The organism is Pseudoalteromonas neustonica, from assembly GCF_001653135.1.
GTDB classification, from domain to species: domain Bacteria; phylum Pseudomonadota; class Gammaproteobacteria; order Enterobacterales; family Alteromonadaceae; genus Pseudoalteromonas; species Pseudoalteromonas neustonica.
In genome coordinates, this window is record NZ_BDDS01000015.1 from 1 (window position 1) to 57,671 (window position 57,671).

Genomic DNA, 57,671 nt, shown 5'->3' on the forward strand with positions numbered 1-57,671 from the left:
GAAATTACTCCAATTATAACTGCGCCTTCCACTTCGCCTATTCAGCCATTTATATAAGCTGTGCAGCACATAGCTGTACAGTCTATCTAGGCTACGGCTATTGTCTGGCAGGCCAAAGTAATTTCGGTATCCCATCAGTTTGCGTTTCAGTTGGGGCATCCACATGTTGAGCTTGGTTGACCGTTTGGCTTTGATGTATTGGTAAAACTCGCTCATGCTGGCGCGGTGCTTTTCAGCCCCTGTGCGCCGCCTAAGTCGAGGTTTTCCCTGTGCATCTTTTGCCCAGTAAAAGGCAAAGCCAAGAAACACAAATTGCCGCTTTCGACTCGGGCGAAATCGACTGAAGCGCAGCAGTGACGTTTTCTCTTCTGCTACTTCTAGGTTGCTTATGTTTAAATAAAAGTCTTGAGTCGTTTTGGCAGTACCTCATAAAATCGCTCCGCATCGTTGGCGTATTGAAACGCGCACACAAAATCATCGGCGTACCGGATGAGCATCGCGCGGCCACGCATTCGCGGTTTTACTTTCTTTTCGAACCATATATCGAGTGCGTAATGCAGGTAGATGTTCGCCAGTACTGGGCTAATGATGCCCCCTTGCGGCGTACCACTTTTCGGGTATTCAAAACCCCCTTCAGGTGATTTTATGCGAGCTTTAAGCCATTGGCTGATTAAGCTCAGCATGGCGTTGTCATCAATGCGTTGTTTGAGCATCTTCATCAGCCAGTCGTGGTCAAGGTTGTTGAAGAAGCCTTTGATATCGGCCTCCACAATGTAACCGTATCCTTTAAACTGAAGATTCAACGCTAAACTGTGCACCGCTTGATGGGCGCTTTTATTCGGTCGGTAGCCATAGCTATTGGGTAGAAAGTCCGCTTCCCAGATACTTTGCAATATCTGACTCACGCCTTGTTGCACCAATTTATCATCCACCGTGGGCAGGCCCAACGGTCTCTGTTTGCCATTTGCTTTGGGAATAAAGACACGTTTGATGTCATTGGCACGAAAGCGCTTATGCCTAAGGGCATCGCTCAATCGAGTTATGTTGCCAACAAGTTGCTGCTGATAAGCGGGCATGGTAATGCCATCGATACCGGCGGCGGCTTGTTTATTGAGCTGACCCCAACTTTGATACAGGCAATCTTCCCTTAGTAATCCATATAAGTTCTGAAACCTGTGTTTGGGGTGGCGCTGTGATTTAAATGTGATCGCGTTTAGTTCGGTTGTCATAGTGAGTCCAGCCCTACATTGTCCGGCCTATGTGTCTGCTAAACACGTGACTCTTTATTTATAAGAAGTACTGTTAACCCCTTCGCCATGTGATCGGCTTTCCGCCTCGGACTACTATGGGTTAATCTGACTGCCAAAGGGTCATCGTTGGCCTTGCTTTTGGCTTAGCTTCCCTACCGCTTCCTTGCGGAACGCCCTTGGCTCTCTCAAAGAGCCATCAGCCAATAAAAGCTGATGCATCTCTTTAAACATGCCACGGCTTAATAACTCCGCTGACTCGCCACAACCTCACTCATTACGGTTGCTTTGCTTGGACTTCAGTGGCACTTTCTTAATGACAAGAATAAACCTCGTCAGTCAGACTGTATTTATCGGAGCGATCTCAGCACTTTAGGGCGGTCCGACGTTTCGGCACGCATCCCCTATGGCCTACTTAATTCTCTGTGTACGCTTCACCTATCTTGTTCGCTGAAAAAAAAAACAGCTCCGCCATAGGCGCAACACTCGATACGGGTGGTGAGTTAAACCTTACCCGACAGGGACTTGCACCCTGCAAGATGCATCAAGCTTCGCTTGACGCACTAACGAGGCTGTAGAATAACTCTAACAGCCAAATTCAATTAAAAAACGAGCTCCTGTAATTAACTCTAAGCGTCTTTAAAGCATTAGGTAATGCATTTGGAACCCATAAAACTGGCTGTTTTTCTTAAAAAAGAGTAATTCTACAGCCACAACGCCTTGCTCAGGGGCAAAACGGAGTGGAGACAATTTGTGGCAATGTGATCGCAGCGAACCACAAATTGACGGAGCGTAGTTTTGTCCCTTGCAGCAATTTGTTATGTTTTCTGTTTATGCTTCATTTTAATTCCACCTGGGAGTTCAACATAATCCCAGTCGGTAAATAAGCTAATTGCGATAACACCTCCAATAGCTACAATAAGCGCAACAATTGTGGAAGTAGCAACTCCAGCCGAAGGTGCTACGGCCGCAACCAAACCAGCGCCAATAGGTCCAGTAGTGAGAACTAAAGGAACCGCAGCAATTATTCCTGCTACAGCAACTGGCCCCCATGACTTCGCAAGTTTTACAGCCTTTAATTTTTTGACAACATTTTTGTCGTAACTGACTATTTCGACAGCTCCAGAGTCAATCGCTGATTTTAGTTCATCTATCGATTTAACTTCGATACTCATTCAGTCCTCCTAGAAACATAACGTCTTAGTATTTATACGTTACGTTGTTTGTATCGTATAAATACCTTGTTGAACGAAGCATACTCCTCACTCAACATTTTTATTGGTATGCTTAATGCTATAGGAATTCTCTTTTTTAGGGAAGTCGTTGATTGCAGTTTTATTGGACACCCTTTTACCACTAGACGTGTTAATTACTGTTTATTTATTTCATTTTTACGCTTTTTTATATCGTTTCTGCCTGCTGTTATCTTTTTTGCTTATTTTAGGCAGCACCACATCTAAGCTGATCCTCTGTTACACCAACTTAGTTAACGAGTTATTTTTAACGGTTCGACTTACTATTAACCACTATTCATTATGATGCTTCCCGTCGCTAGGCCGTCTATTTTTGCATCCTTTATACAGAGGCTTTTCAGTATCAGCCGCCCTTGCTTACATGATGGACACGGCCAATTAACGCTAACCGGCACTGGTGTATCTGACTTTCCTTGATTTACAGCCTCATACTTACCTATTTGTGCGCTGATAATATCCCGCTTTTTGGCTCTACATGCACTGGCTAAAAAACCGTAGTGTCGTATTCGCATAAACCCACTTGGGAGCACATGCAGTAAATAGCGCCTGATAAATTCTATGCCCGTTAATGTCATTCGCTTTATTTTGCTGTCTCGGTAGTCTTTATAGCTAAACGTGACACTTTCTTTTGTTACCTGTTTGAGTCGTCCTTCATGCAACATGCCTTTACGTGTGTAGCGCCCAAGGTATTTCAACACCGTTTTCGGCTCGGTCAAATTCACCTTGCTGTGTACGCACCATGATTTTTTCATGAGCAATTCGCTTTGAGGTATCGTTAGCGTTAGTTTATGTGCCCTAATGGCTGCTAGCATTTTTGCTCTAAACACGGTTGCTAAGGCTTTTACTGCAAATAAATACGGCTTTTTAACACCGCGCCACTCACCTGACGATGTTAATACGCCACCTGGAATTAAACAGTGCAAATGAATATGTTGAGCAAGGCTTTGCCCCCATGTATGTAACACCGCAGTCATTCCTAACGTGCCTTGTAACTGTTTTTACGCTGCGCAAACTGACTGAGGGTTTGCCATACAGCATGAAATAAACAGCTGTAAATCTCACGCGGATATTGCCTTGCTAATCCATTTAGTTCATGAGGGAGTGTAAATACCAGATGAAAATAAGGCGCATTGATAACATCTTTACTTTGTTGTTCACTCCATTGCTCGCTAACATGCCCTTGGCACTGCGGACAGTGTCTATCTCTACATGCGCAGTACACTGTTTTATTATGCTCGCAGCGATCACACTGCCATTGCTGAGCACCTAACTTTACGGTTCGACAGTCCTTTATGTGCTGACACACTCGCTGTTGTTGATAGGTTAATGCATGGACTTTTTTATAGTTACTGAGGTGTTGCGCTAAGATATCTGCAACATGATGCGTCGTTGCCATCTTAACCCTCCTCCCACGCAGCCATTAAATCATGGCTACTATGTGCCATCTCTGGCAACCAGTGTAAATAACGCTCTGTCGTACGAATACTCGTATGTCCCAACTGCTTTTGTAACTGGTGAAGCGGCATACCTGCTTCAATTTGATGTGTAGCATAAGCGTGACGCAAACTATGCGCGGATACATTTTTTGCAATGTCAGCCCGCGCTACCGCACGTTTTAATCCACGACTAAACGTTTTTGCATCTATCGCTTTTTCTTTATCCCAATTAGTACAAAACAGTATACTGCCAAGGGAAAAGCCTGCTATATAAGCGTTTAATCGCCTTGCTGCGCTTTTAGGTAATATGACACGACGGTCTTTATTGCCTTTCCCTGCTCTAACCCATAGGCAGTCTTGGCTAAATTCAATATCAACAACCCGTAAATTCAGTAATTCACTTATTCTGAGTCCACAGCCATAGCAAATACAAAGCATGACTTTTTGTTGTGCAGATACCGTATTTAAAAACAGGCGATGAACCTCATCCCGTGTTAGCAGTATCGGTATTTTGTGTGCTTTTTTAGGCAATACAATATCAATGCTGAATGAGCGCTGTAGTACATATTTATATAAAAAATTAACGGCATTGAGTTTTACTGCAATCGTTGCACGCGACAAGTGCTGTGTTAGGTTTACATACCTAAAATACGCCTCAAGCTCTTCCTTATTAATTAAGTCAGGCGATTTATCGTAGTAATTAGCTAACTGAGCGAGTGCATTTATATAAGATTCTTCGGTACGTGGTGAGTAGCCTCTTAAACGGATCTCGTCTATGACGCGTTGTCTTAATGGGGTCATTGGTTTTCTCCGGTAAATGGGGGAAGTCCCAATGACAAGTGTGGCAATTATGCTGAAGGTTGCTAGCTCCGCGTAGCGGCTTTGTTCAACAATTTTATCTATGACATTTGTCGTTTTATAAACCGACAAATGTCCATATATTACAATGCATTTATCTTAGCCCTCAAATAAACACCTGTAAACAATTAGTTAACTTTACCTCATATTTTAGAAATGCAGAAATACACCAAAATGGTAGAGATCAGTAATATTGGACAAAAATAAAACACTGTCTACATACACAGCATTTCACTTTAGAGATTCACACTCTCAAATCACCTTTCATTGACGATTAAAATACTGTAAAAATCCTTTGGCTTGAAAAAGTGGTTTTAAGTTAGGCTTACTGTAGTGACGTAAAGTAGCGTGACTTTAGGTGTTACTTTAGAGTGTTACTTTCAAAACTGCTCAGCTTTAGCGTTACATAAAATTGCTGCGACATAACGTGCTTTTATTGACGCCGCTAATAAGAATAAATGAATAGCAGATATTGCTATAGGCCTTCTACTATCATTTCTTTGATTTTTTGGGCTTTTACAAAGTGGTCTAATTGATGGGTTTGTATCCACCACGTTGCAGCTTCCATTAGCGACTGCGGATCATCATTTTTATTTGCAAAAAAAGCATAAAATGACAACCCTACATTGGGCCCTTTTTGTGCGATTTTTTTATTACATACAGTTATGATTTTTTCTCTAAGTTGCGCATTCATTGTATTCGGGGCCTCTTACTTTAATAAAATGCATTACCGTTTTTAACTTTAAGCAACTGTAATGCATATGGCTAACAAGTGTGTAGTTATAGTTTAAAGTGGTTAAATAAACTAAACAGCTGCTTTTTCAAAGTATTTTATACTCGGCGCTGATGCTAAAAATAATGCAAGTTCAGCAAGCACTCCATTATTATCGATATGCTCAATATAGGCACGGTGGTGTTTAACACTAAGCCACTGCTCTTCTATCAACATTTCTGAGTTTGGTTTATCAAAATAAATCGTTACATCTAAACAGCCGTTAAATGCCCTTACTGCGGGTAAGTGTTTTTCTAAAAATGGCAGTAATAATTCGAGTTGCCCTGATTTTACACAACAACTAAGCGTTACTCTTATACTCATGCCTTTCTCCTGTGATTAATGAGTTGTTGCATTTAATCACCGCTAAAAAATATAACTGCTCAAAAACCATCAAAAGTAACGTTTTTAAATCAATTACTTTGTTTAAATTGTTTTGGCGTTATGTTGTACTTCTTTTTAAACAATTTAATGAAATGGGAGACGTTTTCGTAACCTAAATCTGCTGCTATATGTGTGACGGTTAACTCTGTTTCTTGTAAAAGTTGGTAGGCTCGAACCAAGCGTTTTTCTTGTAGCCACTGGTTAGGCGTAACACTGTAAAGAGATTTAAAGTCTCGTGTAAATGTTGATACACTTTTACCAGATAAATTAGCTAAATCTTTAATTGTTAACTTAAGGGTATTAGGGTTATTTAGCAGCCGCGTGATATTACGCTTCGGTGGGTAAGTTGTGTGCTTTGATTGTACGAGCGTTTGATAAATAGCTTTGTCGTAAATTGCTAATAAATGCAGTAACTCTAAAAGCTTAACTTTTAACAAAGGCGCTGTATTACAGGTTCGTTTATGCAATTTTTGAATTGAATCAAAATAGGTTTTCACTAAATCATCGCATTGAATTTTAAGCAACGACGTAGCGCTGACAGTCGTACTCGGCTGACTTTTATTTACTTTGTATGTGCTTAAAAATTCGCTGATCACATCCTCATCAAAAAAAGTTAAGTACGCTTTTAACGATGAGGTTGTTCTTACATAATCTGAATGCACGTTAAGCCCTTGCGGTAAAAATACAGCACTGCCAGCATGCAGCTCATGTGTTTTATTTTCAGATATTGTAATGGTTTCTTGCCCACTTTCAATGTACACCAAACACGGTGTATTCGTATAAAATTCAACATCTACTAAATCATGGCGAAGGCTTTTATAAAAAATCCCTGTATTTGCGGTGTGTAGCAGCGGCACAACATCCGTCATTGTATAAAGTGACTGGGGTAGTACTAATATATTTTTTTTACTGTGATCAAATACGCTGTTCATTTATCACCTATAAAAACGTGCAATCAGTGTTCTTTTGTTAACATCCTGCACTGTATTTTATTCGCCGGCCGAGCATGGTAAATACGTGTAGTTGAGTATTAATTTTTTACTCTAACACTTTTAATATTCGTTCTTTACGCGGTATATAGTAATTATCGTAATTTAATGACACTATCACCCGCTGCGCTTTGCCGAGTAACTCTTTACGTGGCACTAAGCCTATCATTCTTGAATCTGCACTGTTGTCTCGGTTATCGCCCATTGCTAAATACATGTCTTCTGCGATTGTGATTGGCGCAAAGCTTTGTATGGTGGAGCGCTGCTTATCAACTTTTACAAGGTGTTTAATGCCATTTAAGTTTTCGATTCTTATTTGGTTTGTTGTGTTGTCTGTTGAGGTGTCATAACTGAGTTTTTTACCGTTAATAATTAGCTCATTATTAACTAATGCAACCGTGTCGCCAGGTACACCTATAACGCGCTTAATTAATCGATTATCAGCTGCCACTGAATCAAATACTATAATATCGCCCGCACTTGGCTCAGATATTCTCGCAAGCGATATTTTTGTAAAAGGAACTCTTAAGTCGTAGGCCATTTTATCTGTGAGGATTCTATCACCTTCAACAATTGTTGGTTTCATCGAACCTGTAGGTACTTCATACCAATCAGCTACTGCGCTCCTAAATACACACATTAACGAAATGAAGACGATAAGTGAGCGATTATTTCGCCAAATTTTATATAGGCTTTTCATGTTAGATTATCCATAAAAGTGGGTTATATAATAGACTTGGCAAATAACCTTAGGTTCATAAAACATGTAATAAACAATGTAACAAACTATGAATACAAAAGAGGATAAAATATAGGACGATAAATAAAAGTAAAGCGCGCTTGGCGCGCTTTACTTTTATACATTACTTAGGGCTTAACGTGATTTTATTGCTTTTTATTATTGATTTTTAAACTGTGCTTTTGCTTGTTCAACTTGGCCTTGATCAATGCCAAGTGAATCAGCCGCTTCTTTAATTAAATGTGGTTGAGTCATTACGACTGCCATTAATTGCTGTAGTTTTTCAGGCGGTATACCAAGTTGTTGCACTAGCGCCATTGCCATCATAGGGTTTTGTGTAAATGCTTGAAAAAGTTCATGTACTTTTTCGTCACTTACGTTGTGTTCTTTTAGGGTTGCTATAATTGGGTTCATTGTATGCCTTGGATTGCTTTTTCAGTTACCCTAAGTTATATGGGCAAACTTTAATTTTTAAACTACTCAACGAGTAATACAACCTTTCCTGCATTTTCGTTTCGCTCAAGTATGGTATGCGCTTTTGCTGCGTCTTGCCATGGTAGGGTTTTATAAATATTAAAATCAAACGTTTGATTGGCTATATCGTCATAAAACCTTGCTACAAACGCATCGCGCAGCTGACGTTTAAAGGTTTGGCTGCGGTTGCGAAGTGTTGAAGCATGCAATGAAATGCGTTTTTGTAATAAGCGTGCAAAATCCACTTCTGCAAAGCGCCCGTCTAAAAATGCCAACATCACAATTTGGCAATCTAATGCGGCAATGGCTGCATTTTTATTTAAATAACGCCCTGATACCGGATCAACAATCACATTTGCTGTTAAATTATGCTGTTGCATATAATCAACAAAGTCATCTGTTTTATAGTTTATGGCATGGTCCGCGCCGAGCGCTTTGCCGTGCTGACATTTTTCATCGCTCCCTGCGGTGATAACCACAATTGCACCGGTGCGTTTAGCCATTTGAATGCAGGCGCCACCTACACCGCTGGCCCCAGCATGAATAAGCACAGTGTGCCCTTGCTGCAAATTACCTAGTTGGAAAAGCGCACCAAATGCCGTTAAATACACTTCGCTAATGGCTGCACCCTGCGCCATTGTTAAACCACTCGGTAAAACCATTAATTGCGCTGCATCTACTGCTACATATTCACTATAAGCGCCACCAGCGCACAACGTAAATACCGCTTTATTAAGCCAGCTATTATCAGCATCTGCGCCAAGTTCAATGACTGTGCCGGCACATTCTAACCCTAATATGGGGCTATCGCCTTGCGGAGCTGGGTATTTACCTTGTCGCTGCATGCAATCGGCGCGATTAACGCCTATCGCAGCCACTTTGATCAATACTTCGTGCGCTTTTAATTGCGGTTTAACGGTTTCGCTGAGTGATAATTGCGCATGTTGATGGGAAATAAATTGCATAGGTGTTCCCTTTATTAATCGATTTTACGCCATACTTCGGCTTCAATTAACTTACCATTTTCAGTTAAAGAATGATGCCACAAGTTCCCTTCAATTTTATAATCAAAGGCCATTGTTTTACCAAGTAATGAGGGGATATTGCCATATGCGAACGTCTCAACAAACTGTTCATTTTTTAAAGTGTATTGCCCGCCACCAGCATAGTGGAACTTGCCATTTTTTTGGGTAATATAGTTAAAATGCGTTGCAGTAATCAGTTTTACTGAGGTCAGCTCTGGTGCTTTAGCACTCACAAACCCATCTTCAACGGCGTATTTGCCTTGCACAAACTCCCAGCTGCCCAATAGTGGATTAGCCACTGCTATTGGCGAAGCAATTAATAAACTTGCTAACAATAAAGATTTCATACTCTTTCCTTGGTTTTATTTTGAGGAGTAATATACCCTTTTTCGCACCCAACATTCATTAGACTTTAATAGTGGTATTACTATACCCAAATCACCTCAAGATGCAGGATTCAGCGTTTCACAGGGGCTTAATATCAAGGCGTTACTTTGCAACAATGGCAGTCCCTTTTAAGAAGTAACAACGATGAGAGTAAGCGCCTGTGAAACGCCCAAAGGGTTGGTTTAAAAGCGATTTATACTGTGTCATTGATTTTAACAAGGGAACAACCATTATTTGCAATCAATGCCTTGTCTAAATCGCTTTTAACTCCAACTGCAACTCGCATCTTGAGGTGGTTTGGGTATAAAGCGCCAACTTTGTTTATAAGGGTACACATCAGCCAGATGCCCTGCATTGATTTGGTTTTGACATTGCTGCCAAAATTCAGGGCTGAATAAATTGTGATGTTGCTGGCAAAAATAACTAAACGCCTGCTTGTTTGCGCTAAAAAAAACGTTAAATTGACTTGGAAATACGTCGTTTTCGGCTACATCAAAATAGCTTTCGCTACTGATCTCATCAAAGCTATTTTGGCTCGTTGGTAAATCTCTAAATTCGCAATCTGTTAATGGGCATATTTCATCGTAATCATAAAACACCACACGGCCCCAACGTGTCACGCCAAAATTTTTCATCAGCATATCACCAGGAAAAATATTAGCCTCAGCTAAATCTTTAATTGCTTTACCGTAATCGTGCATTACGTTACTAAGCTGTTTGTTGTCACACTGATTAATGTATAAATTAAGCGGGGTCATTTTACGCTCAACGTACACATGTTTTAGCACGAGCGCTTTATTTGAAATTGCCATGCTGTTGCCAATACTCGCGCGCATTTGCTCAAGCAGTTCATCGCTAAAACGGCTTAAATCAAATGCCAAATAGCGAAACTCATGCGTGTCGACTAAACGCCCTACTCTGTCGGCTTGTTTTACAAAATCGTATTTTGCCATTACTTGTGCTTTAGTGGATGTTTTGGGTGCGCTAAATCTATCTTTGATCACCTTGTAAACATAATCAGAGTGCGGTGTCGTAAATACCAGCATCACCATGCCTGGAGTCCCTGGGGCAATAATGTATTTATCGTGTGTGGGGCTATTTTTAGTCGTGTCTACTTTGTAACGGTAAAATTCAGTTTTAGCGTGCTTAATAAAACCTATGGCATTAAATAACTCAAATCGTTGCTTATGTGGCATTAACACTGACAGGTAATCTACATAACGGGCTGGTTGATCTGTATCAACCATAAAATAAGTACGTGCAAAGCCAAACAGTAAACTGAGTTGATCAGCCCCCATCATCACAGCATCAAGCTTTAAGCCATTTTCAGTATGTAATATCGCCACTGCAAAAGGCATATTATCGCCATTTTTAGCAATGCATCGGCCAATTAAATAACAGGCTTTATTTCTAAAAAATAATGAATTAGCGTATTCAATAAAACCATCATTTAGATTCATCAATTCATATACTTGGCGACATTGCTGCTTTGCACCTAGTGTTAAAGTACGCTGTAAGGCATCAACATCCTTGTTTAAATCTGTAAATTTAACCCGAAAAGCTTGGCGATAAATTAGTTGTGCTACAGCATGAGTAAAGCCATTTTGTAATGAAATTCGGCTCACTAAATTATCAAATGGTCTTGGTTTAGCGCGGTACTTAGCTTTTAAGACAAACAAATGAACAGTGCGTATTTTTTTATCGTCCCAAATAGAGCCAAATGTTGAATTAAAAAATGTGTGCGCAATGGGCTGGTTTTCGTGATTTTCGACCATTTCTCCATAAATGTGTTTTGCTTGCTCCCATAGCCGTGGGTCATGTAGTTCTTTAAAAGCAATTATTCGCACTGCATTACTCACGCTTTTAACTTGGCGCTCATACACTTGTAAACGTTCGCGCATTGCTGATTGCACATCTAACCATTGTCGTTGCTCAAAGCGACTTTGTGCACCCAAGGTAATATTTAAAAATGCAGCAAACATGCCTTCAAACCCAGCAAATACAGCCCGTGCTAGTTTAGTTGCAATAACATGCTCTATGGCATCATTCGGTGAAACCGCTAACAGTGTTTGTGTGTTTTGTTTGGGCATATTTTTATCACTTATGGTGGCTATGTAATTTTATGGGTTTACACACCTTAGCAAGCAGGCTTTAATTTAGATAATTAATACAGCGAATGAATAAGATTGATCAAATGAATATAAGAAATGTCGATCTCAACCTACTGGTGTACTTAAATGTACTCATAGATGAGCAAAATGTCTCTAAGGCGGCAAATAAATTAGCGTTAACACAGCCTGCAATGAGTAATGCACTCAAGCGTTTACGTGATTTATTTGACGACCCGCTACTTGTTCGCGCAGCAGGCTCTATGACTCCGACTGCAAAAGCCTTAAGCTTAAAGCCAGAAATAGAGGCGTTGTTAAAAATGGCCGAGGCAATTACTCAGCCCAGTGATGTTTTTGATCCTACTACTGCACACATGACATTTAGAGTGATGGCAAATGACTATTTAGAATCAACCTTAATCGCTCCATTTATAACCGCACAGCTTAATAAACACCCAGGGCTTAATTTTGATGTACTCAGTCCTAGCGATGTAAACCTGCAAGATATGGAAAAAGGCACTATTGATTTAGCGATTAATCGCTTTAATGGTTTGCCGCGATCTTTTCATCAATCCAGTGTGTGGCGGGATAATTATTGCTGTTTAATGCACCCTGCAAACCCCTTTTTACAGCAGCCCAATTTAAACCAATATTTGGCCTCAGAACACATTTGGGTTAATCGTGCTGGCTGGGGGGCTGAAGCTGCGGTTACTAATAAATCAGGGAGCCAGAAATTAGGCTGGGTAGACGAAGCACTCTGGCAATTAGAGCAGACCCGCCATATTAGGGTGTTTACCCGTCATTACATGGTGGCAAGTTTATTGTGTCAATCTCCCCAGTTAATCGCAACATTACCAAGACGACAAGCAATGCTACTAACCAAACACACTAACTTAGTGATCAGCCCTGTACCATTTCAAATAGTGCCTATAGAGGTAAAAATGATCTGGAGCCCACTACTGCACCATGCAAGCCCGCATCAATGGTTACGCAGAGAATTACAAAATTTTGCTGCAACAATTGCGGATCGCTGAGATTGTTCAAACCAATCTTTAAATACTTATGCTACGATTCAATCCAATTCACGATATTGATTAAATCAATATCAGTTATTGAAAACAACAATTTCATAAATAGTGTTCTTAGGGCTAGAGTGAAGTCATACCAAATGAGTTAGCCACTAAAATTAAGAGACAACATTATGATGCAAACGACAGCAAGCTTTACCCAACAAGACGGATTATTCATCGATGGTCATTTACATGCTTTTATTGAGCAACAGCTATGTAAAAAAATGACGATAAATTGTGACGATGTGTATCAGGCATTAGCCACATTAGTTGATGAGTTTGGTTGCCAATGCCGTAAAAACAAACACCTTGAAGGTGATAGCTTAGACGTGCAAACATTATTGCATGCGTACAAAGTTGAACATAATCACCCTCATTGTCATGTTGATGCGCAAACAACAACCGCGGTACTCGATGAATATTGTTGTCAGGTGCCTGCAATCATTGTGGTTGCGTTAATGGATACTCTAAGCGGCACACCTAGCGATGAACATGATGCAAAGGCTATTTATCACCGTGCTGCAACCCTTGTTAACCGCCCTTGTATGTATCGTGCAGAACTTAGTAACGCCAATGCAGCCTAAGCTATGAGTGCTTTAAATGCTCGATTATCCTTTGTGTAAAGTCACTGCAACTTAGGATAGTCGAGTTATGTGGATCTTCTTGTAAATCAAAGGTCAATTCGCCCGCTAAAAAGGTGTATTGCAAAGCATGCTCTATCTGATTAGCTGCTTCATGCCACTTCATAAATCGTAGCATCATTACCGCACTTAAAATACTACTTGTTGGATTAGCGCTATTTTGACCAGCTATTCGCTCAAAAGTCCCGTGCGTTGGTTCAAAAAAAGCCACTTCATTATTTAAGTTTGCCGCAGGCATGATGCCAATCCCTCCCACTTGTGCTGTTAGCATGTCAGCTAAATAGTCACCATTTTGATTGGTTGTCACGACCACATCAAATTGCTCAGGGTTCATCAGCGCTTGTTGATGCATGTTATCTGCAATCACTTCTTTAATAACCAGTGGTGCTAAGCCTTCTCGCGGAATTTCAAGCCAACGACCATTACTATGTGTTACTGCTGAAAACTCATCCTGTGCAAGCGCAAAACCCCAGCGTTTAAATGCACCATCAGTAAATTTAAGCACATTACCTTTATGCACAACAGTGACTGAGTCACTTTTTTGCTCCAGCGCATAATTAATTGCATAGCGAACTAAACGCTGTGACCCTTCTTTGGAGATATTCTTAATGCCAATACCACATTGCTGATCAAAGCGTAGACGAGTAACGCCCATTTCTTGACATAAAAAGTCCAACATTTTTTCAGCTTCAACACTGCCAGCTTGCCATTCTATGCCAGAATAAATATCTTCTGAGCTATCGCGGATCACCACAATGTTAGTTTTTTCAGGATGTTTCAGTGGCGAAGGTAATACACTGTAGCCTTTAATAGGCCGCATATTGACAAACAAATCCATTTCATGACGAAGGGCTACATTGAGTGAACGAAAACCACCACCAATCGGTGTGGTTAAAGGGCCTTTTATAGCAATTTTAAACTGCCTAACAGCATGTATTGTTTCTTGCGGAAACCAATCACCATCGTAAAGCTGCGCTGCTTTTTCACCATTGAACACTTCCATCCAGTGAATTTTACGCTGTCCTTGGTAACACACATCAACAGCGTGATTTACCACTTTTCGCATACAGGGTGATATATCTTGCCCAACGCCATCACCATCAATATAAGCAATAATAGGTTGTAGAGGAATATGCCATTGGCCTTGTTCATCAATGCTAATCTGTTCGCCATTTGGCGGCACGTCAATATGTTGATAGCCCATAATATTCCTATGTGTTTGTATAAAAACCATAACAATTAAACCATGCTTATAATGAGCTGTCGTAGTTAGAGCATCTATAGTTACTATTCAACAATAAAATAATCATGCTAAAACAGTTTTTTGTTGAGCGGTATGTGAATAAAATGCTTAGGACAATAAATCTTTTGGGTTAACGCTCAGTAGCAGATCGCGTGGCTGTGGGGTCACAGTCTAAATAATAAATTCATTGTTTAACTGGGGATATAATCGAGTCCATTTTAGCTAATAATCCATTAACTAAACGACTATCCAAGGTGATGCTATCTGCTTTGAGTGACTTATCTAAACAAACAGCTTGCTGATAAAGCGCATCGCAATCAAACATCCCTGCTGTCCCTTTTATCATATGAATACTTTTTGCTAACCCATCTATATCACCGCTGCCAAACTGGGCCGCAATGGTATCTCTTTGATTTTTTAACCCTTCAATATACGTTTTTTTCAACGCATCAAATTCATGATCAGGCAATTTAACTTCTTCGTGCATTTCTATATCAAGGTAACTGGCAATTTTATGGCTAAACTGACTGCGATCTATTGGTTTTGCAATGTGATCAACAAATCCTTGTTTTAGATAACGATCAATCTCATTTTTCATCGTATTTGCCGTCAATGCAACTATTGGTGTTGTTAAACCCGTCGCCTGCATCATATGAATAGCTTGCTCACCATCCATCACTGGCATTTGAATATCCAATAAAATTAAATCAAATTGGTTATCAAGTGTTGCTTGCACTGCATCTTGCCCGTTTTCCACTGCCGTAACTGTTAACCCCATACGCTGTAAAATACGCTCGATTAACTGACGGTTCTCAGGGTGATCTTCAGCAACGAGTACTTCACCCACTAAGTTGCGTTGGCATTGTGAAGAGACTAAATCTTTTGGTTGCTCAATTGATATATCTTCAAAGCTGTTAACCCAGCGTGTTTTTTCAGTTATTTGTAACGCTAAAGCTAGGCTAAACTCACTACCGCTGCCTACTTCAGAATGAACGCTGATATCACCATCTAATTTTTGAGCCAAACTTTTTGATATATTTAAGCCTAATCCAGTTCCACCATATTTACGCGTGTTCGTTGCATCAGCTTGGTAAAATGGGGTAAATAACTCTTGCTGCTCAGCAAGGGTCATACCGATGCCCGTGTCTTTGACTTTGATCCACAATTGATCTTTTTCACAACTTACTGATAGTTCTATATTTCCAACGGTCGTAAATTTAATCGCATTAGCAGCAAGATTTAATAGTATTTGCCGTAAGCGTGTTGGATCAGAAATAATCCAATCAGGTAAAGGAAATTCATAATTTACATTAAATTTTAGGCCTTTATCTCTAATTTGTTTACCAAGTATAGATTCAATATGCGCAATGGTTGAAAATAAATCAGTTTCAACTAACGATATTTCTAATCGGTTTGCTTCAATTTTTGACATATCTAAAATATCATTAATTAAGCCTAAGACGTGCCGACTATTTTGCAAAATAACGCGAATACCGTGATTACGCTCGTGAGGCTTTATGTCCCCTAAAATGATCCCATCTGCATAGCCAATAATAGATGTCATAGGGGTACGAATTTCATGGCTCATATTCGCTAAGAAACGACTTTTTGCTTCACTTGCATCCCTTAGCTCTTCAGCTAACTGTTCAAGCTCTTGTGTGCGCAGCTGCACTTTTTGCTCTAAATTTTTAGTTAACTCAACATTATCGTCATGTAAGAGGCTAAATTTATTTGCAACTGCAAATGCCAAGAGCATCGCATCCAGTGATGTACCTATAAGACCCAGCAAATACAAATCAATCGCTATAGGAGGTATCAAACCTAGGTTAGTCAGATTCCCAACCATATTAGGGATCGCCATAGCAAGGTAAGCCATTACAAAATAACGCGCTGGTTTAAACCCACTCATCCAGCTTCGCACACCAATAAACATGCCTAAGCATAAGGTTGCACCGGTAACAAAAGTGGCCCATATAAAACCAAAACCAGGCCATAAAATTGCAAATGGTACGCCTAACGTAGCAACCGCCCCGAGTAATAACGACGCAATGGATAATCTCGGTGAGGTTTCTTTAAGCTTAAGTAAGCTGTTATAAAATAAGATGTTTGTAAGGGGAATAAGCGTAAAGCCTAACCAATGCAAATGTGCATTGTAATAGCCAAATATTTGATCCGGAATATGGAAAAACTGACTCCATGCAAACACCCAACATGCAGTAAACATTGCATAATAAAGGTGTGTCACATCGCGCGCACCAAAATAAATCAGTAAATTATATAACCCTAGAGCAATCCCCACCCCAAAACACAACAGCATTATCATGTTCTGTAAGGTGATTTGAGGAAAAAAATCATCGTAAGGTTTTAAAACTAATTTAGGCGGAGTATAAAAGTAGTCACTTTCAAATTTAGTGACTAATACATAACGCTTCCCTGGGATCAGCGTTATTTTATTACCGTATTGAAATGCGAATTCATTTTTTTCTAAGCCACCTGTAATATAACGTGCTACAGGTGCGCTAGGCGTATCGAGATCATAAATACGTGTTTCAACCCTAGACACCAACGTATTATATGGATACAGGACTAATTCAGTTAATTTAGTTTGGTTTTCTAAAGGTAAAACAAGCCAATAACTACCACCAAAATAGGTTGTACGATTTTGCGGCTTTTTATTTAAGATCCACGTTTCGAGCTCGTCACTTGTGCGCGCAAAACCACTGTGATTACTTTGCAACACAGAACCTACTTGCAAAAGATTGGTTTCATGCTGCTGTTCATCATAAATGAAAAGATCAGGCATACTCGCCGCAGTCGCTGTACCGCAATACAGCAAACTAAAAAGCATAAATATTATTACTTTAAGGCTTAAGGCTGCCTTTACTTCCATATAACGCACCTTAATCTATCTGCATGTTTTTAAAACTGATAGCTAACATCAAGCCCATACCGGCGACCTTCACCTTTAAAGTCTTCTAGCATACCTAAGAATGGGCCTAAATCAAATTTCAAATGAGAGTAATGCGTTTCAAATAAATTTTTTCCCCACAATACCATTGACCACTGATCCATCTGATAACGAATATTACCGTTAACTAAACTATAGCCGTCTTGAAAGGCATAGGGGTTTTGGTTCTGATCAAAGTAATAATCAGATTGATAATCAATAACCAGTTGAGTTGTTAGTGGATTATTTGCAAGCTCAAATGCATACTCTATCGCTGCCGAAACATTCCACTTAGATGTAAAAGGTAGGCGGTTATTGGTCAAACTATTGCCAAGTGGATCTACAAACTCTTCAAACTCGGCATGCGGTATATAACCCAGTGAAAAACGCATTGATAATGCATCATTGGCTTTATAATCAAACTCTGCTTCTAAACCGTAAATAGTAGAATCACCAACGTTTTCTAACAGCTGAACTGGCGGGCTTTGTGGCGATGCTGATGGTTGATTCATAAATACTTGTTGATCATTATAATCATAATAAAATGCAGCCCAATTCATTCGCACACCCTGCTCAGGCCACCAAGATTTAGTACCAACTTCATGGGAGTTTAGGCGTTCTTTATCATAGGCGGCCAACTCAGCTTGCTCTGGTGATGATAAAAACCCACCATTATAACCCCCGCTTTTTGCACCGTTTGCAAACCTATAATATGTGTTTGTGGTCTCACTTAGTTGATAATTTACAGACAACTGTCCTGAAAACCCGTTGTCGCTTTGCTCTCCTTTCACATGATAAAAAGGCACTATAGCGCCTTCTAGGTCGCTAGGATCAACAATGGCATTTAATTGAGAGAGTGAATCGTACTCCAGTGATTCATACGAATAACGAAGCCCTGCCGCAATCCACCACTTCGTACTTAGCTGATAATCAAGTTGGCTAAACAAAGCAAGACTTTGCGTATCAATTTGATTGTCGTAATAAAATGTTGCAGTTAAATTTGTGGGCAAAATACCACGATAATCACGTAATATATCATTTACATTATTTTGCTTTATCGATTCGTCAGCAAAATAAATTCCAGTTGTGAGAGTATGATCACCAAATTGTGTTGCTAAACGTAACTCTTGAGTAATAAAGTCTGTATCTAGCCCTAATGAACCTTCACAAAGACGCTGTGGAGAACCATCACAATTAAACGCATGGTCTCGCTCCAACTGATTATAACTTGATATGGAGACGAGCTCATTTTCAGAATTTATTTGCCAGTTTAAATGTGCACTAAAACCTTTACCGTCGCTTTTATGAGGCGAGTCATTATTTACGCTCACGGTATAAAAGTCGTCGCTGCCATCGTTAAAACCAAAATTATCAAAGCAATTTTGAGAGCCCGCTTGTTCAACAGAGCACGGCTGCAATGTTAGCGGATTAGCTACAATCCCAATACTCCCCACAGGCTGTACAATTCCTTGCCAATCTTCAATGTGTCCTTTTAATAATAGTTGAACATTGTCAAAGTCGGTTAACAAAGAAATACGCGCATTTGTTTGTTGCATACCTGCGGTAGGTGATTGAGTATAAATGTTTTTTGTAGAATACTCATAGTCTTGATGATTAAGCGCCACGCGCAAAGCGCTATTTTCGCTAATTTGAGTGTTATACATACCATCAAGAGTTACTGAATTATTATTGCCAGCACCAACACTCAGGTAACCCGTTTGGGCAAACTCAGGGCGTTTTGTACGAATCAATATCGCCCCACCGGTAGAGTTTCTACCAAATAATGTTCCTTGGGGGCCACGCAGTATATCCACTTGCTCAATATCAAAAAAGTTAACTATTTGATTGCTCGCAGAGCCAACCGCCACGTCGTCAACGTATATTGCCACTGGCGATGTATTCGCAGTATTATAATCTACTAAACCAACCCCACGAATGTTAACTGCTGGCGGTGTGCCTTCAGCTGCATTTTGACTAATTTTTACATTAGGTGCGAATACTGAAAGCTCTGTCGTGTCTTTGTAATGTTGAGATGTTAATGCCTCTCCTTTTACATGACTGACCGCAATACTTACTTTTTCAATCGCTTGAGCGCGTTTTTGCGCATACACTTCTATCACTTCCATGTTACTTTTTGACACCACAGCAGCTTCATTTTGCGCCTGAAGACTCAATGGCAAAATTAAACTTGATGAACACAATAACAACACATGATTTGAAATTGGTTTGCATAGGCTTTTCATTCGTAACAGACCTTTATCCTAGGAGTATGTAAATATACTGTAATTATTTATAATTATAGACTAATTAATTACTAAAAGTAGTCTAAATATCAGTAACTTTAGGTAGTTTTTGTCGGCTCAAATGCATTTTCTCCACTTATATATTGTGGATATCCACATAATGCTCGCGCTGTCTGCATTCCTGCCATAACAGCCGCTTCAACACAACCGGCATTCACACCCGTTTTGATCCAATCCCCTGTTATAAATAAATTACTAAACTGCGTACCATCCGTCGCTAAACGATACTGGCTCGAACCTGCTACAGACAAAACATAGCGTTCACTCGGGTCAACATTAACTCGCCAATATTGTTGATCTAAACGCGCTTTGCCTGACACATCATTTGCATATAATACTGACCAATCAAAGCCATTTTGATCATAAGCTAATGGCCATAATGGCTGCATATTAGTCGTTACCAATTGTGTTAAATTCGTTTTTACATCAGCTTTTGCTCGCGCTGGGAACGTGTGGTCACTTTGTGGTGGATATTCTGCACAGGCAAAGGCACTGCAAAAATAGGCAATGTTTTTTGGACTGTTATTCAATGGCCATTGCTCTTTGTCTACTAAGTTTTGCATTGCAGCCCACGTGTCAAATGGTTCGCTAAAACCACTTAAAATCGGCCCTTCTTCGCTTGGCGGCATATACTCCCAACCAAGCTGCTGATCTGTTTTATTTAACCAAAGCTGGCTGGCTTGCGTTGCTACCGTAAGAACATTTTTAGCTTGTGCAGCAAATGCATCATCAATAGCTAATAAACGCGGGCAAATATGTTCCAATGATGCAACAGAAACACCAAGAATAAGTTGATCAAAATCGTGTTTGAAACGCAATGTTTTGTGAGGTAATGGCTGACCAAATTCAGCTTGATAACGACTTGGCCAGTCTGTCCAAAAAGACTCTAAATTAATATTATATTGCTGTAATAGCGTCGCTTGCGCTGTATTAATTTGATTATAAAGGGGCTCACTTGGCCAGCAAGGTAAACTTTTAACATCAACAAGGGGTTGATATTCAATATTATTTTTCAGTTCAACTTGTTGTTGCAATTCAATTTCTGTTACACAACGCTTACCATTACTATCATAGCCAGGCGTAATATTTTGAAGTTGATGGAAAAACTCAAACTTAACCCCTCTTTGCTTTAAGAGCTCATAAAGTGGTGAAAAAATCACACCCCCCATTCCAGCCTGCATTTTCCACATAACACCACCACTATAGCATAATGCGATTCTCAACATTGCTAATGCTGCAACCCCAGCTTCTACATTCGGTTTGCTAAAATCCCCTTTAGGGTATGCAAACACTAAATCATAAAACCCACGCACAGGGGCCGAATCCACACTGTATTGTTTATTCGCGCCATTTTTTAGCAGCCATTGGCGAAAATCATACTTATTAATAACACCAAAACCATCACGGTAAACTTTGTCTTTGATTAGCCCGACAAGCATTGCAATTGCAAGATCAGCACAAATATACAAGCGTCTTAATTGTGCATTTTCATCCATTAACTCTGTCAATTCTTGATTAAGCCAGCGCTTTAACTTTCTGACGATATACCAAATTACTAAGCTATCTTTTTTCTCAGATATTTGAGGCTGTAATGTATTTTTATTTTGTGTAAATTCATTTAATTTATCGACCAGTAAGCTGGGCGTTGATGTGATCTCTTGACTTAAGTTTTGTATATCATGTGTAAACGTTTTCCACGCATCACTGCCATCAGTGGCTAGCTCTTGAACATGTTGGTATAGGTGTTGTAGTAAATATTTATCACGTGTTTTTTTAGTTGTTAATTGTGTACTTTTAGCTTGTTGATTTGCTGCAATTTCTAGTTGCGGGATCCATTTTTTTAACCACGCAAGGGTCATTTTAATAAAATCCCATGCTGTAATATCTAAACTGCCGTTTGCAGGGTTACCCGGTAAAACTGGAAAATCAATTGGCCACGTTTCCCACTCATTATCTATATGCTCTTCTAAGGCAATAAAACTATGTGGTTTAAACGCTTGTTGCCACGTGCTTAATGCGCATGTTGTAGGTCGATTTAATTTATTGTAAACCGTTTCGATTGCTTTAAAGCTGTTTACATATGCTCCAAACCAAACATGTAAACCATGTTCTTCTATACGCTCGCCCATCGCTGCATTTCGCCCACTCGCTCCTTTTCCCCCTAAACGCCACCCTTGCTGATAAACAGTAATTTCGCGATGCTGCTGCCAATCATCTTGCTCAGTCAAATACAACGCAGCAGTCATAGCAGCAACCCCACCACCGATAATGGCTATTTTTTCATTACTCATACTATTTTCCTTTATAGAGGGAGGACTTGAGAAGCTTCAAGTTGGTCAAAATCCATGCATATATAAAAAGGTAAATACACATCTTGTGGGCCTACTTTTAAGCCAAACATTTCAGCCAATGGAAAACTATCCAACTGCTCTATTTGTAATTTAAAGTCTGGCTTTAAGAATTTAAATTTATGGATTTTTTTAATTTCTGATGGCGAGTGCATCACAGCTTGATATACCGCTAATTTGCCTTGACCATCAGGGAATTGCTTAAATAATATTTGGTCCATTTGTGGATTAACAAACCCACTAAGCAATTGCTTTAATAAGGAAAAGTCTATACCCATGTGTTCCCCATCAAACAAATTTGCCACACGATCACCAAAATCTTCCAACGTTGATAAAACACTTTCGTTATTTTCTTTAGCTGTGGTTGTTAAGGAAAGTAGCTGGTGTGTCTCTAATTTAGATGATGGAGAGAAATGTTTAAAGCAATCTAGCGATAATGAAAAATCAGTTAGTTTGTTAACAGAGCTAGGCATTTTATATTCACACATATATTTATTGTAGCCCCATGTCTCTCGTCCATTTATGAGTGCATAAATATTATTGACACAAATAAATGCTGGGTACCAATAAAGATGCGTAATATCTTCATCATCTCCTTGCTTTTCTACCTTTACAACTGGCAACCAAACAATAATATCTGTTTCTTGCATCCAACCATGTTCGTTAAAAGGTGGTGTTAATGAGGCGATTTTTTCAATATCAGTAAATGTCAGTAGCGCGTACTCACCCAGCCCTTTAAAATAAGTGTCCTCTGTTGCTACTGTATTAAGTGTATTACTTATATACGCTTGAACTTTTGTTTGATCTATTTTTATAAAAAAGCCATACATGTTTGCATTAGTCATCCGACATGGCGGCTTTGCTACAGGGTTAGATAAGAAGTGACGATATAGCTTATGTTGGTCAGTCATATAATAAATTAATCTAAGTTAAAAACTTAGTATAGCCATACAACTAATCAATATACTAGTTTGTAGCATTTAATTAATACAATACAACTAGGGCGTGTTGACCTTTGTGGATTGAAATTTGTTCAATCTAGGGGCGATTTAATCGCGGCGCGAGGTTTGTAACCTAGCGGGCTAAGTAAAAACCGAGCAAAGCTTCCGCGTCCTGCTCACGCCCCTTACCTACATCCGTGTAGGTAACAAAGAGTTAATCGCCCCTAGGAAGAACCCTTTGGGCAGCGCATATTTGGCATTTATACTGCGTTATCGCCTATTTATGGGGAACAACCACACATCATAGGCGCTGCCTTGCCTAAATAGCAAATAGACTGCTGCAAAATTAATCATGAAAGGTCAACACGCCCTATAAATCATCACTAAACAGTCGTTTACTAAAATATAAGTAACCTTGATTATCAAAATTATTTGATAATGGATTCATAAAGCCATGACCATAGTCACACTGAAAACAGCTGACGTTCGCTTTTGTTTGTAGGCTTGTGATAATAACGCTCACATCAAAATGTGCCTCTTGATAAGGAAATATCAATTCGCATGGTATTGTTGCTGGTAAATTTAAATTATAACGAATTTGATTTGGATAAAATGCCACGAGCTTTTTGATATAGCGATTTTTAGTACATGCTTGGCTACGCCATGCGGCTGCCCCCCCAGCACTAAAACCAATAATTGTGGTATCCGTTTTTATATTATCTAACACTTTATTTAGTTTTTGAAAATAACCGTCATGCCCACACTGAGATATAAACTGTTGATATTGCAGCTCCTCGTCAATAACGGGCTGTAGTTGAGCATCGTATGGATCTACAATAATAAACTCACCATTCAACGCTTGTGCAAACTGTGTCAAATATGATGTTTTTCCAAAAATATCACTCACAATAATGTAATTCATCTATTGTCCTCACTTTTTCGTGCCTCAAAATACAGTATTTATAATTAAAAAACTATAAAACAACAAAAATGCTTGCCTAAACAAATTTACTTAGGTAAAGTCTCTTCTTGGTCCTAAAAAAGCCTCGCGGTTAACCTCTTTACCCTGATCCAGTAAGCCCCGCAAAACGTATATTTTAAAGCTAAGTTATTGTACGGCGAGAACCCCAAGTCAAACTACGACATATTTTTTAAATAGTCGCATAAATGTCATAAAGATCGTCAACACTATAATGAAGCTAAACACGAAACAGTCTATCTAATCATGTTTTAACTGCTAATATGAAATTAGCGACATAGAAAAGATAACAAGAAAAAAGTGAGTTTTATTATGTCTTATAATTACAATGGATCTATGATCCAAATCGCACATCCAGTGCAATCAATTTCAGTAAATAAACAACGTGTTATTTTTTCTGATACGCAAGGTTTAAAGAATGCCTTGTTTACAAAAGCAAGTGACGCACGTCAGTTTGTTAAATGGCTGAAATCCAATTAATTTATATTGAATTGTATTATTGCTATTGAATTACGCCAGCCTTTGCTGGCGTTTTGCTTTTTTCCAAGAAACTATTTAACTAACTGCTACACTTACTGATAGTAATCATTTTTTAGTGGTATAAATAATGACAGGTGTGTATCTAACTCTATTTTTATTTTTATTATCTAGCACCACGGTACACGCTAAAACAATTGACTGGGTAGTCACCGACTTCGCCCCATATTATATTTTTAATGATCAATATGCGGGTACAGGGCGTGACGAAAGTGTTATCTCTTTACTTGAAGAACAACTACCAAACTATACCTTTAAGCGAGTTATTTTACCTTCGAGCAGAACTGTTCGCGAAGTCTCGAACCCAAATCACACCTATTGTATGCTCTCGCTGTATCAAAGTGAGCATCGCCGTGAACATATAGCATTTAGTGAGCAAGCTTCCACTATTGGCTTATCACCTTCCATCGCTATCCATAAAGAACTCTTACACAGCCTAAAATTAGATCCTAACGCCCAAATTTCACTAAAAAAATTGTTAAGTGAATACAAACTCACCTTAGGCATATCAATGAGCCGTTCTTATGGAGAAACGATAGACGACGTAATAAATACTAATGCTGATGCATCTATCATTATTCGTCCGGGACGAGATACACTCGCAAGCTTAACTTATATGCTAAAAAAGAAACGCATAGATATATTGTTAGGCTATCCGAGTGAGCATTTTTATTTAGCTAAATCTATGGGCTTTGATGATGAGTTGATACAGCTACCACTAACCGAGGCGTCAGAACTCAGTTTTGGCTATATTGGCTGCACTAATACCGCACAAGGTAAGCAGCACATAAAAACTTTAAATAGCGCACTGGCAATCATAAAAGAACAGCCTAGTTATCACGAAGTATTAATACGTTGGTTACCTGATAATTTAAAGCCCTTACTTGAGCAACGTTTACAAGCAAACAAAAACGCCTCAACTAAGTGAGGCGTTTTTTCTAACTATTTGTCCGAATATTACTGCGCCTAAACTTTGCTTATTTACGTATGCCTTCAATAAATAAACCAATATCAACATGTGTTGATGCAGGCCCAAGATTATAATCAATACCAAAATCAGCTAATTTCAGGCTGGTTTCACCTTCAAAACCAACACGATAACCACCCCATGGATCTTTTCCTTCACCTATTTTATCTATTTCAAAAGTAATGCTTTTAGTGACGCCATGTAATGTAAAGTCACCCGTAACTTTTGCTTCATCGCCTTTAGCATCAAATACAATACTGGTGCTTTTAAAACTTGCTTGTGGAAACTTATCAACATTTAAGAAATCTTTTCCTCTTAAATGTTTATCACGTTCTGCATGGTTTGAATCGATACTTTTAGTCTCAATATTTACCATGATCTGTGATGCATTTGGGTTAGCTGAATCATAATTAAAGCCACCATCAAATGTATTAAAACGACCATGTAACCAACTGTAACCTAAATGTTTAATTTTAAAGTTTACAAATGCATGAGCGCCTTGAGTGTCAATCACATAGTCTGCTGCGTGTGCAGTGCTTGCGCCAAATAATGTTGCTGCAACAGCAGCAGATAGTAGTAATTTTTTCATTTATTAATCATCCTTTAATGGTTTGATCATTCTAATTAAGGTTTTATCTTTATCGATAAAATGATGTTTTAATGCCCCAAGTGCATGTAACGTTACTAAGCCGATCAAACTACATGCCGCCCAGTAATGAACTTTACCTGCAATATCTGCCTGATTTTCTACCGATAAGTCAATTGCGGGAATACTAAATAACGTAAACACCTCAATCGCACGACCATCCGCAGTCGAAATCAAATACCCTGAAATAACAATACCAATCAATAACATGTAGATAAGTAAATGTGCAAAGTGCGCGACTTTATTCACTACTTTACTTGAACCTTCAACAGGTTTTGGCTGTGTGCCCATTACCCGCCACGCTAATCTAAATATCAATAATGCCGCAAGTGTGATCCCTATACTTTTATGTAAATCCATCGAACCACGATACCAGCTATCGTAATAAGTAAGCTCGACCATATATAAACCTAGGCCAAAAAGACCTATAACTATCAATGCCATCAGCCAATGCAAAACAATGGTAACTAAGCCATAACTCGAGTGAGTATTTTTAAACATAGAAAGACTCCCTAAACCAGTAACGCCAGAATAGCCCGTCCCTAACTAAAAGAAAATAGCGAATAACAAACAAGTTGTGTGCATATATGCACATAACTTGTTACGGGTTTGCGAGTTAAAGCTTCACGATAATTACTTTGAGTGGGTGAAATTAGTTTTGTTCAACTAAGCCAATATATATTTGTGTGGTTGGATCGACTTGTAGGCAACTGATCAACCCTTCTTTAATTAGTTCTAACATCGCGATAAAACTCACTACCACCCCGCTGCGCCCTTCGTCAAAGATAAATAAGTCAGTGAAAGGAAGCTGTGAACTGGCTTGTGATAGTTTTTGTAATATTAAGCTCATTCGTTCACGGGTTGATAGTGCTTCAGCTGTGATTTGATGGTGTTCCAGCGTTTTTGCTCGTGCCATCACATCGCTAAGGGCAAACAATAAATCCTTTAGATCTACATCAGGGAGTAACTGCGCTTGCTCATCTTGCTCTGGCACCAGCGCCTGTGCAATATAAATATCACGACCAACGCGTGGAATATCGTCAAGATTTTCTGCGGCTTGCTTAAATTGTTCGTACTCTTGTAATCGGCGTATTAGTTCAGCCCGAGGATCTTCTTCTTCTTCCAGTTCTTCATGTTTGGGCAATAATAAGCGCGATTTTATTTGCGCTAACAAGGCTGCCATTACTAAATACTCGCCTGCTAACTCAAGTTGAAACTCGGTCATCATTTCAACATAATGAACATACTGCTCTGTAATACTAAAAATAGACAATTCAAGAATATCGAGTTTATGTTTTTTAATTAGATACAGAAGTAAATCAAGCGGCCCTTCGAAGGTTTCTAAAATAACTTCAAGCGCATCAGGCGGAATATATAAGTCTTGCGGCGTATTCATTACTTCTTTGCCATGCAAAAAAGCCAGCGGCAGCTTTCGCTGCGCCAGCTCTTGTGTTTGAGCTACCTGTTCAGTGACACGCTCACTCATGGTGTTTAACAAGGTTATTCAAATGGAGTTGTATCACCGCAGCCAACACGTAGCACTTCAACTGTATCTTCTGAAAGATCAATCACTGTCGTTGCTTGTTCGGCTAAGTAACCGCCATGAATAATTAAATCAACCAAAGGGCCTATGCGATCGCGAATTTCATCTGGATCAGATTCTGTAAACTGCTCACCGGGTAATATTAATGAACACGACATCAATGGCTCGCCTAATTCAGCGAGTAACGCACAGGTAATTGGATGCTCTATTACACGAATACCAATGGTCTTTTTCTTGTCATTTAATAGCCGTTTAGGGACTTCTTTAGTTCCTTTGAATATAAATGTGTACGGCCCAGGAGTATTATTCTTAATTAGCCTGAACAATTGATTATCTACGCGAGCATAGGTCGAAAGCTCAGATAGATCGCGACACACTAATGTAAAATTGTGGTGTCTCTCAATGCCACGAATACGTTCAATACGCTCTTTGGCTTGTTTATTCCCTAAATTACAGCCTATTGCATAGCCTGAATCTGTCGGGTAAACCACTACCCCGCCTTTCTTAATTATATCGACTGCTTGATTAATTAATCGTGGTTGTGGATTATCTGGATGAATATGAAAAAAATCACTCATGTGTTACTCCTTCTTGCCCTTCCCAAGTTTGCCAAACGCCTTGGCAATCTTTTGGCAGATATAAGTTTTTTCCTAATTCTAGCCAACTAGTAGGAAAATGAAAATCAGACCCTTGCGAGCACAGTAAGCCGTATTCACGGCTCAATTCACCCAAGAACTGTCGCTCAGTGGGTGCTTGTTGTGGTTGTGCAACTTCCATTGCATCGCCACCAGCATCTTTAAACTGACTTAATAATTTGCGCAGCCACTTATTCGACATTTGATAACGCCCAGGATGGGCAACAACAGCGACGCCACCTGCGGCGTGAATTGCCGTAATCGCCGTTTTCATGTCACACCAATCACTTGGCACATACCCTGTTTTTGCACGACCAAGGTATTTTTTAAATACGCCTGGTATTGTGGTTGCAACACCACGCGTGATCAGCGCTCTTGCATAATGCGCGCGGGTTATCTGTGCATCACCAGCAAGCTCCTGCGCTTGTTCATAAATGCCATCAAAGCCATTTTTTTCTAAGCGTCGGCCAATTTCTATTGCTCTAGCAGCACGCTTTTGTTGCTGTATAGTGAGTAAACTGGTCAATGCTTCTTCATTGATATCTACATTTAATGCCACAATATGGATCTCAAAACTTTCCCACTTGGTGGAAATTTCAACACCTGTGATCAAGGTTAATGGCAGAGACTCGTTTTTTATATAGGCTTGAGCGGGTTTCACCGCAGCGATAGTGTCATGATCCGTAATCGCAAACACATCTATATTTTTTTCAACTGCACGCAATAATAACTGCTCAACACTTAGTTGCCCGTCAGAATGCGTAGTGTGGCTGTGTAAATCGTATTTTATCAAAAGAGAAGACTGCTCATATTAAATGTGCCAAAGTTGTTATTAAGTATAACAAAAAATTTTAATAAATTGTTTTTAATAAATACTTGACATTAACGCCGTTGATACGGTTTACTGTAGCCACTTGAGACACATTAAGAACAAAAACAATGACCAATTCAATCCAAAACACTATCTGGTGGTGGCACTCGTAAATTATCGGGTGACGAATTGTCGTGTCTAACACATTCAAACCCGCTTATTGCGGGTTTTTTTATATTTAAATTTTAGGGTAACAAACATGAATAACGTAGCAACTCTTACACATCATTGGTGGTGGCGCCTGGTATAGCGGGACGGTAATGGTCTATCTAAAACATAGATATCGTTATTCAAACCCCGCATAGCATAGCTTGCGGGGTTTATTTTTTTGAGGGAATGAGGTTTGATTTTTAGTCATATAACAACAACGCCAGGTGAAGTTACCAGCATCACCCAAGTGCGAGAGTACATCCATAGCCCATTAGCTCTTTACGGGCTGCTTGATAAAGACAACTCATTGTTATTAGAGTCAGCCGAAATTGATTCTAAAGACAGTGTTAAGAGTTTAATTTTAGTCGATTGTGCGCTTAAAATTATCTGCGCGGGTAAAACAGTTACGGTAACAGCGCAATCTAATAATGGTCAGCAATTGTTGCCTTATTTACAAAGTAAGTTAGAAAATTGCCACACTCAACTAAGCGAACAAACCCTGACTATTGAGTATAAGGGCTGTGATAGCGACATTGATGAAGCCACTAAGCTTATCGCCGATAACGCATTTAGTGCTCTACGCTGCTGTATAAATAATATTAACAGCACCACTAACAATCCTTTTTCGCTATTCTTAGGCGGTGTATTTGCCTACGATATGGTGGCCAACTTTGAACAACTAAGTGATGTTCCTGATGGCGATAACAGCTGCCCTGATTATGTATTTTATTTAGCCGAAACCCTTGTCATTATTGATCATCAAGCTAAAACAACGGAGCTCATTGGAAATGTGTTTAACGGCCCTGATGTTCATGCTAATTGCTTTGAGGTAGGAAAGAAGCTTGAACGCTTAAATACATTATGCGACCAAGCTGATAATTTTAGTGCAACACAAACAATGGGCGCCAGTGATGTAACTGTTGATATCAGCGACGAAGTTTACTGCCAACAGGTCAAAAGTTTGAAAAAACACATTGTTGATGGTGACATCTTTCAAGTTGTTCCATCGCGCACTTTTTCACTGCCATGTGCAAACTCGCTACATGCTTACAGCCAACTAAAAAAACAAAACCCAAGCCCGTATATGTTTTACATGCGCGATAGTGAATTTGCTTTGTTTGGTGCATCTCCGGAGTCAGCTTTAAAGTTTTGTGCACAGTCACAACAAGTTGAAGTGTATCCAATTGCAGGCACCCGCCCCAGAGGTAAGTTTGCCAATGGTCAAATTAATCCTGATTTAGATAGCCGTATTGAGCTTGAGCTACGTAATGATCAAAAAGAACGTGCTGAACATTTGATGCTGGTCGATTTAGCACGTAACGACGTAGCCCGTATTAGCGTACCCGGTACTCGTCATGCCAAAGAACTATTAAAAGTAGACCGCTATTCTCAAGTCATGCATTTAGTGTCTCGCGTTGTGGGGACTTTAAAACCTGACCTTGATGCCTTGCATGCTTATCAAGCCTGTATGAATATGGGTACACTTGTTGGCGCACCGAAAGTCAGTGCCGCAGAGCTAGTACGTCAAACTGAAGGTAAACGTCGAGGAAGTTACGGTGGCGCGGTAGGTTACCTTACTGGTGATGGGGCAATGGATAGCTGTATTGTTATTCGCTCAGCCTTTGTAAAAAATAACATAGCCTACGTTCAAGCAGGTGCTGGTGTGGTACATGACTCTGACCCGCAATCTGAAGCAAACGAGACTCGCGCTAAAGCACAAGCAGTTATCACAGCGATTCAATCGACGTATCAAGGACACTAAAATGAGCATAACTAACACTAAACTAACGGATGTAAAAATCTACTTTTTAGATAACTTTGATTCATTTAGTTATAACTTAGTCGATGAACTTTCTATGTTAGGCAGCGATTTAGTGGTATATCGTAACAACATAGATGCACAGGTTATTTTTGAAAAAATGTGCAACGAAACTAAGCCGGTCATTTTAGTGCTATCACCCGGTCCAGGTACGCCCTCAGCCGCAGGCTGTTTAATGGCATTGATTGAACTATGTAAAGGACACTTCCCCATGCTGGGGATTTGTCTTGGCCAACAAGCATTGACACAAAGCTATGGTGGGGTTATTGGCCATGCTGGCGAAACCGTACATGGTAAGTCGTCAATCATTGAACTTGGTGAACACCCCGTTTTTGCAGGTATGGGGGAGCGTATACCAGTAGCCCGATATCATTCACTTATGGCAACGCAGGTACCTGATAGTGTAAAAGTAATTGCTAACTATGAAGCAATTCCAATGGCAATCTATCATGCGCAAGATCATGCTTTGGGTTATCAATTTCATCCTGAGTCTATTTTGACGCCAAATGGCGCCGCGCTACTTCAACAAAGTATGCAATTTTTAGCTAACGCAAAGCAGTAGAGGACTTTATGTCAGTAAATCAACAATCAGCCACGCACAACACAAGTGCCCTCATTGATGTGTTACTTACACAAACATCATTAAGCTTTAGCCAAAGCCAACAGTTATTTGATGCGATAATGCAAGGTAAAGTAAATAATATTGCGCTCTCAGCATTATTAGTCGCATTGAAACTCAAAGGTGAAGTAAGTGACGAAATTGCAGGCGCAGCTGCTTCCATGCGTGCTAATGCCGTTCCTTTTAATACAAAATTAGCAATGTTAGCTGACAGTTGCGGCACTGGCGGCGATGGCTCAAATACCATTAATATTAGTACTACCGCGGCCATTGTTGCAGCCGCCTGCGGGATTAATATGGTCAAACACGGTAACCGCAGTGTATCGAGTAACTCAGGCTCCGCCGATTTACTCAAAGCGCTGGGTATTAATATTGATATGACACCAGATCAAGCCGTTGCGTGTTTAGAACAAACTGGGTTTACCTTTTTGTTTGCGCCGCATTACCACAGTGGCGTACGCCATGCGATGGAAGTACGGACAACGTTAAAAACCCGTACTATTTTTAATATTTTAGGGCCTTTAGCAAACCCCGCAGCACCTGAAGTGCAATTGCTCGGTGTATACGACGAAAACTTATGCTTAGCGATGGCGCAAACACTAAAAACCCTCGGTACAAAGCGCGCTATGGTAGTTCATGGTTCCGGCACCGATGAAATCGCCTTGCATGGTAAAACGACCGTTGTAGAGCTTAATAATGGAGAACTTCGCCAGTACACACTCAGCCCTGCTGATTTTGGTCTTGCAAACTATTCACTTGAACAACTCGCCGGTGAAGGTCCAGAATATAACGCCAATGCCAGTCGCGCCATTTTAGCAGGCACAGGGACGGATGCGCATAATGCAGCAATTATCGTCAATGTTGCCGCACTGTTGTATCTCACTGGTAAAGTCGAAAACTTTAAAGCAGGCGCACAACACGTCGTTGAGGTTTTAAAAAGTGGTCGCGCCTTAAACACATTAAACACTATTGTAGAGCAAAGCCATAAAGCCGTAACAAACTCAGAGGTAACCAATGGCTAACGTATTAGACAAAATCGTCGCAGATAAGAAAATAGAGCTGGCTGAGCGTAAAGCAAAGCGCCCCCTTGAGAGCTTTAAAGCACAAGCAGTACCAACAAATCGTGATTTTTATAAAGCCTTAGCAGCACCTGGTACACAGTTTATTTTAGAGTGTAAAAAAGCTTCTCCTTCGAAGGGCCTGATTAGAGAGCCATTTGACTTAGCTGAAATTACAAATGTTTATAAAAACTACGCCACCTGTATTAGTGTATTAACAGATGAAAAATACTTTCAAGGAAGTTTTGATTACCTAGAGTTTGTACGCAGCCAAGTTGAACAGCCACTGATCTGTAAAGACTTCTTTATTGATGAATACCAAGTTTACATGGCTCGAATTTATGGTGGCGATGCAATATTGTTAATGTTATCAGTGCTTGATGATAAACAGTATCAACTATTGGCAAGCGTAGCGCACAGCTTAAACATGGCTATTTTGACTGAAGTGAGCAATGAAGAAGAAGTAGTGCGTGCATTAGCTCTTGATGCACAGATCATCGGTATTAATAACCGTGATTTACGTGATTTAAGTACTGATTTAGCTACAACCGAAAGACTGCGTACACTTATTCCTAATGACAAAGTCGTGATCTCTGAATCTGGTATCTATACCCATCAAGATGTAAAACGCTTAGCACCTTTGTGTAATGGCTTTTTAATTGGCAGTTCATTGATGGCTGAACCTGATTTAGAACGCGCGTGTCGTCGCGTAATTTTAGGTGAAAACAAAGTCTGTGGTTTAACTCGCAGTGAAGATGCCATTAATGCTTATAAAAGTGGTGCGGTATTTGGTGGATTAATTTTTGCGCCTAAATCACCGCGTTATGTTGACCTTGATTGCGCCTTACAAATAACTCAAAGCGCCCCGCTCGCTTATGTGGGTGTATTTGTAAATGAAAGCATTACAAATGTCGCTGAGCATGCAACAAGCTTAAAGCTATCTGCAGTGCAATTACACGGCCAAGAAGACAATGATTACATAAATACACTGCGCCCTTTACTGCCGCGTGGCTGTCAAATTTGGAAAGCTCAAGCAATTAAAGATAGCTTGCCTGAACCTATTAGTGGCGTTGATCGTCACCTATACGATACCCACAGTGATACACAAGCTGGCGGTACAGGTAAAACATTTGACTGGGCAATTTTAAAAGATGTAAAACAGCCGTTTATGCTCGCAGGTGGTTTAAATGCAGACAATATTCAAGGCGCTTTATACCAAGGTGCTCATGGCCTAGATTTAAACTCTGGGGTTGAGCAAAGCGCAGGCAAAAAATGCCAACAAAAATTAAATGATGCGTTTATCAGCATCCGCAAATATTGAGGTTAATATGAATAATCCAGCTTACTTTGGCGAATTTGGCGGCATGTTTGTCCCAGAATTGCTTGTTCCAGCGCTAAAACAACTAGAAAATGAGTTCAATAAATCACAAACAGATCCAGCTTTTCAAGTTGAACTTGAAAAGTTACTTAATGAATATGCCGGTCGGCCTACACCGCTTACATTAACCCGTAACTTAATTAAAAACCCAAAAGTCAAACTATACTTAAAACGTGAAGACTTACTCCATGGTGGCGCGCATAAAACCAACCAAGTATTAGGTCAAGCATTATTAACAAAGCGCATGGGCAAAAAAGAAGTTATTGCTGAAACGGGTGCCGGACAACACGGGGTAGCCACAGCACTTGCATGCGCACTACTGGGTTTAAAGTGCCGTATTTACATGGGCGCAAAAGACGTTGAACGTCAGCAACCTAATGTATTCAGAATGAAACTAATGGGCGCAGAAGTTATTCCTGTAACCGCAGGCTCTGGCACACTTAAAGATGCTGTAAATGAAGCGCTGCGTGACTGGTCAGCAAATTATAAAGAAGCACACTATTTACTGGGCACAGCCGCAGGCCCTCACCCATTCCCAACCATTGTCCGTGAGTTTCAAAAGGTAATTGGTGAAGAAGCAAAAGAACAAATATTAAAAGCAGAAGGTCGTTTGCCTGATGCTGTACTAGCCTGTGTTGGTGGTGGCTCTAACGCCATTGGTATGTTTACTGACTTTATTGACGAACCTAGTGTTAAATTAATCGGGGTCGAGCCTGCGGGTAAAGGCCTTGATACTCACGAACATGGCGCAACAATTTGCAAAGGCACCAAAGGTATTTTACACGGTACATATACTTATATTATGCAAAACGATGATGGCCAGATAGAGGAATCATACTCTGTTTCAGCAGGTCTTGATTACCCTGCAGTGGGCCCACAACATGCATTTTTACATGAAACTGGCCGGGCTCAGTATGTGGGTATTACAGATACAGAAGCACTTGAAGCATTTCAGCTACTGGCTAAAAATGAAGGGATTATTCCTGCGCTAGAATCAAGCCATGCGCTTGCTTACGCACTCAAGTATGCGGAGCAGCTAACTGAGGAGTCCATTTTAGTGGTCAATTTAAGTGGCCGTGGTGATAAAGACTTAGCACATGTTATGGATGTACTTTCAAAAGGAGAAAACGCATGAGCCAAACTGACCAAAAAACCGACCGCTACGGCAAAATGTTTGCAGCATTAAGCGAGCAAAATCAAGGCTCATTTGTCCCATTTGTGACTATAGGTGACCCAAATAAAGAGCTTAGTGTTGAAATAATTAAAAGTTTAATTGATGGTGGCGCAGATGCGCTTGAATTAGGGATCCCATTTTCAGACCCTATTGCTGATGGCCCGGTTATTCAAGCGGCAAACATTCGCGCCCTTGATGTACACATTAACACGCAAGATTGTTTTGATATCATTAAGCAAGTGCGCCAATACAATGCAGATATTCCAATTGGCTTACTGTTATATTCAAACTTGGTGTTTAAACGGGGCCTAGAAGCTTTTTATAAAGATGCCAAAGCGGTCGGTGTTGATTCAATTTTAGTGGCTGACGTACCACTTCACGAATCTAAAATGTTTCGACAAGCTGCAATGAGTAATAACATTGACCCAATTTTTATCGCCACACCAAATGCGCCTGATGACACACTACGTCAATGTGCATCTTATGGCCGCGGTTATACCTATTTGCTTTCACGTGCTGGTGTGACAGGTACTGAGACCAAAGCACAAATGCCAGCGAACTCTATTGTTACTAAACTAAAAGAGTATCACAGTGCACCAGCATTACTCGGTTTTGGTATTTCAACGCCGGAAGATGTAAAGGCAGCCTTGGCTGCTGGCGCTGCTGGCGCTATTTCAGGCTCTGCGGTGGTTAAAATTATTGAAACAAACCTTGATAACCCGCAAGCTATGTTAAGTGGTTTAAAAGAGTTTGTAGCTACGATGAAAGCGGCTACAGTACGTTAAAACACCATTCATTAAAAAAGGGCCTGAATAGGCCCTTTTTATTTAACAATGCCTCAAAGGTTATCTTTTAGCGCTTTGGCGGGCTTAAAAACCGGCTTGTTAGCGCCTTCAATTTCAATCACTGCGCCCGTTTGCGGATTACGCCCTGCTCTTGCCGGATAATAACTTAACGCAAACGTACCTAAACCATTAACTTGCACTTGATCGCCTTCTGATAATGACTTAGTTATAGCCGCTAACATACTCTCTAAAGCTGCTTTAGAGTCTTTTTTAGTTAATTCACTGTGTGCTGACATGGCACTGATAAGTTCTGCTTTATTCATAAAATGCTCCTAAAGACGCCGCTAAACCTAACTAGGTTCACGGATTTTGGTAATGGTCGAATACAAAGCCAAGCAGGCTAAGGGTTAGTTACCCCTAAGTCAACCTTGTAAAGAACACAATAAGTTGATACAACCACTGCAATTATTTTGGTGTTATACAAGTTTTATCAAATTGGTATTAAAATTACGGGCATTCTATGCATGCAATAATTGAATTCATTCCGCTTATTTTATTTTTTGTGGTCTTTAAATTGACTGATATCTACTGGGCAACAGCCCTATTAATGGCTGCCACATTGATTCAGGTGACTTACTCTTATTTTAAAACAGGTAATGTCCCTGTACGCCAATGGCTATTTTTTGCCATTGCCATCATTTTGGGCACGCTGACACTGGTTTTTCATGATGAACAGTTTGTTAAATTTAAAGCGACCATTATTTATGCGGTAATTTCTTTAAGCTTACTCATCAGCCGCTACTTTTTTGGCAAAAACTTAGTCAAGAAAGCACTGAGTTCAGTTTTGCAAACAGCATTTGAATCAGAGCAAGAGGTTGCCGTACCAGAGTCTCTCTGGGATAAACTCAACATGTTATGGATGGCCATTACTGCCGGAATATCAGCATTAAACATTTACATTGCCTATAACTTCTCACTCGATTTTTGGGTTAACTTCAAAGTATTTGGTTTAATGGGGATTACTTTTATCAGTATTTTTACCACTATGATCATATTGTATAAATACTTACCTGATGAAGATGACGAAGTCGATAGTAAACACCTTTAACGTCATAAATCTGTCGTCTTTACTTGTTAGCCTAGGATACAAAATCACGCTGAGACGACCTTGAACGCCAATCAATACCGCTGGTTTGAATTTACACTTATATTTATTTGCTTGCCTTTAATTGGGTTTTATCTGCGTGCTTATTTAGCAAACTGGCTGATCCCCGCACTTATTATATTAATGAGTGTATGCGGCATGCTCTTACTTGGTGATCCTCACTTTAAACGCTTTAGGATTACCAGCCTTGGCCAATTTTCGGCTGTTAAACGTCGGTTGTTTAGTTTCTTTTTTATAGGTGCTCTATTTTCTGGCGTATTCTACGGAATAATTAATCAAGGAAATTGGTTTGTTATGCCACGAAACTCACTTCAAGACTGGTTAATGTTACTCATTCTTTATCCTGTTTTGTCTGTGATGCCACAAGAATTAATATTTAGAACCTACTTTTTTCATCGATATAAGCGCATTATGCCAAACAAAACGGTGCGAATTCTCGTCAGTGCCACGGTATTTGCATTAGCGCATATTGTTTATGCTAATTGGGTGGCTGTAATACTCGCATTTATTGGCGGTTTATTATTTGCGTTCACCTATGCACAAAGCCGTTCGACGTTTGTGTGTGTAATTGAGCATAGCTTGTGGGGCTTGTGGATGTTTACATTGGGGATAGGACAATATTTAGATTCTGCAATAGTGCCTTAAACAAAAGCCGCGCTAAATAGCGCGGCTTTTGAATCAAAAACTACCTAACTTAAAAACCAAATATACTCACTGCAAAAAATTTCGTCGCAACAGTATTTACCAATATTACTGTTAATATCACAGGAATAAACGTAGAAAGAGAAAAGTTTACGTACTTTTCAGTAAAGCTACCCGCATAACTAGGGCAACCTTGGCTTAACTCTTCACTTAAGCGAACTTTCTTCCAGCGGTACATAACAAATAAACATACCATCAAACCATTAAGCGGTAAAATTGTGTCGTAAAACACATCATACACAATATCAAATAAGCTTTTTGAACCACCGCCATAGTTGGTAAATGATGTTAATCCTTCAACCATACCAAATGACATTGTGCACAATACTGTCAGTACACCAATACTACCCGTTAAGATAAGCAACGCCATTTTACGGCTGATACCTTTACGATCACATAATGTTGCCGTTGGTACTTCAACGATTGATACTAATGATGTTATCGCCGCAAAAAATACTAATAAGAAAAAGATAAACGCAACAATTGATGCGCCTACATAACCAATATCAGTTTGTAGTGCTAACAATATTTTTGGTAGAAATTCAAAAATCATTGATACAGAAGAATCTGAAAGCTTAGTTGGGTCTGTCTCTGGATTAAAACTAAAGATTGCTGGTAACACCATTAAGCCGGCAATAAATGCAACTAACGAATCTGTTACCGCAACCATTTTAGCACTGCCTACAATGTCGTCTTTTTTAGAAATATACGATGCATAGGTCATTAAAATACCCATACCTAAAGACAATGAAAAGAATGCTTGTGCTAATGCACCATTGAGTACGCTCGCGTTCATTTTAGTAAAGTCAGGGATAATATAGTATTTAACACCTGCCATAGCATTATCAAGGGTCAGTACATAAACAACCAACGCGATTAATAATACAAACAACGCTGGCATTAAAAATTTCGCTGCCTTTTCAATCCCTTGCTTAACACCACCGACAAGAATCAAGTTAACAATTAGCGCCACAACCGCCATATAACCGAACACGCTTGAGCTATTTATAAATACCCCAAAACTTTTAGGGTCAGCCAACATATCTAAATTACCGAGTGCTACTTGACTTAAATAACCAAATATCCACACGGTGATAACCATATAAAAAACAGCAATCATAAAGGGGGTTAATACAGCTAAAAAGCCTGCAAACGTCCACTTTTTATCATTACCAGAGAGCAACTTATATGCATTTAATGGATCTTTTTGTGCTTGGCGGCCCATTGCCATCTCAGCCATCATTACGGGTAAACAAATAAAAACGACAAACAGTGCATAAATAAGTAAGAATGCACCACCACCATTTTTTGTTGCCGAGACAGGAAACCCAACTAAGTTACCTATACCAACTGCAGAGCCTGCCGCTGCTAATATAAAACCTAGGCGAGAGCTAAAGTGCTCACGATTATCGCTCATTTAAAAACCTTATTATTATTTTTTAACATCCCAGCGACTCTAACAGTGTTGTGCTGGGCTTTTCAAGCATATTCAGTTTAAAAGTATAATGTGGCTGTAAACCACACAGTCAACAAATCAAAGGTTAAGTAATCGCAATTTATTCGCCTAACAGATCTGCTGTGCTAATATCGAAACAATTTCAATAATATTAAAATGTAGAGAACACACTATGCTGTATATGATTTACTCAACTGATGTTGACAAGAGCTTAGCGTTTAGAAAGGCAGCCCGACCAGCCCATTTAGCACGTTTACAAGAGCTAAATGAACAAGGCAGATTACTCACTGCAGGCCCTCTTCCTGCAGTTGATAATGATGACCCAGGTGAAGCTGGTTTTACAGGCTCTTTAGTTATTGCTGAATTTAACTCGTTAGAAGCTGCACGTGAATGGGCTGCTGCCGACCCTTATGTCAGTGGTGGGGTATATGACAATTCTGTTGTTAAACCCTTTAAAAAAGTATTCCCAGCTTAAACCTTAAAATTATACCCAAACCAACTCAAGATGCAGAATTCAGCGCTTCACAGAGTTGGTTTAAAAGCGAATTATACGGCGTTATTGATTTGAACAATAGAACCACTATTATACCAATCAGCGTAGATATGGGGTCTATTTAATGACAAGAACACTGCGCTATAACGGGCGTGCCTAAATCGCTTTTAATTCCAACTGAAACGCGCATATTGAAGTGGCTTGGGTATATCCCTAGTCTCATAATTGCAATTTGAGCTGCACAGTTCAGTGTTTGTTCACGAGTTGTTAATTAAACTCATCCAGCTTAAATCATGTTTTTCATGATTTTTACTTGAGTTTTAGCTAGTTGGTTCATTAAACTAACAAGGTCTGGTTTAGGAGTTGCCCATCATGCGTATGTTATTAGCCCTTGGCGTCGTCATTTTTACACTATTTTCGTTCTCTTTTTCGAATAATAGTTATGCTGACTCTCAGGTAAATAAAACACCCATCACAAAAAAACAAGCGGTTGAGCTTGCTAAAAAAATAGAAGATGGTAAAACTCTCAAAATTACCGTACAAAATGACGTTTATACCGTAAGAATATTAAAAGCTGACGGCCATGTTGTCGACATTCACGTAAATAAAAAAACCGGCGAAGCGAAAAAGGATTAAAAAATGCGAATTTTAGTAATTGAAGATGATTTACACCTAGCAGATAATCTACGCAATGCATTAGAAAAAGAACGCTATAGTGTTGATCTATGTCATGACGGCGAAGCTGGTTTATTCCATATCACTGAATACCCTCTTGATATGGCGGTCGTTGATTTAGGTTTACCAAAAATAGATGGTATTGAACTTATCAATAAAGCGCGAGCGCAAGGGATTACCATTCCTATACTTATATTAACTGCACGCGATCGTTGGCAAGATAAAGTAGAAGGCCTTGATGCGGGCGCTGATGACTATCTAACAAAACCATTTCATGTTGAAGAATTGATTGCACGTTGTAATGCCCTCATTCGACGCAGTGCAGGTAAAGCAAATCCAGAAATGACTGCTGGACCAATTAAAATTCATACGCGCTCACAACAAGTATGGGTTGATGACAGAGAATTAAGCCTGACGGCCTATGAATACAAAGTTCTTGAGTATTTAATGGTTAACCCGCAAAAAGTAATCTCTAAATCTGAATTAACCGAGCATATTTATGATCAAGATTTTGATTTAGATTCAAACGTCATTGAAGTGTTCGTACTGCGCTTACGTAAAAAGCTCGACCCTGATGGCACACTAAACCCGGTAGAAACCCTACGTGGACGTGGTTACAGGCTCAAAAGCCAGTGGTAGCGTCGCAAATATCGCTTAAAATAAGGCAAGGATTTATCCTTGTCTTTGTTTTATTGGTCGCCTTACCTATTTTATTTTTCTCTATTGGTAAGGCATACTACGCGTCATTAATCGAAGCCACCGAAAAAACCCTCGAAGCCCATTTATACTCATTAATTTCAGAGGTTGATTTTACGGAACGCGGCATTATTATGCCCAGTACCATTTTAGCCCCAGAACTGAACCGTTTAAATTCTGATACGTATGCAATGATCTATCGCGATGAACAGCCCGTTTGGCATTCTGAGTCTGCGGTTAATGTAAATTTTGCCCCACAAAGTATCGAAGCACGTGCTGGCTCTGCTGATTTTCGCCGTATTGAGTACAAAGGGACTGCTTATTGGCAATTAAGTCTAACGGTCATTTTAGGTAATATTGATCAATCGGAACAAGCGCGCTTTATATTATTAAAGCGTAATGATGCCCTACTGCGTTTAATGGACGGTTTTAAACAAACACTCGTCAATTGGATGTATGTAATGGGTGTTGCAATAGCAGCATTAATGGCTATTGGGTTTGTTTGGAGCGCACGTCCGCTACAGCGTCTTGATAAAGAGATAAAAGCCATTGAATCGGGTGATATTCAAGAAATAAAAGGCCTATATCCCATAGAGCTGCAAACAATAAAAGCTGATTTAAATCTACTACTGCAGACCCAACAACGTCAAAAAGAGCGTTATCGAGCTTCTTTAAGTGACTTAGCACACGCGCTTAAAACGCCTTTGGCCGTGTTAAAATCAAGTCCACTGGCCAATGACGCTGATGCTCAAGAACAACTTGATCGTATCAACGTAATGATCGAACATCAATTAAAGCGAGCTGCAACTGGTGCAGCTGATACATGGAAAAAACAAACCATGATCAAGCCTGTTATTGATTCAATACTCAGTGCTATGAGCAAAGTTTACCGAGACAAAGATATTATTTTTACTTGCGATGTCACTGACAAGCAGTACTTTTTAGGTGATAAAACCGATTTGCTTGAACTATTAGGTAATTTAATTGATAACGCATGTAAAGCGTGTCGTTCACAAGTTGCTATCCATGTAATACAAGATAAAAACCTCAGCGTTGCTATAAGTGATGATGGCCCTGGCGTACCTATTGATAAACGTGAGTCTTTACTCACTCGCGGAACTCGCTTAGATACATATGAAAATGGCCATGGTGTAGGAATGGCAATTGTGTCAGATTTAGTAAAATCGTATAACGGGACACTTACCATTTTAGATTCTCACACCTTAAATGGTGCTAACTTTATATTAGAGTTTAATTATAATGATAAAAAATAATAGCTTAACTTTACTATGTGCATTAATACTGCTCTTTACTGAAAATGCTTTAAGTATGGATGACTGTATCTTAGATGATAAAGCGACCACTAATGAAGCTAAAAAGTATATTCAATGTTTAGATAGAAACATTGCTAACTTAAAGAGAACACAAAAAACGTGGATCAATAAGCTCAACTTAGATTTAGAAAAAATTCAAGAGGATACGGGGAACACGCAACTTTTACCTATATTTACTCGTAGTTTAACTTCTCACACTCGCTTTTTAGAAGACAGCTGCCGTTGGCGCTATCTGCAAAAGATGCCCAACGCCACCCAAGCGGCAATAGTATATAAACGCTGTGAGATTTTACTATTAGATCAATACATAGCCACTTTAAAACAACCTTTATAGGTAGCGTAATGCGCACCTAAGTAACCAACACAGGTAACGTGTTGGTTACAATTTTAGTCAAAGCTATTCTTTTGACCCTTCTAGTTCTTCACCATTTCCTAATAAAGTTGCTAGCCATCGGCCTTCTTCACTGGTCTCGAGTGCGATTTTCACTATCATTGTTAATGGTACAGACAGTAACATGCCAACCGTACCTAATAGCCAGCCCCAAAAAATCAATGACAAAAATACGACCAATGTAGATAAACCAAGCCCCTTACCCATGTACTTTGGCTCAACAATATTACCCATAACTGTATTAATTGTTAAGTAACCCGCCCCAACAAAACCAGCGATTAAAGGGCCTTGGGTTATTAATGCAAGGAGAACCGCAGGAATAGCAGCAATAATAGAACCGATATTAGGGATATAATTAAACATGAAGGCGATTACCCCCCACAACACAAAGTAGTCAACGTTCAAAGTCCACAATAATAATGCTGCCAGTAAACCCGTACCAAGACTCACCACCGTTTTAATCGCTAAATATGAGTTAATTGAATTTAAGAAGCGGTCTATCTGCTTCATCTTCATATCAGGATCATCTAACGCCATATGAATTTTATGGCTTAACATTGGCCCTTCAAATAACATAAATACTACGGTCAAAATAATTAAGAACAGGTTTGCCATCACTCCACCAAGCCCAGTTAACATACCTGTGGCAACATCAATCATTTTTCCGGGATCAAACATCGATATGAGCTGTTCTTTATTAATTAATATGTTATAGCTCGCAGCGACATCCACCAGCCAAATAAACTCTTCTTTAAGTTGTGCTTTATATTGTGGTAAATCTTGTGAAAAATCAGTGAGTGATTGACCAACTAGGCCACCAAGACTTACACCGACACCCACTACCATTAGCATGACAAGCATAATGGCAATACCTTTCGGTATTTTATAGCGACCAAAAAAGCTTAATAAAGGATTACAAATAATGGCAATAAATCCAGCTAATACAAACGGGATAACAATAACACTTGCTGCTTTTATACCTGCTAAACCAATTACTAATGCCGCGAAAATAACTAAACTTTTGTTTACTCCAGTTAATCCAGCCAAACTATAATCCTTGAAAATAAAAACTGCGGTTAGTGTATGTGAAAAGTTAATCAAATGAAATATTTGCAAAGTGATCAAAGCCGTCTATCTTTCGTATAACATTAATATTGCTACTAAAAAGAAACCTCTTATGCACATATTGATCACTGGCGCGACTGGCTTAATCGGCGGCTATTTATGCTCCGCATTGAACAAGGACCATAAGCTAACAGTACTTACTCGCAATATAAGTAAAGCAACGCAACAACTTGGACCAAACATTCATTACATTGATGCCCTCACTAGCGTTGATTTTAACGACCTAGATTGTGTTATTAACTTGGCGGGTGAACCCATTGTAAATAAACGTTGGAGTGATAAACAAAAGTGTATTCTGCGTAATAGTCGTATTACACTGACCCAACAAATTAGTAATGCGATAAAGCAATGCCATACACCACCGCATACGTTTATATCAGGCAGTGCTATAGGGTTTTATGGCAGGCAATCCAGCACCCACATTGACGAGCAGTTTGTTGATGTAACACCTGAATTTAGCCACCACCTATGTAATGATTGGGAACAAGCAGCACTGAGTGCTCAGTCAACTGATACCCGCGTATGCTTACTACGTACCGGTATCGTCTTAGCAAATAATAACGGTGCTTTAGCAAAAATGCTGCCCCCCTTTAAACTGGGTTTAGGTGGACCTATTGGCAGTGGTCGCCAAGGTATGTCATGGATACATATTGAGGATATGATTAATCTAATTATCCACATGCTCACGCATTCACAACTCAGTGGTGCAATTAATATGACCGCACCAGCGCCAGTATCAAATGCCGAGTTTAGTCAACATTTAGGGAAAGCATTGAACCGCCCCGCTAAAATTCCAATGCCTGCATGGATACTAAAATTAGCAATGGGTGAAATGGCTGATTTATTACTTTACGGTCAATATGTTCAACCGAAAAAAGCACTTAATAGCCACTATAATTTTAGTTACCCTACATTGGACCTAGCATTAGAAAACCTATTGGGATGATAATAAATAACCATAAGATGAGAATCAAAAAACAATAATTTAATACTACCTTGCTATTTAAACGCTAATAAATAATACTTGCATCACAATTGTAATTATTGACTTAAATCGGTCAATCGAGCTGAGCAAATTATTAATGCTTCATTTACCTACTGTAATTAGCATATCGCTGCTGTTGAATATACTCATCGGCGGCTTTTTTATTACCGTTTATAATTATAAAAAACAACGGTGTTACTTATATTTAGGGGCTTCTTGTGCTGTGTTTGTTGTTGCACAAATTTTTGCTTGTTTACGTATTGTTTTAGACAATACATTTATTACCCACTACCTTGCTGATTTGTGCATAATAATTAGCCCTGTATTGGCAATTATTGGTTTACAAAAAGTGACTCATACTCATAGCCGTACTAGCCGTCATTTTTTAACCTTAATTTTTGTAAGTGCTATTATATTACTCCCTATTTACGCGGTTACCGCTGGGCAAATGGTCACTAGCATTATTATTGCAACGCTCTTTATGTACGCAGCTTATTTAGTACATAAAATGAAATGCGCCGCTCCTATACAGCAAAAAATACTCTCAGCGTGTTTTATTAGCCACAGTATTATTATGTACATACAAAGCATGATGCTAGCAGCCCCGCATATAACAAATACAGTGCTTGATTTTCATCAACCTCTACAAACTATTTTGATCAACCACATTATTTTGGCAACTGCTACAGCCCTAGTATTACCATTTTTATTATTTGTAAATATTGAAGAAAAACTTCAACGCCTTGTCAATCACGACACGTTAACGTGCTTGTTAAATCGTCGTGGTTTTTTTATGCAAGGACAAGCACTGCTAAAACAAGGTGTTGCACATCAACAATCTTTTGCTGTTGTTATGATCGATATAGATCATTTTAAAAGAGTGAATGATAGATATGGTCACAGCACGGGTGATACCGCAATAAAATGGATTGCTCAACATATTATGGCACAGCTGAATGACCACGATATTGCTGCGCGTATTGGTGGTGAAGAGTTTGCCTTATTGCTCCCAGATCAATCGTTATATCAAGCTAAAGAAACTGCACAGCGCTTGTGTGATGCCATAAGGGAACATAGCTTACACTTTAAAGGTAACTCTATTGATTTATCAGTAAGTGTAGGGATCAGTAGCAGTTATGATGCGAATGCATCTATTAAGACACTGTTAGATCAAGCTGACAAGCGTTTATATATTGCAAAAGCTAAAGGCAGAGATCAAGTTGTTATTTGCGACCATCAAGCAGGCCAAATGGTAAACAACACAATGTAAATGCAGCTTTCTTGATTCACTTTTAGAGACTGGATTTACATGCTTAATCAGGCTCCAAAATTAGCATTTCCTATCGCTTTATAGATTATACTAATCTGCGTAGATATGGGGCCTATTTAATGACAAGAAAATTGCGCTATAACTAGGGCGTGTTGACCTTTGTGGATTGAAATTTGTTCAATCTAGGAGCGATTTAATCGCGGCGCGAGGTTTGTAACCTAGCGGGCTCGATAACTGCTCCTGCGTTATTCTACTAGCTCACATCCATGTGAGAATAAGTAAAAACCGAGCAAAGCTTCCGCGTCCTGCTCACGCCCCTTACCTACATCCGTGTAGGTAACAAAGAGTTAATCGCCCCTAGGAAGAACCCTTTGGGCAGCGCATGTTTGGCATTTATCCTGCGTTATCGCCTATTTATGGGGAACAACCACACAGTATAGGCGCTGCCTTGCCTAAATACCAAATAGACTGCTGCAAAATCAATCACGAAAGGTCAACACGCCCTAGGCAAAAATCTTTATATCTAGTTGTTCTAAATAAAAATTTCAACAACGTTATAGCGTGATTTAGTTCGTTAAATTGTTCAAATATTTATGCCGATTGGTATTACCCCAGACAATATGCGTAATCCCTTGCTTTTTGAATATATCAGTAGCTTCAAGACTCAAACTCAATGGCACATCATCCGCTACAAATAACCACACTCGATCAGTCGGGAGCTCAGAGAGCATCTCAAAAATCAGTTGGTTTATAGCTTCTTTTTCACTGAGATTGTATGTTGTTTTATCATGTGAAAATCGCAACGATCCACTGCGATTCAATGAGACTCTAATGGCTGGGTTGTGCGCGCACCAGTTGCGATAACTACCACAATTATCAAGCATTGTGCCTTTAATTACCTCAACTGCGGTCTCTTTTTGAAAAGAAAACAACATAACAAAAAAAATTAACAATACAAAACCTAAATCCATGTAAGGCTGGGTATTTAAAACGCCTGTAGTTAATCCATTTTTTCGTTTTTTTCTCATACTGTATACTCCTGCCTAATACAGCCATTCATTTATTGGTAACTTTATAGTTTTATTATTTATAAACAATGCGCTAATGGTAACTTTTGTATCCCTGCTGTAACTAACTCACTGAGTATTTTTATAAACGGCTCTATAATTCTTTGCGCGACACTTCGGCTTAACCACCAGTGTGAATAACATTTTTAACGAATAACACATGTTTGTGCAAACTTTGAAATACTGTGCGCGGTATCTGACATGCTTTTTACACAGTCTTTTTTATTACTTTTTATATCTATTGCCATTAATGTTTACAGTAAACTTTACATCTGCACTGTTTAGTCACACACTAAATCATCACTAATAAGTTTCTAAAATCAGAATGAAATCATTTATTACACTTTGCACTATTACGCTTATGTTACTTTTAAACGGTTGTGGTAGTGAAGATTCACCAAAAGGTGAAAACAATACACCAGGCAATAGCGCCGCATTATTCTTTGATGTGTTATATAACGAAAAAGATCTTACTAAAGCCAGTAGTATGGCTACGCCAAAAATGGCTAGGATCATGAAGTCCTATGGCACCGCTAAACAATTTGCACGAAACTTAATTAACATGCAATTTGATGAAGTGACGATTGAAGTTGATATGACCAATATGAGCTTGAGAGAGCAATATGGTGACAAAGCAAATATTAACCTCATTTTTACCGGCTATCTTAATGGGAATAAAGTCGATGATATGCGCAGTGTAAAAATGGTACGTAAAAAAGGCAACTGGTACGTTGATAAAATAAATGCAGACCCTTTCGCACGCTAAATCTAAACATAATTGCAAGCCTTGTTTATAACAAGGCACGTACTTTAACTGACTTTGCAGCCTCTAACAAATATCAGGTTACCGAGGTTTGGAATCGAGCGGGCTAAGTAAACCCGCGTCCTACTCACGCCCCTAGAAAGAACCCTTTGGACAGCGCGCCTGTTTGACATTTATACTGCATTATCGCCTATTTATGAGAAACACCACACACCATAGGCGCTGCCTTGCCTAAATACCAAATAGACTGCTGCAAAATCAATCAGTAAAGGTCAACACACCCTAGCTATATTCAGCCTTTGATGATTGCCCACACCCCTAATTCAAAATCCTTTTACATGTATAGCCACACCACCCCATTCGCTAAGTGATTAAAACGCCTAAATATTGAAGCAATATGTTGTGTTTATAAAGTATAAGTAAATGCAATTTTCTCGCATTAAGATACAATGGCGCCACAATCAAAGTTATTAAATATTAGCCCCTAAGCGCTACTTTGTAGACTACGCGAAAAAGAGAACTTAAGATGATCCGAACGGTACACCTCACTCTACCAGCCTTATTATGTAGTATATCAACGTTGTCATTCGCAGCAGACGAGACCGATACAAAAAGTATAGAAAAAATCACTATTGAAGCGTCACCAACAGCGAACAAAGAACCTGTCGGTACCTTCGACTCTCCAGTTTCTAACTTAGAATACGACCCTCGGGTTGATTTACAATCACGCAATATGGCTGAAGCGCAAGCAGATGTGACTATTCGCGGCGGTATTTTTGAAAACACTGGTTTTAGAGTCGGCAGCGCCACTTTATTTGATCCACAGTCAGGCCATTACTTTGCTGAAATTCCTATTGCGCCACAGATGTTAACGAGCCCTAAAGTCATAACAGGGGTAGATAACGCACTTTATGGTGTCAATAGTTCAGTCGGAACGGTCTCTTTTGGTTGGAAGCCAATTAACACAGGAGGTAGTGTATCGCTTGGTGCTGGTAATAATGATTTTAATCGACAAAGCTTACATGGCGCTGTTAGCCTACCGCTAGAGGGAGTTAATGAGTGGCGTGTGGGAGTTGAAGGTGAGTTTTCTCACTCTCAAAGCGATGGCTCAATTGATAATGGCGATCATGACTTTAGCCGCGCATCAACACGTGTACAATTAACCGGCCCTCAATCACAAACCGACCTGTTCTTTGGCTATCAAGAAAAGTTTTTTGGCTGGCCAAATATGTATACGCCATTTAATGTAAATGAAACCGAAGATCTTGAAACCCGCTTAGTGATGCTAAACCATCAGCAAGAATACGCAGCCGACAGTGAGTTTGAAATATCTGCATATTATCGTAAACATAACGACCATTATGTTTTTTCACGTGAAAACCCATCTATGTTTGAGGCGTTTCATGAGAGCGAAGTAAAATCACTGGCGCTCTCAGGTCGTCATGCTCGCAATGATTCATTCGCGCTCAATTACTCTGCGCAGTATATTGAAGATTCGATTGAATCAACGACTTTAGAAAATAACTTTACGTCGCGCAGTTACTATAAGGTCAGTATTTTACCTGAATATAAAGTAACACTTGAAACTAATCAAAGCATTACTATGCGCCTTGGTGCCACTTTTGACGATACAAATAGAGACGATTCTGACATTTCACTCATTGGTGATGTTACTTGGAATACAGTAACCCAAGATGGTACTGAACGAGCACTTTATTTATCGTACGCACAAGCAAGCCAAGTGGCTGGTTATACTGCCATTGGCGGTAGTGACTCTGGAGGCTTATTTAGAAGTAACTATTCGCTTGAACGTGAAGTAACTAAAAACCTAGAACTAGGCTTACTTTTTGAGCAGCAAAATTGGGTGTTTAACTCTGCCCTCTTTTATCGCCAAGATGAAAATTTAACCGATTGGACCTACAGTTTAAATTCAACATCAGCCCGCTTTGCAAACCCGGTTGATATTGATACATCTGGCGTTGAATTTTTTGCCACTAAACATTTTGATACCGCAGAAGTTATTGCAAGCTACACCTTCTTAAATAAATCAGAAGATTATGGCGTTGCAGACATAGATGCCAGTTTTTACGCATTAAACTACCCTGATCACAGGCTAACCCTTGGCGCGATTTGGACCCCAAGCGATTTACTTGAGTTTCGCATTGATAATGAATGGCGTAAACAACACGAAAACACGCTTAGAAATGGTGATGATGACGCGTTATTTACGCACCTAACCTTAAAAATAACGCCACATCAATTTGAAAACTTTTTTATTACGCTTGCAGCGGATAACGTGTGGGGCGAATCATTTGAAGAGATCCCAGGCACCCCAGGACGTGGTGAACAATATACACTCAGTGCAACCTACAGCTGGTAACAGCATATAAAGCCTTCGCAAAGGAGGCTTTAGTTCCTATACCCAAACCATCTCAAGATGCTGTTTCAGTAGGAATTTAAAGCGATTTAGGCAAGGTATTGATTGCAAGCAATAGTGATTTTATTATTAAAATCAATCCCTTATAAAATTAGCGCAGTATAAATCGCTTTAAAACCAACCCGTTGGGCGTTTCACAGGGACTTACTCTCATCGTTGTTACTTCTTAAAAAGGATGGCCATTGTTGCAAAGTAACGCCTTGATATTAAGCTCCTGTGAAACGCTGAATTCTGCATCTTGAGGTGGCTTGGGTATATAACCTAAGCAAAAACGCCCTATAAACATTCTTCAAACCAATGACGCGTAAAAAATGTGTGTATAAATTTTACGTTAGGTCAGCTCTTCTAGCTCTGTGATCAACGCTAAAGCATGTGCGTTACTGGTACCGCAAACATCCAAAGTAGCACTAAAATCACTGCACACTTTAGGGCGACTTTCATCGCCAAATAGTTTGCATAAATTGCCTTCATCCAGCTGAATACAACGTTCTCCGGCCTTTTTACCATTAGGCATGCCGGGAATTGGCGAGCTGATACTTGGCGCAATACAGCACGCACCACACCCTAAACGACACGTCATTGTTAATGTATTCATACTTGCCCTTTTTGTACCTTACTTATCTACTTTGTTAACTGTGTAATGACTTGTTACATCTTCATACGGTTTTAAAATATTTTATTCTCTATAATTACTCTGTCACCTAATTATGAGGAAAGCCCTGTGGCTACTAAAAAACAAATTATTCTACCTATCGCGGTACTGGTTGGCGGGATTGCACTTGCTGCAGGCTTCTCTTCAATGAAGAAACCACCAGAAGAAAAACCAGCAGTTGATACTCGCCCGTTAGTATCAACAACGGCTGTCCACCTTGACCCAATAAACTTGGATGTAAAATCCTATGGTGTAGTAAAAGCAAAAGATCACACCATGCTAGTTGCCCAAGTAAGTGGGCAAGTTGTATTTGTCTCTGAGCAATTTGTTCAAGGCGGATTCGTCAAACAGGGCGATATTCTAGCACGAATTGATCCAAATGATTATGAAGCTGCATTGATTGAAGCACAGGCTGGCATGGCACAAGCAAGCGCTGATTTAGAAATTGAACGTGCTCAAGCACATGTAGCACAAGCTGAGTGGGATCGCATCAAAGATAATTCAAGCCAAGTAATTCCATCGCAGTTGTATTTACGTAAGCCACAACTAGCAGAAAAACTAGCCCGCTATCGTGCGGCGCAAGCCTCTGAAAAACGAGCTAAACGTAATTTAGAGCGTACATATATCAAAGCCCCTTATGATGCAATTATTGCAGCGCGTGATATTAGTTTAGGCAGCGTGGTCAATCCAGGTAATAAATTTGGTGAATTAAGCTCAACTTCCATTGCAGAAATACGCCTTCCAGTTGCAGACAAAGAACTGCAATATTTGATTAATGGTGGTATTGGCGCCACAGTCACTCTTAGTGCTGATTTTGCAGGGAAACCAACGCAATGGCAGGCAAAAGTAGTTCGCAGTGAAGGCGTGATTGATCAAAAAAGCCGCATGAGCTATTTAGTCGCACAAATTGCAACCCCATATGCTAGTGAGCAACCTTTGCGTTTTGGCTCTTACATTAATGCGACTATTTCAGGGCGTGAATTAAACAATGCGATTGTTGTACCGCACCATTTAGTAAAGGACGGCAAAATTGTCGTACTCAACGATGATTTAACATTATCATTCAAAACAATTGATATAGTTAGAGAATACAACGGCATGGTGATAGCATCACAAGGCCTAACGGAAGGTCAACAACTAATAACCTCTGCGCTTGAGTACCCAAGTGAAGGTATGCTGGTAAAAATTAATGATGCTGACAAGCCTCTTGGTGCAACCCAACTTGCATTGAAAGAGGAATAAAAAATGACCATTCATAGCGAAAAGGGCTTAATTGCTTGGTTTGCTCGCAACCCTGTTGCGGCCAACCTCTTAATGATTTTTATTCTCGTGGGCGGCATTTTAACGGCGTTTTCTATTCGTAAACAAATGTTTCCGCAGTTTGAAAATAACTGGATCAGCGTGCAAGCGGTGTATCCTGGTGCAGCGCCACAAGAAGTAGAAGAAGGCATTACCATCAAGGTCGAAGAAGCACTTGAAGGCCTTGAAGGTATAAAACGTAAAATCACCTACTCAAACCGCAGTTTTTCTCAAGCATGGATTGAAGTCGCAGAAAAATACGACACCCAAGAAGTACTAGATGAAATAAAGATGCAAGTTGACTCAATCAACACTTTTCCAGCTGAAATGGAACGCCCTGTTGTTCGTCACGATAAGTTTGAGCAAGAAGTAATGATACTCGCTCTGTATGGCGATATGTCGAACCATCAGCTCAAAGAGCTGGGCAATAATATTAAAGATGAACTCCAAGCCCTGCCATTAATAAACCTCGTTGAATTTAACAGTGGCTTAGACTATGAAATAGGCATTGAAGTCAGTCCAGATAAACTACGTGAATATGGCCTAACCTTTAGGGATATTTCAGGGGCTGTACGCGCGTTTTCAGCCAATATGTCAGCGGGGCAAATACGCTCTGAGAATGGCTATATTTCAATGCGGGTTGAAAAACAAGCGTACCGTGGTAATGAATTTGAAAAGCTTCCTCTAATTTTACTCCCTGATGGCGCACAAGTCTTTTTAGGCGACGTTGCGACCATCAACGATGGCTTTGAAGAAGGCTTACAATACTCTAAATACAATGGTAAAAACTCACTCTCATTTGAAGTCAACGCGTCAAAAGATCAAGACATTACTAAAATTGCTAAAGTCCTCAAGCAATACCTTGCAGATAAAGCCGATACATTACCTGCGGGCGTAAAGTTAACCCCTATTGTTGATCTAACTTACTACCTTGAAGGTCGATTAGATATGATGATCGATAACATGGTATGGGGCGGCATTTTGGTTATGGTGGTACTCGCCTTATTTTTACCACTGCGCTTAGCTTTTTGGGTAATGATGGGTTTACCTGTGTCGTTCCTTGGCGCATTTTTGATGATGCCAGTGGGCTTTTTAGATGTCACAATTAACTTAGCATCGCTGTTTGCCTTTATATTAGTGCTAGGAATTGTCGTTGATGACGCGATAGTCGTAGGTGAATCTGCCAGTGCCGAAATAGAAAAGTACGGCCACAGTCTTGATAATGTTGTACGCGGCGTTAAACGCGTTGCTATGCCCGCCACTTTTGGTGTATTAACCACCATTGCAGCTTTTTTACCGCAAACTTTAGCTACAGGCCCAGGTGCTGCGTTTTCTAAAGCCATTGGTGGCGTTATTATTCTATGTTTGATTTTCTCGTTAATTGAGTCAAAACTTATTTTACCTGCGCATATTGCCGCAATGAATCCACGTAAACCAAACCCTAAAAATCCACTGCACCGCTTACGTAACGTAATGGATGGCGGATTAAGACGCTTTGTAGAAAATTATTACACACCGTTTATTAGTCGCTGTATTCATTATCGCTATACCGTTATTATTGGCTTTGTCTGTGTATTAATCGTCAGCGGCGGTATGTTTGCAGGTGGCCTCGTTAAGTTTGTTGCTAACCCTAAAATACCTCATGACTTTCCGCGTATTTCCGTCGAAATGAACTTAGCATCATCAGAGCAAGCAACACTAGAAACTGCGCGTAAAATTGAGCAAGTCATTATAAATGTTGATAATCAGCTTAAAGAACAATATGGCACTGCTATGGTTCGTGATTTATCAGTAAGCTTACGCGGTCGTACTAATGCCAGCATCATGGCGATATTGGTTGAGCCAGACCTACGCCCTATTGATACCTTTGCATTAAGTGCACTTTGGCGTGAACAAATGCCACCTCTGTCTGGTGTTAAAACATTAACCATTCAAGATAGCATTATGAATGGGGGCCGAGATGATGGCGATATTAGCTTCCGTCTTGAAGGTAAAAACGTTGATAAACTTAAAGAAGTTGCCGCAAAACTGAAAGAAAAACTTAATACATTGGAAGGCGTGGGTGATGTAAATGACTCAATGCAAAGTGCAACAGATGAAGTACAACTTGATTTAAAACCACTTGCTTACAGTATGGGATTAACCCTTGCTGATGTTGCTTCCCAAGTAAGCTTTAGCTACTACGGCCTTGAAGCACAGCGCATTCTTCGCGATGGCGAAGAGATTAAGGTGATGATCCGCTACCCTGAAGATGCCCGTAACTCAATCAGCGACATTGACAGTGTACGTATTGTTACGCCAAGTGGCGCGGAAGTACCGCTGGCTGAAGTCGCCGAAGTTAAATTAGTTGATGGTGTGAATAGCATTCGCCGTGAAAACTCTAAACGTACCATTAATGTGTGGGCATCTGTTGATACTGATCAAGTTGAACCGTTTGCCATCGCAGAGCAAATTCGCGATGAATATTTACCTTCATTATTAAAAAGTTACCCCGGTGTACAGAGCAGTGTTGCTGGACGTATTCAAGAAGAGATGGACAGCGTTGCAGAGCAAGTACGTGATTTTGCTTTATCAATGATGATTATTTTTGCACTTTTAGCAATTCCGCTACGATCATACTCGCAGCCATTAATTATTATGTCGGTGATACCGTTTGGTGTCATAGGTGCCATGTTTGGCCACATGGTACTGGGTATGACGATGAGTGGTTTGTCAATTTTCGGTATTATCGCGGTGGCCGGTGTGGTGGTAAATGACTCGCTGGTTATGGTTGATTTTGTAAATAAAGCGCGCGCTGATGGCGTTGCAATTAAAGATGCCGTAACTCAAGCAGGCGCACGACGCTTTAGAGCAATACTACTCACCTCTATCACTACATTTATTGGTGTAATGCCCATCATTATGGAAACCAGTCTACAAGCGAAGATTGTTATTCCGATGGCAGTGTCACTTGCGTTTGGCGTACTGTTTGCCACGGTTATCACTTTAATACTGATCCCATGCCAATACGTGGCGCTAGAAGATGCCAAACGAGTTATTCGTAAATGGCGTGGTAAAGAAGCGCTAGTCGATGGTCAACCTGTTGCAGTAACGCCAACCAATACATAAAATTTAACATCCCAACCAACTAGCCCGCACTGTTTACAGTGCGGGCTTTTTTATATTAATAATCACAACAACCGTGAATTTAGTACATAAAATCAACATTATAATTATTTACTTAGCACACAATCCACGCTACAAATAGACGATAAAACGAACTAAAAACAAATAAGGACGCACATGCTATCAAAACAACTCGTGTTACTTTACTCTTTTTTAATAGTATCCCTCGCATTATTCTCTGGTGCTACAAACGCCAATAATCAACAGCAAAAAATGGATTCTTTTATCCAAAAATACCATGACTTAAAACAGTTTAACGGCAATATTTTAGTGGCAAAACAAGGCAAAGTGATTTTTGAAAAAAGCTATGGTTATGCCAATTTTGAATGGGATATTAAACATACACCCAATACAAAATTTCGTATTGGCTCAATCACTAAGCAATTCACCGCAATGCTGACTTTACAACTAGTACAAGATGGTAAAATAGAGCTAGACAAACCCATCGCCACTTATTTACCCGATTACCGACCAGACACCGCGCAGCAAATTACCGTCAGGCAATTACTTAACCACACCTCTGGGCTTACTAATTACACTCAAGCTAACAACTTTCGCCAGAACTATAGCCGTAATCCGTATAGCGTAGATGAGTTCATTAAACTGCTATGCAGTGATGATTTACTCTTCGAACCCGGCAGTAAATTTCGCTACAGTAACTCAGGGTACTTTTTATTGGGCGCAATTATTGAAAAAGCATCAGGCAAAACGTATCAACAACTTTTGCAAACAAATATTTTAACGCCTCTTGGTATGAGCGACAGTGGTTATGACTCAAGTAGTAATATCATCAAATATCGCGCTAGTGGCTACAACAATAACTTAGATGGTTATACTAATACTGCTTATTTGGATATGTCGATCCCCTATGCGGCAGGCTCTATGTACTCGACTGCTCGTGATTTAGTTAAGTGGGATCAAGCACTTTACACAAATAAACTGCTCAATAATGAGCTAAAAAGTCAAATGTACACCACCTCAACACAACGTAATTACGCACTGGGTTGGGAAGTAAATCAATTAAAGACGCAAAAGTATGGCAAGCCACTAACTCAAATCCAACACGGAGGGGGGATTAATGGTTTTAATGCATTTATTAGTCGTATTGCTGAGGAGCAATTATTGGTGGTTATTTTAAATAATACTGGCGGAGCGCCATTAACTCCGATGGCCGAAGGATTATTAAATATTTATTATGACAAACCCTATAAAATCGCCACAGAAAATGTTGATAGCCAACTATATAATGCTTTACTAGCTGGGGGAGTTGCAGGACTGAAAAGTAAGTATAGTGAGCTAAAAGAGCAAAATAACCCGCTTCGAGAAAGAACCATCAACTACTTTGGTTATGAATTAATGACAATGAAAAAACTTGATGCCGCCATTGCAATCTTTGAACTCAATGCAGCGCAATACCCTGACTCTGCGAACACGCATGACAGTTTAGGAGAAGCTTATTTAACTGCAAATAAGCCAACACTCGCATTAAGGAGCTATCAAACTGCACTTGCATTGAACCCTGAGAGTGAAAGTGCAAAAAAAGCCATCAAACAACTGCTATTAAAATAAACGAAAAAAGAAACTGCCGATAAATTTATTATCCAAAGATCACGTAATTAGGGTGTACTTGTTGCTTTAGTTTACCAATACACTGGTGTCAAGTATCCCCT

The 57,671-nt window shown here is 39.7% G+C and carries 52 protein-coding genes and 1 pseudogene (1 of these 53 running past the window's edge); 24 read left to right on the top strand and 29 right to left on the bottom strand.

The window, feature by feature from the left end; all coding sequences use genetic code 11:
* Positions 1-392: 392 nt before the first annotated feature.
* The 12 genes and pseudogenes from A7967_RS16605 to aceK all read right to left on the bottom strand — a co-directional run bounded on the left by A7967_RS16605 (position 393) and on the right by aceK (position 11,654).
* Positions 393-1,229: a reverse transcriptase domain-containing protein gene (locus A7967_RS16605; protein ID WP_231659083.1), complete on the bottom strand. Its 837-nt coding sequence runs from the start codon at positions 1,227-1,229 to the stop codon at positions 393-395.
* Between the two features lie 836 nt (positions 1,230-2,065).
* Positions 2,066-2,422, bottom strand: coding sequence for a hypothetical protein (locus A7967_RS16610; RefSeq protein ID WP_054206282.1), 357 nt, complete (start codon positions 2,420-2,422; stop codon positions 2,066-2,068).
* A 344-nt stretch (positions 2,423-2,766) separates the two neighbouring features.
* Positions 2,767-3,896, bottom strand: a pseudogene (locus A7967_RS23725) (IS91 family transposase).
* 1 nt (position 3,897) lies between these two features.
* Positions 3,898-4,737, bottom strand: a complete 840-nt coding sequence (locus A7967_RS16625; RefSeq protein WP_054206281.1) for a tyrosine-type recombinase/integrase — start codon at positions 4,735-4,737, stop codon at positions 3,898-3,900.
* Positions 4,738-5,269: 532 nt separating this feature from the next.
* Positions 5,270-5,488 (bottom strand): DUF6500 family protein, encoded by a 219-nt coding sequence (locus tag A7967_RS16630; protein ID WP_054206280.1) that lies wholly within the window; start codon positions 5,486-5,488, stop codon positions 5,270-5,272.
* Positions 5,489-5,599: 111 nt separating this feature from the next.
* Positions 5,600-5,890, bottom strand: a complete 291-nt coding sequence (locus A7967_RS16635) for a putative quinol monooxygenase (RefSeq protein ID WP_054206279.1) — start codon at positions 5,888-5,890, stop codon at positions 5,600-5,602.
* Positions 5,891-5,979: 89 nt separating this feature from the next.
* Positions 5,980-6,882 (bottom strand): helix-turn-helix domain-containing protein, encoded by a 903-nt coding sequence (locus A7967_RS16640; protein WP_054206278.1) that lies wholly within the window; start codon positions 6,880-6,882, stop codon positions 5,980-5,982.
* Positions 6,883-6,988: 106 nt separating this feature from the next.
* Positions 6,989-7,639 (bottom strand): signal peptidase I, encoded by a 651-nt coding sequence (lepB, locus tag A7967_RS16645; RefSeq protein WP_064435885.1) that lies wholly within the window; start codon positions 7,637-7,639, stop codon positions 6,989-6,991.
* Positions 7,640-7,837: 198 nt separating this feature from the next.
* Entirely contained in the window at positions 7,838-8,092 is a 255-nt protein-coding gene (locus tag A7967_RS16650) for a DUF2999 family protein (RefSeq protein WP_054206276.1), read from the bottom strand.
* Between the two features lie 62 nt (positions 8,093-8,154).
* The gene (locus tag A7967_RS16655; protein ID WP_054206275.1) at positions 8,155-9,117 is read right to left on the bottom strand and encodes a zinc-binding dehydrogenase; all 963 of its coding nucleotides are present in this window, start codon (positions 9,115-9,117) and stop codon (positions 8,155-8,157) included.
* 14 nt (positions 9,118-9,131) lie between these two features.
* Positions 9,132-9,524, bottom strand: a complete 393-nt coding sequence (locus A7967_RS16660) for a hypothetical protein (RefSeq protein WP_054206274.1) — start codon at positions 9,522-9,524, stop codon at positions 9,132-9,134.
* 303 nt (positions 9,525-9,827) lie between these two features.
* On the bottom strand, positions 9,828-11,654 hold the full coding sequence (gene aceK, locus A7967_RS16665) for a bifunctional isocitrate dehydrogenase kinase/phosphatase (protein ID WP_054206273.1): 1,827 nt from the start codon (positions 11,652-11,654) through the stop codon (positions 9,828-9,830).
* Positions 11,655-11,758: 104 nt separating this feature from the next.
* On the opposite strand from aceK, the gene A7967_RS16670 reads away from it, so the two are divergent.
* Together A7967_RS16670 and A7967_RS16675 are read left to right on the top strand one after the other, a co-directional pair.
* Positions 11,759-12,706, top strand: a complete 948-nt coding sequence (locus A7967_RS16670) for a LysR family transcriptional regulator (protein ID WP_054206287.1) — start codon at positions 11,759-11,761, stop codon at positions 12,704-12,706.
* Between the two features lie 170 nt (positions 12,707-12,876).
* On the top strand, positions 12,877-13,326 hold the full coding sequence (locus A7967_RS16675; RefSeq protein ID WP_054206286.1) for a hypothetical protein: 450 nt from the start codon (positions 12,877-12,879) through the stop codon (positions 13,324-13,326).
* 1 nt (position 13,327) lies between these two features.
* Here the strand turns inward: A7967_RS16675 and icd are convergent, their stop codons facing one another.
* From icd to A7967_RS16705, 6 genes are all read right to left on the bottom strand, one after another.
* A complete protein-coding gene (gene icd, locus A7967_RS16680; RefSeq protein WP_054206272.1) occupies positions 13,328-14,587 on the bottom strand; it encodes an NADP-dependent isocitrate dehydrogenase in 1,260 nt (419 codons plus the stop codon).
* A 223-nt stretch (positions 14,588-14,810) separates the two neighbouring features.
* Entirely contained in the window at positions 14,811-17,516 is a 2,706-nt protein-coding gene (locus A7967_RS16685; protein ID WP_054206271.1) for a 7TM diverse intracellular signaling domain-containing protein, read from the bottom strand.
* Between the two features lie 29 nt (positions 17,517-17,545).
* Entirely contained in the window at positions 17,546-19,816 is a 2,271-nt protein-coding gene (locus tag A7967_RS16690) for a TonB-dependent receptor (RefSeq protein ID WP_054206270.1), read from the bottom strand.
* Positions 19,817-19,914: 98 nt separating this feature from the next.
* Complete coding sequence (locus A7967_RS16695; RefSeq protein WP_054206269.1) at positions 19,915-22,167, bottom strand: NAD(P)-binding protein; 2,253 nt, start codon at positions 22,165-22,167, stop codon at positions 19,915-19,917.
* An 11-nt stretch (positions 22,168-22,178) separates the two neighbouring features.
* A complete protein-coding gene (locus tag A7967_RS16700) occupies positions 22,179-23,135 on the bottom strand; it encodes an acetoacetate decarboxylase family protein (protein ID WP_054206268.1) in 957 nt (318 codons plus the stop codon).
* 400 nt (positions 23,136-23,535) lie between these two features.
* A complete protein-coding gene (locus tag A7967_RS16705) occupies positions 23,536-24,087 on the bottom strand; it encodes a dienelactone hydrolase family protein (protein ID WP_054206267.1) in 552 nt (183 codons plus the stop codon).
* Positions 24,088-24,456: 369 nt separating this feature from the next.
* Here A7967_RS16705 and A7967_RS23130 point away from each other — a divergent pair, with 369 nt between their 5' ends.
* Positions 24,457-24,624 carry a hypothetical protein gene (locus A7967_RS23130; RefSeq protein ID WP_167349706.1) on the top strand — a complete coding sequence of 56 codons (168 nt, stop codon included), beginning with the start codon at positions 24,457-24,459 and terminating at the stop codon, positions 24,622-24,624.
* A gap of 127 nt (positions 24,625-24,751) precedes the next feature.
* Complete coding sequence (locus A7967_RS16710; RefSeq protein WP_054455488.1) at positions 24,752-25,609, top strand: TIGR02285 family protein; 858 nt, start codon at positions 24,752-24,754, stop codon at positions 25,607-25,609.
* Positions 25,610-25,658: 49 nt separating this feature from the next.
* Here the strand turns inward: A7967_RS16710 and A7967_RS16715 are convergent, their stop codons facing one another.
* The 5 genes from A7967_RS16715 to rnm all read right to left on the bottom strand — a co-directional run bounded on the left by A7967_RS16715 (position 25,659) and on the right by rnm (position 29,265).
* Positions 25,659-26,237, bottom strand: a complete 579-nt coding sequence (locus tag A7967_RS16715) for a YceI family protein (protein WP_054206265.1) — start codon at positions 26,235-26,237, stop codon at positions 25,659-25,661.
* Between the two features lie 3 nt (positions 26,238-26,240).
* Entirely contained in the window at positions 26,241-26,795 is a 555-nt protein-coding gene (locus A7967_RS16720) for a cytochrome b (protein WP_054206264.1), read from the bottom strand.
* Positions 26,796-26,946: 151 nt separating this feature from the next.
* Positions 26,947-27,780: a segregation and condensation protein A gene (locus A7967_RS16725; RefSeq protein WP_054206285.1), complete on the bottom strand. Its 834-nt coding sequence runs from the start codon at positions 27,778-27,780 to the stop codon at positions 26,947-26,949.
* A 14-nt stretch (positions 27,781-27,794) separates the two neighbouring features.
* Positions 27,795-28,415, bottom strand: a complete 621-nt coding sequence (locus A7967_RS16730; RefSeq protein WP_054206263.1) for an L-threonylcarbamoyladenylate synthase — start codon at positions 28,413-28,415, stop codon at positions 27,795-27,797.
* Positions 28,408-29,265, bottom strand: a complete 858-nt coding sequence (gene rnm, locus A7967_RS16735) for an RNase RNM (RefSeq protein ID WP_054206262.1) — start codon at positions 29,263-29,265, stop codon at positions 28,408-28,410. The genes A7967_RS16730 and rnm overlap by 8 nt, the downstream gene beginning before the upstream one ends.
* A gap of 421 nt (positions 29,266-29,686) precedes the next feature.
* Between rnm and A7967_RS16740 the strand changes: the two genes are divergently transcribed.
* Genes A7967_RS16740 through trpA form a run of 6 tightly spaced genes read left to right on the top strand, consistent with a single transcriptional unit; the run spans position 29,687 to position 36,326 of the window.
* The gene (locus A7967_RS16740) at positions 29,687-31,255 is read left to right on the top strand and encodes an anthranilate synthase component 1 (RefSeq protein WP_054206261.1); all 1,569 of its coding nucleotides are present in this window, start codon (positions 29,687-29,689) and stop codon (positions 31,253-31,255) included.
* A gap of 1 nt (position 31,256) precedes the next feature.
* On the top strand, positions 31,257-31,874 hold the full coding sequence (locus A7967_RS16745) for an aminodeoxychorismate/anthranilate synthase component II (RefSeq protein WP_054206260.1): 618 nt from the start codon (positions 31,257-31,259) through the stop codon (positions 31,872-31,874).
* Positions 31,875-31,882: 8 nt separating this feature from the next.
* Positions 31,883-32,953, top strand: coding sequence for an anthranilate phosphoribosyltransferase (trpD, locus tag A7967_RS16750; protein ID WP_054206259.1), 1,071 nt, complete (start codon positions 31,883-31,885; stop codon positions 32,951-32,953).
* Positions 32,946-34,310: a bifunctional indole-3-glycerol-phosphate synthase TrpC/phosphoribosylanthranilate isomerase TrpF gene (trpCF, locus tag A7967_RS16755; RefSeq protein WP_064435886.1), complete on the top strand. Its 1,365-nt coding sequence runs from the start codon at positions 32,946-32,948 to the stop codon at positions 34,308-34,310. Before trpD ends, trpCF begins: the two co-directional genes overlap by 8 nt.
* Before the next feature lie 7 nt (positions 34,311-34,317).
* A complete protein-coding gene (gene trpB, locus A7967_RS16760) occupies positions 34,318-35,502 on the top strand; it encodes a tryptophan synthase subunit beta (RefSeq protein ID WP_054206284.1) in 1,185 nt (394 codons plus the stop codon).
* Entirely contained in the window at positions 35,499-36,326 is an 828-nt protein-coding gene (gene trpA, locus A7967_RS16765; protein ID WP_054206257.1) for a tryptophan synthase subunit alpha, read from the top strand. The genes trpB and trpA overlap by 4 nt, the downstream gene beginning before the upstream one ends.
* A gap of 53 nt (positions 36,327-36,379) precedes the next feature.
* Here the strand turns inward: trpA and A7967_RS16770 are convergent, their stop codons facing one another.
* Entirely contained in the window at positions 36,380-36,649 is a 270-nt protein-coding gene (locus tag A7967_RS16770; protein WP_054206256.1) for an HU family DNA-binding protein, read from the bottom strand.
* A 197-nt stretch (positions 36,650-36,846) separates the two neighbouring features.
* Between A7967_RS16770 and A7967_RS16775 the strand changes: the two genes are divergently transcribed.
* Positions 36,847-37,434 (top strand): inner membrane-spanning protein YciB, encoded by a 588-nt coding sequence (locus A7967_RS16775; protein WP_054206255.1) that lies wholly within the window; start codon positions 36,847-36,849, stop codon positions 37,432-37,434.
* A gap of 60 nt (positions 37,435-37,494) precedes the next feature.
* Positions 37,495-38,136, top strand: coding sequence for a CPBP family intramembrane glutamic endopeptidase (locus A7967_RS16780; protein ID WP_054206254.1), 642 nt, complete (start codon positions 37,495-37,497; stop codon positions 38,134-38,136).
* A gap of 49 nt (positions 38,137-38,185) precedes the next feature.
* Here A7967_RS16780 and A7967_RS16785 read toward each other — a convergent pair whose 3' ends face one another.
* Positions 38,186-39,610, bottom strand: a complete 1,425-nt coding sequence (locus A7967_RS16785) for a sodium-dependent transporter (protein WP_054206253.1) — start codon at positions 39,608-39,610, stop codon at positions 38,186-38,188.
* Positions 39,611-39,821: 211 nt separating this feature from the next.
* Between A7967_RS16785 and A7967_RS16790 the strand changes: the two genes are divergently transcribed.
* From A7967_RS16790 to A7967_RS16810, 5 genes are all read left to right on the top strand, one after another.
* Entirely contained in the window at positions 39,822-40,124 is a 303-nt protein-coding gene (locus tag A7967_RS16790) for a YciI family protein (protein ID WP_054206252.1), read from the top strand.
* 390 nt (positions 40,125-40,514) lie between these two features.
* Positions 40,515-40,778 (top strand): PepSY domain-containing protein, encoded by a 264-nt coding sequence (locus tag A7967_RS16795; RefSeq protein ID WP_054206251.1) that lies wholly within the window; start codon positions 40,515-40,517, stop codon positions 40,776-40,778.
* A 3-nt stretch (positions 40,779-40,781) separates the two neighbouring features.
* Complete coding sequence (locus A7967_RS16800; protein ID WP_016709350.1) at positions 40,782-41,456, top strand: response regulator transcription factor; 675 nt, start codon at positions 40,782-40,784, stop codon at positions 41,454-41,456.
* Positions 41,450-42,787, top strand: a complete 1,338-nt coding sequence (locus tag A7967_RS16805) for an ATP-binding protein (protein WP_054206250.1) — start codon at positions 41,450-41,452, stop codon at positions 42,785-42,787. The genes A7967_RS16800 and A7967_RS16805 overlap by 7 nt, the downstream gene beginning before the upstream one ends.
* Positions 42,774-43,181: a hypothetical protein gene (locus A7967_RS16810; protein ID WP_054206249.1), complete on the top strand. Its 408-nt coding sequence runs from the start codon at positions 42,774-42,776 to the stop codon at positions 43,179-43,181. Before A7967_RS16805 ends, A7967_RS16810 begins: the two co-directional genes overlap by 14 nt.
* 63 nt (positions 43,182-43,244) lie before the next feature.
* Here A7967_RS16810 and A7967_RS16815 read toward each other — a convergent pair whose 3' ends face one another.
* The gene (locus A7967_RS16815) at positions 43,245-44,285 is read right to left on the bottom strand and encodes an AI-2E family transporter (protein WP_054206248.1); all 1,041 of its coding nucleotides are present in this window, start codon (positions 44,283-44,285) and stop codon (positions 43,245-43,247) included.
* A 130-nt stretch (positions 44,286-44,415) separates the two neighbouring features.
* On the opposite strand from A7967_RS16815, the gene A7967_RS16820 reads away from it, so the two are divergent.
* Both A7967_RS16820 and A7967_RS16825 read left to right on the top strand, forming a co-directional pair.
* Entirely contained in the window at positions 44,416-45,309 is an 894-nt protein-coding gene (locus tag A7967_RS16820) for a TIGR01777 family oxidoreductase (RefSeq protein ID WP_054206247.1), read from the top strand.
* Positions 45,310-45,445: 136 nt separating this feature from the next.
* A complete protein-coding gene (locus tag A7967_RS16825) occupies positions 45,446-46,618 on the top strand; it encodes a GGDEF domain-containing protein (protein ID WP_054206246.1) in 1,173 nt (390 codons plus the stop codon).
* A gap of 566 nt (positions 46,619-47,184) precedes the next feature.
* Here the strand turns inward: A7967_RS16825 and A7967_RS16830 are convergent.
* Positions 47,185-47,646, bottom strand: a complete 462-nt coding sequence (locus A7967_RS16830) for an ExbD/TolR family protein (RefSeq protein WP_054206245.1) — start codon at positions 47,644-47,646, stop codon at positions 47,185-47,187.
* A gap of 400 nt (positions 47,647-48,046) precedes the next feature.
* Here A7967_RS16830 and A7967_RS16835 point away from each other — a divergent pair, with 400 nt between their 5' ends.
* Together A7967_RS16835 and A7967_RS16840 are read left to right on the top strand one after the other, a co-directional pair.
* Positions 48,047-48,451 (top strand): hypothetical protein, encoded by a 405-nt coding sequence (locus A7967_RS16835; RefSeq protein ID WP_405631904.1) that lies wholly within the window; start codon positions 48,047-48,049, stop codon positions 48,449-48,451.
* A gap of 523 nt (positions 48,452-48,974) precedes the next feature.
* The gene (locus A7967_RS16840; protein ID WP_054206243.1) at positions 48,975-50,828 is read left to right on the top strand and encodes a TonB-dependent receptor plug domain-containing protein; all 1,854 of its coding nucleotides are present in this window, start codon (positions 48,975-48,977) and stop codon (positions 50,826-50,828) included.
* A gap of 388 nt (positions 50,829-51,216) precedes the next feature.
* On the opposite strand, the gene A7967_RS16845 is transcribed toward A7967_RS16840, so the two are convergent.
* Positions 51,217-51,480: a YkgJ family cysteine cluster protein gene (locus A7967_RS16845; protein WP_054206242.1), complete on the bottom strand. Its 264-nt coding sequence runs from the start codon at positions 51,478-51,480 to the stop codon at positions 51,217-51,219.
* A 126-nt stretch (positions 51,481-51,606) separates the two neighbouring features.
* Between A7967_RS16845 and A7967_RS16850 the strand changes: the two genes are divergently transcribed.
* From A7967_RS16850 to A7967_RS16860, 3 genes are all read left to right on the top strand, one after another.
* The gene (locus A7967_RS16850; protein WP_054206241.1) at positions 51,607-52,779 is read left to right on the top strand and encodes an efflux RND transporter periplasmic adaptor subunit; all 1,173 of its coding nucleotides are present in this window, start codon (positions 51,607-51,609) and stop codon (positions 52,777-52,779) included.
* Positions 52,780-52,782: 3 nt separating this feature from the next.
* The gene (locus A7967_RS16855) at positions 52,783-55,944 is read left to right on the top strand and encodes an efflux RND transporter permease subunit (protein ID WP_054206240.1); all 3,162 of its coding nucleotides are present in this window, start codon (positions 52,783-52,785) and stop codon (positions 55,942-55,944) included.
* A 174-nt stretch (positions 55,945-56,118) separates the two neighbouring features.
* Complete coding sequence (locus A7967_RS16860) at positions 56,119-57,570, top strand: serine hydrolase domain-containing protein (protein WP_054206239.1); 1,452 nt, start codon at positions 56,119-56,121, stop codon at positions 57,568-57,570.
* A gap of 66 nt (positions 57,571-57,636) precedes the next feature.
* Here the strand turns inward: A7967_RS16860 and A7967_RS16865 are convergent, their stop codons facing one another.
* Positions 57,637-57,671, bottom strand: partial view of a LysR family transcriptional regulator gene (locus tag A7967_RS16865; RefSeq protein WP_054206238.1) — the end only. It continues 904 nt past the right edge of the window; only the last 35 of its 939 coding nucleotides appear in the window; its start codon lies beyond the right edge, outside the window; its stop codon occupies positions 57,637-57,639.

Coding starts and splice junctions, on each gene's coding strand:
- A7967_RS16855 (WP_054206240.1), top strand. CDS start 52,783: ATGACCATTCATAGCGAAAAGGGCTTAATTGCTTGGTTTGCTCGCAAC.
- A7967_RS23130 (WP_167349706.1), top strand. CDS start 24,457: ATGTCTTATAATTACAATGGATCTATGATCCAAATCGCACATCCAGTG.
- A7967_RS16730 (WP_054206263.1), bottom strand. CDS start 28,415: ATGAGTGATTTTTTTCATATTCATCCAGATAATCCACAACCACGATTA.
- A7967_RS16840 (WP_054206243.1), top strand. CDS start 48,975: ATGATCCGAACGGTACACCTCACTCTACCAGCCTTATTATGTAGTATA.
- A7967_RS16695 (WP_054206269.1), bottom strand. CDS start 22,167: ATGAGTAATGAAAAAATAGCCATTATCGGTGGTGGGGTTGCTGCTATG.
- A7967_RS16650 (WP_054206276.1), bottom strand. CDS start 8,092: ATGAACCCAATTATAGCAACCCTAAAAGAACACAACGTAAGTGACGAA.
- A7967_RS16660 (WP_054206274.1), bottom strand. CDS start 9,524: ATGAAATCTTTATTGTTAGCAAGTTTATTAATTGCTTCGCCAATAGCA.
- A7967_RS16610 (WP_054206282.1), bottom strand. CDS start 2,422: ATGAGTATCGAAGTTAAATCGATAGATGAACTAAAATCAGCGATTGAC.
- A7967_RS16705 (WP_054206267.1), bottom strand. CDS start 24,087: ATGAATTACATTATTGTGAGTGATATTTTTGGAAAAACATCATATTTG.
- A7967_RS16720 (WP_054206264.1), bottom strand. CDS start 26,795: ATGTTTAAAAATACTCACTCGAGTTATGGCTTAGTTACCATTGTTTTG.
- A7967_RS16700 (WP_054206268.1), bottom strand. CDS start 23,135: ATGACTGACCAACATAAGCTATATCGTCACTTCTTATCTAACCCTGTA.
- A7967_RS16715 (WP_054206265.1), bottom strand. CDS start 26,237: ATGAAAAAATTACTACTATCTGCTGCTGTTGCAGCAACATTATTTGGC.
- trpD (WP_054206259.1), top strand. CDS start 31,883: ATGTCAGTAAATCAACAATCAGCCACGCACAACACAAGTGCCCTCATT.
- A7967_RS16845 (WP_054206242.1), bottom strand. CDS start 51,480: ATGAATACATTAACAATGACGTGTCGTTTAGGGTGTGGTGCGTGCTGT.
- icd (WP_054206272.1), bottom strand. CDS start 14,587: ATGGGCTATCAACATATTGACGTGCCGCCAAATGGCGAACAGATTAGC.
- A7967_RS16640 (WP_054206278.1), bottom strand. CDS start 6,882: ATGAACAGCGTATTTGATCACAGTAAAAAAAATATATTAGTACTACCC.
- A7967_RS16800 (WP_016709350.1), top strand. CDS start 40,782: ATGCGAATTTTAGTAATTGAAGATGATTTACACCTAGCAGATAATCTA.
- A7967_RS16820 (WP_054206247.1), top strand. CDS start 44,416: ATGCACATATTGATCACTGGCGCGACTGGCTTAATCGGCGGCTATTTA.
- lepB (WP_064435885.1), bottom strand. CDS start 7,639: ATGAAAAGCCTATATAAAATTTGGCGAAATAATCGCTCACTTATCGTC.
- A7967_RS16770 (WP_054206256.1), bottom strand. CDS start 36,649: ATGAATAAAGCAGAACTTATCAGTGCCATGTCAGCACACAGTGAATTA.
- trpCF (WP_064435886.1), top strand. CDS start 32,946: ATGGCTAACGTATTAGACAAAATCGTCGCAGATAAGAAAATAGAGCTG.
- A7967_RS16630 (WP_054206280.1), bottom strand. CDS start 5,488: ATGAATGCGCAACTTAGAGAAAAAATCATAACTGTATGTAATAAAAAA.
- A7967_RS16710 (WP_054455488.1), top strand. CDS start 24,752: ATGACAGGTGTGTATCTAACTCTATTTTTATTTTTATTATCTAGCACC.
- A7967_RS16685 (WP_054206271.1), bottom strand. CDS start 17,516: ATGGAAGTAAAGGCAGCCTTAAGCCTTAAAGTAATAATATTTATGCTT.
- trpA (WP_054206257.1), top strand. CDS start 35,499: ATGAGCCAAACTGACCAAAAAACCGACCGCTACGGCAAAATGTTTGCA.
- A7967_RS16775 (WP_054206255.1), top strand. CDS start 36,847: ATGCATGCAATAATTGAATTCATTCCGCTTATTTTATTTTTTGTGGTC.
- A7967_RS16795 (WP_054206251.1), top strand. CDS start 40,515: ATGCGTATGTTATTAGCCCTTGGCGTCGTCATTTTTACACTATTTTCG.
- A7967_RS16675 (WP_054206286.1), top strand. CDS start 12,877: ATGCAAACGACAGCAAGCTTTACCCAACAAGACGGATTATTCATCGAT.
- A7967_RS16810 (WP_054206249.1), top strand. CDS start 42,774: ATGATAAAAAATAATAGCTTAACTTTACTATGTGCATTAATACTGCTC.
- A7967_RS16790 (WP_054206252.1), top strand. CDS start 39,822: ATGCTGTATATGATTTACTCAACTGATGTTGACAAGAGCTTAGCGTTT.
- A7967_RS16625 (WP_054206281.1), bottom strand. CDS start 4,737: ATGACCCCATTAAGACAACGCGTCATAGACGAGATCCGTTTAAGAGGC.
- A7967_RS16605 (WP_231659083.1), bottom strand. CDS start 1,229: ATGACAACCGAACTAAACGCGATCACATTTAAATCACAGCGCCACCCC.
- A7967_RS16745 (WP_054206260.1), top strand. CDS start 31,257: ATGAGCATAACTAACACTAAACTAACGGATGTAAAAATCTACTTTTTA.
- A7967_RS16785 (WP_054206253.1), bottom strand. CDS start 39,610: ATGAGCGATAATCGTGAGCACTTTAGCTCTCGCCTAGGTTTTATATTA.
- trpB (WP_054206284.1), top strand. CDS start 34,318: ATGAATAATCCAGCTTACTTTGGCGAATTTGGCGGCATGTTTGTCCCA.
- A7967_RS16670 (WP_054206287.1), top strand. CDS start 11,759: ATGAATATAAGAAATGTCGATCTCAACCTACTGGTGTACTTAAATGTA.
- A7967_RS16830 (WP_054206245.1), bottom strand. CDS start 47,646: ATGAGAAAAAAACGAAAAAATGGATTAACTACAGGCGTTTTAAATACC.
- A7967_RS16655 (WP_054206275.1), bottom strand. CDS start 9,117: ATGCAATTTATTTCCCATCAACATGCGCAATTATCACTCAGCGAAACC.
- aceK (WP_054206273.1), bottom strand. CDS start 11,654: ATGCCCAAACAAAACACACAAACACTGTTAGCGGTTTCACCGAATGAT.
- A7967_RS16825 (WP_054206246.1), top strand. CDS start 45,446: ATGCTTCATTTACCTACTGTAATTAGCATATCGCTGCTGTTGAATATA.
- A7967_RS16635 (WP_054206279.1), bottom strand. CDS start 5,890: ATGAGTATAAGAGTAACGCTTAGTTGTTGTGTAAAATCAGGGCAACTC.
- A7967_RS16835 (WP_405631904.1), top strand. CDS start 48,047: ATGTTACTTTTAAACGGTTGTGGTAGTGAAGATTCACCAAAAGGTGAA.
- A7967_RS16725 (WP_054206285.1), bottom strand. CDS start 27,780: ATGAGTGAGCGTGTCACTGAACAGGTAGCTCAAACACAAGAGCTGGCG.
- A7967_RS16860 (WP_054206239.1), top strand. CDS start 56,119: ATGCTATCAAAACAACTCGTGTTACTTTACTCTTTTTTAATAGTATCC.
- A7967_RS16690 (WP_054206270.1), bottom strand. CDS start 19,816: ATGAAAAGCCTATGCAAACCAATTTCAAATCATGTGTTGTTATTGTGT.